The 57,444-nt window shown below is 72.1% G+C and carries 49 protein-coding genes, 3 tRNA genes and 2 pseudogenes (2 of these 54 running past the window's edge); 29 read left to right on the top strand and 25 right to left on the bottom strand.

All coding sequences use genetic code 11. The features are described from left to right. On the top strand, positions 1-9 hold the final stretch of the coding sequence (locus GHR20_RS18785; protein ID WP_153813835.1) for a YdcF family protein. It extends 660 nt beyond the left edge of the window; 9 of the gene's 669 nt are visible here — the last part of the coding sequence; the start codon falls outside the window, past its left edge; its stop codon occupies positions 7-9. A gap of 301 nt (positions 10-310) precedes the next feature. Here the strand turns inward: GHR20_RS18785 and GHR20_RS18780 are convergent, their stop codons facing one another. Further along, on the bottom strand, positions 311-511 hold the full coding sequence (locus tag GHR20_RS18780) for a hypothetical protein (RefSeq protein ID WP_243878072.1): 201 nt from the start codon (positions 509-511) through the stop codon (positions 311-313). A gap of 121 nt (positions 512-632) precedes the next feature. Here GHR20_RS18780 and GHR20_RS18775 point away from each other — a divergent pair, with 121 nt between their 5' ends. Next, positions 633-3,152: a helix-turn-helix domain-containing protein gene (locus GHR20_RS18775; RefSeq protein ID WP_194858918.1), complete on the top strand. Its 2,520-nt coding sequence runs from the start codon at positions 633-635 to the stop codon at positions 3,150-3,152. 391 nt (positions 3,153-3,543) lie between these two features. Here GHR20_RS18775 and GHR20_RS18770 read toward each other — a convergent pair whose 3' ends face one another. The 3 genes from GHR20_RS18770 to GHR20_RS18760 form a co-directional block, all read right to left on the bottom strand. Then, a complete protein-coding gene (locus GHR20_RS18770; protein WP_153813833.1) occupies positions 3,544-4,677 on the bottom strand; it encodes a Shedu anti-phage system protein SduA domain-containing protein in 1,134 nt (377 codons plus the stop codon). A 777-nt stretch (positions 4,678-5,454) separates the two neighbouring features. Next, entirely contained in the window at positions 5,455-5,925 is a 471-nt protein-coding gene (locus GHR20_RS18765) for an NUDIX domain-containing protein (RefSeq protein WP_153813832.1), read from the bottom strand. A gap of 2 nt (positions 5,926-5,927) precedes the next feature. Then, positions 5,928-6,671, bottom strand: a complete 744-nt coding sequence (locus GHR20_RS18760; RefSeq protein WP_153813831.1) for a helix-turn-helix domain-containing protein — start codon at positions 6,669-6,671, stop codon at positions 5,928-5,930. Between the two features lie 119 nt (positions 6,672-6,790). Here GHR20_RS18760 and GHR20_RS18755 point away from each other — a divergent pair, with 119 nt between their 5' ends. The 4 genes from GHR20_RS18755 (at position 6,791) to GHR20_RS18740 (ending at position 9,602) form a co-directional block, all read left to right on the top strand. Next, positions 6,791-7,021, top strand: a complete 231-nt coding sequence (locus tag GHR20_RS18755; RefSeq protein WP_241670651.1) for a hypothetical protein — start codon at positions 6,791-6,793, stop codon at positions 7,019-7,021. 245 nt (positions 7,022-7,266) lie between these two features. Continuing rightward, a complete protein-coding gene (locus GHR20_RS18750) occupies positions 7,267-7,710 on the top strand; it encodes a hypothetical protein (protein ID WP_153813830.1) in 444 nt (147 codons plus the stop codon). 70 nt (positions 7,711-7,780) lie between these two features. Then, entirely contained in the window at positions 7,781-8,617 is an 837-nt protein-coding gene (locus GHR20_RS18745) for a protein kinase (protein WP_153813829.1), read from the top strand. A 226-nt stretch (positions 8,618-8,843) separates the two neighbouring features. Beyond that, entirely contained in the window at positions 8,844-9,602 is a 759-nt protein-coding gene (locus tag GHR20_RS18740; RefSeq protein WP_243878071.1) for a hypothetical protein, read from the top strand. A gap of 154 nt (positions 9,603-9,756) precedes the next feature. Here GHR20_RS18740 and GHR20_RS18735 read toward each other — a convergent pair. Continuing rightward, a tRNA-Arg gene (locus tag GHR20_RS18735) sits at positions 9,757-9,829 on the bottom strand. Between the two features lie 204 nt (positions 9,830-10,033). Further along, positions 10,034-10,124: transfer RNA gene (locus GHR20_RS18730), tRNA-Ser, on the bottom strand. A gap of 188 nt (positions 10,125-10,312) precedes the next feature. On the opposite strand from GHR20_RS18730, the gene GHR20_RS18725 reads away from it, so the two are divergent. Both GHR20_RS18725 and GHR20_RS18720 read left to right on the top strand, forming a co-directional pair. Continuing rightward, positions 10,313-10,783 carry an SSI family serine proteinase inhibitor gene (locus GHR20_RS18725; RefSeq protein WP_111585775.1) on the top strand — a complete coding sequence of 157 codons (471 nt, stop codon included), beginning with the start codon at positions 10,313-10,315 and terminating at the stop codon, positions 10,781-10,783. A gap of 179 nt (positions 10,784-10,962) precedes the next feature. Beyond that, positions 10,963-15,375, top strand: coding sequence for a PAS domain-containing protein (locus tag GHR20_RS18720; protein WP_153813827.1), 4,413 nt, complete (start codon positions 10,963-10,965; stop codon positions 15,373-15,375). 73 nt (positions 15,376-15,448) lie between these two features. Here GHR20_RS18720 and GHR20_RS18715 read toward each other — a convergent pair whose 3' ends face one another. From GHR20_RS18715 to GHR20_RS18695, 5 genes are all read right to left on the bottom strand, one after another. Continuing rightward, positions 15,449-17,104 carry a long-chain fatty acid--CoA ligase gene (locus GHR20_RS18715; RefSeq protein WP_153813826.1) on the bottom strand — a complete coding sequence of 552 codons (1,656 nt, stop codon included), beginning with the start codon at positions 17,102-17,104 and terminating at the stop codon, positions 15,449-15,451. Positions 17,105-17,244: 140 nt separating this feature from the next. Further along, a complete protein-coding gene (locus tag GHR20_RS18710; protein WP_111585772.1) occupies positions 17,245-17,781 on the bottom strand; it encodes a SigE family RNA polymerase sigma factor in 537 nt (178 codons plus the stop codon). Between the two features lie 147 nt (positions 17,782-17,928). Beyond that, positions 17,929-19,095 carry a lipid-transfer protein gene (locus GHR20_RS18705; protein ID WP_148024389.1) on the bottom strand — a complete coding sequence of 389 codons (1,167 nt, stop codon included), beginning with the start codon at positions 19,093-19,095 and terminating at the stop codon, positions 17,929-17,931. Then, on the bottom strand, positions 19,092-19,490 hold the full coding sequence (locus GHR20_RS18700; protein WP_153813825.1) for a MaoC/PaaZ C-terminal domain-containing protein: 399 nt from the start codon (positions 19,488-19,490) through the stop codon (positions 19,092-19,094). Before GHR20_RS18700 ends, GHR20_RS18705 begins: the two co-directional genes overlap by 4 nt. Then, complete coding sequence (locus GHR20_RS18695) at positions 19,487-20,395, bottom strand: bifunctional MaoC family dehydratase N-terminal/OB-fold nucleic acid binding domain-containing protein (RefSeq protein ID WP_153813824.1); 909 nt, start codon at positions 20,393-20,395, stop codon at positions 19,487-19,489. The genes GHR20_RS18700 and GHR20_RS18695 overlap by 4 nt, the downstream gene beginning before the upstream one ends. Positions 20,396-20,819: 424 nt before the next feature. Between GHR20_RS18695 and GHR20_RS18690 the strand changes: the two genes are divergently transcribed. Further along, entirely contained in the window at positions 20,820-21,674 is an 855-nt protein-coding gene (locus GHR20_RS18690; protein WP_111585768.1) for a bifunctional DNA primase/polymerase, read from the top strand. A 45-nt stretch (positions 21,675-21,719) separates the two neighbouring features. Here the strand turns inward: GHR20_RS18690 and GHR20_RS18685 are convergent, their stop codons facing one another. The 3 genes and pseudogenes from GHR20_RS18685 to GHR20_RS18675 all read right to left on the bottom strand — a co-directional run bounded on the left by GHR20_RS18685 (position 21,720) and on the right by GHR20_RS18675 (position 24,366). Next, entirely contained in the window at positions 21,720-22,430 is a 711-nt protein-coding gene (locus GHR20_RS18685; RefSeq protein WP_153813823.1) for a sensor domain-containing protein, read from the bottom strand. Between the two features lie 212 nt (positions 22,431-22,642). Continuing rightward, positions 22,643-22,729: transfer RNA gene (locus GHR20_RS18680), tRNA-Ser, on the bottom strand. 96 nt (positions 22,730-22,825) lie between these two features. Then, positions 22,826-24,366: pseudogene (locus GHR20_RS18675) on the bottom strand (trypsin-like peptidase domain-containing protein). Positions 24,367-24,689: 323 nt separating this feature from the next. On the opposite strand from GHR20_RS18675, the gene GHR20_RS18670 reads away from it, so the two are divergent. The 3 genes from GHR20_RS18670 (at position 24,690) to GHR20_RS18660 (ending at position 27,477) form a co-directional block, all read left to right on the top strand. Further along, complete coding sequence (locus GHR20_RS18670) at positions 24,690-25,520, top strand: glycerophosphodiester phosphodiesterase (protein WP_111585764.1); 831 nt, start codon at positions 24,690-24,692, stop codon at positions 25,518-25,520. A gap of 99 nt (positions 25,521-25,619) precedes the next feature. Then, on the top strand, positions 25,620-26,276 hold the full coding sequence (locus tag GHR20_RS18665; protein WP_153813821.1) for an ATP-binding protein: 657 nt from the start codon (positions 25,620-25,622) through the stop codon (positions 26,274-26,276). Between the two features lie 226 nt (positions 26,277-26,502). Further along, on the top strand, positions 26,503-27,477 hold the full coding sequence (locus tag GHR20_RS18660) for a DUF5926 family protein (protein ID WP_111585762.1): 975 nt from the start codon (positions 26,503-26,505) through the stop codon (positions 27,475-27,477). A gap of 253 nt (positions 27,478-27,730) precedes the next feature. On the opposite strand, the gene GHR20_RS38360 is transcribed toward GHR20_RS18660, so the two are convergent. Together GHR20_RS38360 and GHR20_RS18650 are read right to left on the bottom strand one after the other, a co-directional pair. Then, positions 27,731-28,591 (bottom strand): hypothetical protein, encoded by an 861-nt coding sequence (locus GHR20_RS38360; protein WP_343336011.1) that lies wholly within the window; start codon positions 28,589-28,591, stop codon positions 27,731-27,733. Between the two features lie 55 nt (positions 28,592-28,646). Then, positions 28,647-29,315: a bifunctional DNA primase/polymerase gene (locus GHR20_RS18650; protein ID WP_153813820.1), complete on the bottom strand. Its 669-nt coding sequence runs from the start codon at positions 29,313-29,315 to the stop codon at positions 28,647-28,649. Between the two features lie 609 nt (positions 29,316-29,924). Here GHR20_RS18650 and GHR20_RS18645 point away from each other — a divergent pair. Further along, on the top strand, positions 29,925-31,340 hold the full coding sequence (locus tag GHR20_RS18645) for a PP2C family protein-serine/threonine phosphatase (protein WP_153813819.1): 1,416 nt from the start codon (positions 29,925-29,927) through the stop codon (positions 31,338-31,340). A gap of 263 nt (positions 31,341-31,603) precedes the next feature. Then, entirely contained in the window at positions 31,604-33,064 is a 1,461-nt protein-coding gene (locus GHR20_RS18640) for an aminopeptidase P family protein (RefSeq protein WP_153813818.1), read from the top strand. Positions 33,065-33,145: 81 nt separating this feature from the next. Here the strand turns inward: GHR20_RS18640 and GHR20_RS18635 are convergent, their stop codons facing one another. Then, positions 33,146-33,709 (bottom strand): GNAT family protein, encoded by a 564-nt coding sequence (locus tag GHR20_RS18635; RefSeq protein ID WP_153813817.1) that lies wholly within the window; start codon positions 33,707-33,709, stop codon positions 33,146-33,148. 7 nt (positions 33,710-33,716) lie between these two features. Then, positions 33,717-34,226: a DUF3515 family protein gene (locus GHR20_RS18630; protein WP_194858917.1), complete on the bottom strand. Its 510-nt coding sequence runs from the start codon at positions 34,224-34,226 to the stop codon at positions 33,717-33,719. 133 nt (positions 34,227-34,359) lie between these two features. Here GHR20_RS18630 and GHR20_RS18625 point away from each other — a divergent pair, with 133 nt between their 5' ends. Further along, positions 34,360-34,902, top strand: a complete 543-nt coding sequence (locus GHR20_RS18625; RefSeq protein WP_153813815.1) for a TlpA disulfide reductase family protein — start codon at positions 34,360-34,362, stop codon at positions 34,900-34,902. A 17-nt stretch (positions 34,903-34,919) separates the two neighbouring features. Here GHR20_RS18625 and GHR20_RS18620 read toward each other — a convergent pair whose 3' ends face one another. Next, positions 34,920-35,357, bottom strand: coding sequence for an ATP-binding protein (locus tag GHR20_RS18620; RefSeq protein ID WP_111585755.1), 438 nt, complete (start codon positions 35,355-35,357; stop codon positions 34,920-34,922). A gap of 221 nt (positions 35,358-35,578) precedes the next feature. On the opposite strand from GHR20_RS18620, the gene GHR20_RS18615 reads away from it, so the two are divergent. From GHR20_RS18615 to GHR20_RS18575, 9 genes are all read left to right on the top strand, one after another. After that, a complete protein-coding gene (locus tag GHR20_RS18615) occupies positions 35,579-36,436 on the top strand; it encodes a hypothetical protein (protein ID WP_194858916.1) in 858 nt (285 codons plus the stop codon). A gap of 124 nt (positions 36,437-36,560) precedes the next feature. Next, positions 36,561-37,334, top strand: coding sequence for a YcnI family protein (locus GHR20_RS18610; RefSeq protein ID WP_153813814.1), 774 nt, complete (start codon positions 36,561-36,563; stop codon positions 37,332-37,334). Between the two features lie 96 nt (positions 37,335-37,430). Continuing rightward, entirely contained in the window at positions 37,431-38,087 is a 657-nt protein-coding gene (locus GHR20_RS18605) for an SCO family protein (RefSeq protein ID WP_153813813.1), read from the top strand. After that, on the top strand, positions 38,084-38,548 hold the full coding sequence (locus GHR20_RS18600; RefSeq protein WP_241670648.1) for a copper chaperone PCu(A)C: 465 nt from the start codon (positions 38,084-38,086) through the stop codon (positions 38,546-38,548). The genes GHR20_RS18605 and GHR20_RS18600 overlap by 4 nt, the downstream gene beginning before the upstream one ends. A 13-nt stretch (positions 38,549-38,561) precedes the next feature. Then, on the top strand, positions 38,562-40,616 hold the full coding sequence (locus GHR20_RS18595; RefSeq protein WP_153813812.1) for a copper resistance protein CopC: 2,055 nt from the start codon (positions 38,562-38,564) through the stop codon (positions 40,614-40,616). An 8-nt stretch (positions 40,617-40,624) separates the two neighbouring features. Beyond that, a complete protein-coding gene (gene efeB / locus GHR20_RS18590) occupies positions 40,625-41,944 on the top strand; it encodes an iron uptake transporter deferrochelatase/peroxidase subunit (RefSeq protein ID WP_153813811.1) in 1,320 nt (439 codons plus the stop codon). A gap of 129 nt (positions 41,945-42,073) precedes the next feature. After that, complete coding sequence (pheA, locus tag GHR20_RS18585) at positions 42,074-43,006, top strand: prephenate dehydratase (protein ID WP_111585749.1); 933 nt, start codon at positions 42,074-42,076, stop codon at positions 43,004-43,006. A gap of 507 nt (positions 43,007-43,513) precedes the next feature. Continuing rightward, a complete protein-coding gene (serS, locus tag GHR20_RS18580) occupies positions 43,514-44,791 on the top strand; it encodes a serine--tRNA ligase (RefSeq protein WP_111585748.1) in 1,278 nt (425 codons plus the stop codon). Then, positions 44,788-45,585, top strand: coding sequence for an HAD family hydrolase (locus GHR20_RS18575; RefSeq protein ID WP_153813810.1), 798 nt, complete (start codon positions 44,788-44,790; stop codon positions 45,583-45,585). Before serS ends, GHR20_RS18575 begins: the two co-directional genes overlap by 4 nt. A 77-nt stretch (positions 45,586-45,662) precedes the next feature. On the opposite strand, the gene GHR20_RS18570 is transcribed toward GHR20_RS18575, so the two are convergent. From GHR20_RS18570 to GHR20_RS18550, 5 genes are all read right to left on the bottom strand, one after another. Then, a complete protein-coding gene (locus GHR20_RS18570) occupies positions 45,663-45,902 on the bottom strand; it encodes a hypothetical protein (RefSeq protein WP_153813809.1) in 240 nt (79 codons plus the stop codon). Positions 45,903-45,991: 89 nt separating this feature from the next. Next, a complete protein-coding gene (locus GHR20_RS18565; protein ID WP_111585745.1) occupies positions 45,992-46,711 on the bottom strand; it encodes an ABC transporter permease in 720 nt (239 codons plus the stop codon). A gap of 10 nt (positions 46,712-46,721) precedes the next feature. Then, a complete protein-coding gene (locus tag GHR20_RS18560) occupies positions 46,722-47,633 on the bottom strand; it encodes an ABC transporter ATP-binding protein (RefSeq protein WP_111585744.1) in 912 nt (303 codons plus the stop codon). After that, positions 47,630-48,538, bottom strand: a complete 909-nt coding sequence (locus GHR20_RS18555) for an ABC transporter permease (RefSeq protein ID WP_111585743.1) — start codon at positions 48,536-48,538, stop codon at positions 47,630-47,632. Before GHR20_RS18555 ends, GHR20_RS18560 begins: the two co-directional genes overlap by 4 nt. Continuing rightward, on the bottom strand, positions 48,528-49,520 hold the full coding sequence (locus GHR20_RS18550; protein WP_153816036.1) for an ABC transporter ATP-binding protein: 993 nt from the start codon (positions 49,518-49,520) through the stop codon (positions 48,528-48,530). Before GHR20_RS18550 ends, GHR20_RS18555 begins: the two co-directional genes overlap by 11 nt. Positions 49,521-49,765: 245 nt before the next feature. Here GHR20_RS18550 and GHR20_RS18545 point away from each other — a divergent pair, with 245 nt between their 5' ends. From GHR20_RS18545 to GHR20_RS18525, 5 genes and pseudogenes are all read left to right on the top strand, one after another. Continuing rightward, positions 49,766-50,608, top strand: coding sequence for a M24 family metallopeptidase (locus GHR20_RS18545; RefSeq protein WP_153813808.1), 843 nt, complete (start codon positions 49,766-49,768; stop codon positions 50,606-50,608). Next, a complete protein-coding gene (locus GHR20_RS18540) occupies positions 50,605-52,362 on the top strand; it encodes an SDR family oxidoreductase (RefSeq protein ID WP_153813807.1) in 1,758 nt (585 codons plus the stop codon). The genes GHR20_RS18545 and GHR20_RS18540 overlap by 4 nt, the downstream gene beginning before the upstream one ends. Positions 52,363-52,528: 166 nt before the next feature. After that, a pseudogene (locus GHR20_RS18535) lies at positions 52,529-53,091 on the top strand (RNA 2'-phosphotransferase). 42 nt (positions 53,092-53,133) lie between these two features. Continuing rightward, positions 53,134-54,036 (top strand): LLM class flavin-dependent oxidoreductase, encoded by a 903-nt coding sequence (locus GHR20_RS18530; RefSeq protein ID WP_153813806.1) that lies wholly within the window; start codon positions 53,134-53,136, stop codon positions 54,034-54,036. A 146-nt stretch (positions 54,037-54,182) separates the two neighbouring features. After that, a complete protein-coding gene (locus GHR20_RS18525) occupies positions 54,183-55,052 on the top strand; it encodes an HAD-IIB family hydrolase (protein ID WP_161215128.1) in 870 nt (289 codons plus the stop codon). On the opposite strand, the gene cydD is transcribed toward GHR20_RS18525, so the two are convergent. After that, positions 55,036-57,444: the 3' portion of a thiol reductant ABC exporter subunit CydD gene (cydD, locus tag GHR20_RS18520; RefSeq protein WP_153813805.1), read on the bottom strand. It continues 1,122 nt past the right edge of the window; 2,409 of the gene's 3,531 nt are visible here — the last part of the coding sequence; its start codon lies beyond the right edge, outside the window — the gene reads right to left on this strand; its stop codon occupies positions 55,036-55,038. The genes GHR20_RS18525 and cydD overlap by 17 nt on opposite strands.

Here is a 57,444-nt window from a genome sequence, read left to right as displayed (position 1 = left end):
GCTTCCTGAGCCGCCGTCCCGGGGTACCGCCGCATGAACGCGAGCATCCGCCATTAACGCCAGAGGCCCCGGATATCTCCGGGCCTCTGGTCTGATGTGCACTCGGCAGGATTCGAACCTGCAACCTTCTGATCCGTAGGATTGGGCAGCTCCCCACGGAGAGTGCCGACGGCCTTCAACTCCGACTGCCGAGGTTGCCGATCATGCGCGTCTGTGTGCCGTCGTTGCCGTCAGGGCTGCCGTCAGCTCCGAACACATGGCACCACCGCAACAACGGTTGGGAGAGGGTTAGGGCGCAGCGTGTGACGGCTCAGGAGAGGACCTGCGTGAGCGCGCCCGTCAAAGCGGCGGCGAGAGTAAGAACTGCCGCAAAAGTGGCAGCGGCCCTCAACAACGCGGTCGGATAGGTGGCACCGTCGAGACGGGCGAGCTTCCCTGCGCCGGCGGCGGCCAGCAGCGCGACGAGGACCACCAGCGAGATGGCGAAGAGAACAACGGTGAGGTGGGACACGGCTGACTCCAGGTATCCGATAGGCGTTGACGACCCCGAAGTTCTCGGAATGTGTGTTCGCTGTGGTACGACCGGACGAAGATGAACACCGGTGAACACTCAAGCAGGGGGGACCGAGAGGGTGGCCGAGAAGCGGGTGCAACCTGCGGCAGCGCTTTCCGAGTTGCGCGAGAGGTTGACCGATGCACTTGCCCGTTCCCGCCTGACCAAGACAGATCTTGCCGCTGGGGCGAAGCTCAGCCGGACGACCGTGTCAGAAGCCTTCCAGAACGACAGCCCGGTACCGTCGGCGGCGACGGTTGCAGCCCTGGCGCGGACCCTGCGGCTGCCGATGGACGAGATGCTGGCACTCAGGCGGATGGCTGCCGGCGAAGCCAAGCCTGCGGCAACGTTGGATAGCGGCCCTGGCAGGCCGATCGGCGAGTGGCACCCGCACGATCTGGAGGTGCACCCCGCTGGTCCCACATTGAGCATGGAGTTGTCCGGCTACGTGTCTCGGGCCCACGATCTTGTTCTCGCGGAGGCCGTGCGGCACGTCAGTAAAGGCAAGAGCCGAATGCTGATGCTCATCGGGTCGTCCTCCACCGGTAAGACACGGGCCTGCTGGGAAGCCGTCCAGCCACTGGCCGCAGAGGGGTGGCGGCTGTGGCACCCCTTCGACCCCACGAGAGCTCACGCCGCCCTCGCGGATCTACGGCACGTGCTACCACGGACAGTCGTCTGGCTCAACGAAGCTCAGCACTACCTAGGCGACCCTCGAGTAGGTGAGCAAATCGCGGCGGCCGTGCATGGCCTGCTGACCGAACCCGCACGCGGACCAGTCCTGGTACTCGGAACGCTGTGGCCCGAGTACGCCATGCAGTACACAGACCTACCGCGCCCGAACGAGGTCGACCCACACAGTCGCACACGGGAACTCCTCGCCGGTCGGACCGTTACGGTCGCGGAAGCGTTCGACCAAGAGGCGCTACTCGCAGCAGCCACACTGGCCGAGACCGGCGATGGGCTGCTAGCCCAGGCCCTGAAGCATGCCAGTGACGACGGGCGAGTGACCCAAAACCTCGCCGGTGCTCCCGAGCTCCTGCGATGCTACGAGAACGGCACGCCACCCGTCAGGGCGCTGTTGGCAGCGGCCATGGACGCACGGCGTCTCGGTGTCGGGCTACACCTTCCCCAGGGTTTCCTGATCGATGCTGCCGCCGACTACCTCGACGACCACGATTACGACGAACTCACCGAGGATTGGGCTGAAGCGGCGTTCGCCGAGCTAGCTCGCCCAGTCCACGGCAAACGGGCCCCACTGCGCCGAACTGCTCCACGACCCCGACGCCAACCTCCCAGCAGTCGGATGTCCGCAGACGCTCCACTTGCCGGGGTAGCTCCCGTATTCCGGCTCGCCGACTACCTTGAGCAGCACGGTCGTAGCGAGCGAGAACGTCTATGCCCGCCTGCTTCGTTCTGGGCCGCCGCTTACACCCACCTGACCCGGCCTGCCGACCTCGGCAATCTTGCCAAGGCTGCGCGCTCCAGGCTGCGTCTCCAATGGGCCCATCACCTCTTTCAAAGAGCTGCCGACGTCGGTGACGCACAGGCTCTCGTGGAGCTGGCGGAGATGCGCAAGGGTGCAGGGGATGCCAGAGGCACGGAGGCAATGTACGAGCAGGCGGCTCACATCGGCCACCCCGACGCCCTGATGGAGCTGGCGAAAAAACAGGACAGCGACGGGCATAATGAAGGAGCCACAGCTCTATACCAGAGAGCCGCCGACGCCGGTAGCATTCCAGCACTTCTCAAACTGGCAGAGACACAGAGAGAGGCTGGGGATGTCAACACGGCTGAAGCCCTCTACCAGAAAGCCGTAAATTCCGGTTACAAGATCGCACTCTTGGACTTGGCAGAGCTCCGAGGAGCGGCAGGGGATGTCGAGACCGCCAAGGCACTGTACGAGAAGGCATCCGACGTCATCGACCCGGTAAGCCTGGTCCGGCTTATGGACGTACACATCATGCTGGCGCAGGCACAAGGACGGGTCATTAATCTCGACGGATCCGACGTTCTCTACCAGCGTGCCGCTGACTCCGGCGATCCGATCGCACTTGTCTACCTGGCGAAGCGGCGTCTAGCGGTCGCTGACATTTCAGGGGCCGAAGCGCTGTACCAGCAGATCATCGAATCCGGAGATGCCAACGCACTACTCGAGCTCGCGCACTTTCGGTTGAGTGCTGGGGACGTCGAAGGAGCCAAGGCCCTGTTTCGGCAAGCCGCAGATGGTGGCAATACAACCGGCATGCTCTTACTGGCCACGCTGGAGAACGTCTATGGAGATAGTGCGGAAGCCGAAGCCCAATATCGACGCGCTGCTGACGTTGGAGACCTCGTGGCTGTTCAGCTGCTCGCAAACGCTCGGTTGAAGCTCGGGGATGCCAAAGGTGCCGAGCAGTTGTACCAATCTGCAATTGATGCCGGAGACACACGAGCTGTCTTGGAGTTGGCCCGCATGCGAGAAGAGGCCGGGGATATCAGCGGGGCTGAAGCCTTGTACCTAGAGGCCGCCAATGCTGGACAGTCGGAGACGAGCCTCGTTAGCCGGTGGCCGTATGGCCTGGATGCGGACGGCACGCCAAGCGCCCCATGGAGGTGACCGGCGAGGGCTCCGCCATCCTCCCGGTTGATCACTGATGATCGTGATCAATGGTCCCTGCGTGGCGTCGTTGCCGACAGCTTCGAACGATGGCACCGCCTGTAACGACCGTTTCCAAGTCCATTCCCTTAGTGACGCTCGGGCACCCCCTCGCTCCGCACCTACCTGGGACGGAGCGGTACGGCGTACCGGCCTCCGATAAGGCTTCTGGTCCACACGAGGTCCACTGGCTCTGACCCGGCCCAAGATCCCTCGGGATCGACACTTGGCTGGCCCACTACCCATGCCGACGGCACAGAAGCCTACTGTCGTGCCGGCCACATCCGTCCTACCACCCATGGTGGAGTAGCCCGGACAGCGGTTCACCTCGGGCCTTCGTTGTTCCTAGTGGCTAGAAGGGCGGGGACTCGTCGAAATCGAATACATCAGATTCTTCGGCCAAGCCGGAGTCTTCTACGGAGAGGCGATCCTCAGCGATCCCCTCTTCGAAGGTGAGAGCTCGCTCAGCACTCTCTAGGAGATCCGCGTACGTAAGTACCTCGACCCGTGTTAGGTGAGAGTTATAAGTGCGGATCGCTTGGTCAATGCTCCTTCTTGTCGCCAGCGGAGCATTCACGTGGTCAGGGTGACCAATCAAGACCGTCGCTTTTGCCCGCCTCATGTCGTACCTTACGCCCAGCTCGTTCTCGTATGTAGCTTGGAGGTTAAGCCCTTGCTCATCGAGCGCCCGAAGATAGTTCTGAGCTTGGCCGACCGCTTCGTGTACGTCGTTACCGACGATCCAATGATTGCGGTGTCGCTTAACGAGTCGCGGAATATTTGGGCCCTTGAGCTCTACGATGTGCAGGGAGCCGTCTGAGCAGATGAGCGGGATGTCGTGCTGATCGAGGTAAGTCATGTCCCGGCGGTTGGCCATGCCTGTGTATTTTCCGCCGAAGAGCCAGTAGTTGCCGCCGATGGAAGACTGCATCTGCGTCTCATTGGTTCCGGGCGTTTCGGCGAGTCGCTTAAGATGGGCGACCACTTGTCGACGCTGGGCGATGACGGCTGCTTCTGTGGCCGCTAAGCCCGCAGGGGTTGAAGCAAGCCCAGAAATTACGGCACTAACGTCGCCGCGCTCGGCAAGGGCGCGTCCAAGTTCTGCCGCGTCGATTCCCGTTGCTTCTAGGATTGAGAGAATACTTCCGGTGACGGAGCCATCTTTGATAACCCGGTAGCTGCCAGGCTCGGTGAAGTGTTCATTGAGAAACGCGGTGAGACGAAGAATTTCTCCATTCTCACAGTACCAGGAGCTTGAGGCGTCATCAAAGTCGTACCCCTGCCCCCAAGGTGATGAGCTATACGTGCGAAACCGTAGCTCCTGCTTTTTCACTTCCCCCGTGACTGAGTCTCCGTAGCGTGCCAGGTAAGCCGCTTTATAGGCTCTCGGCCCCTTCTTGAGCTCAATGCCGACACTCCCGAACTTTCCCGACGATTCATCGCCAGGAACGTGCCAGACATTAAGGTTTTCTTCCTCGTTTTCCAAGGCCCCCCCTTGGCGGATCTAGAAGAGGTTGTAGATTCGCACCCCTACCACACGTTTGGCAATCGAAAGGGTGTTCGTGGAGATCGTGGCAGCATGATCGAAGGTGCGGACGGCTGGTACAGCAAAGCCGGCCATGAGATGTTTGCCAACGTGATCGGACTGACACCACCGGGCCCACTTGGCGTGCGGGACACTCCGACTACGCGAGTTCCTCTTCGGTGGAGTAGATCTCCGGCATCGGATGCCCCACGCCTTTGCGCCACATGTGCCGCTGGGCGTTGTACTCCGCGTCGACCTTGAAGGGATCGCCGCCGCGAGAGTGCGCGCCGCACTCACAGCGCCAATGTCAGAGCGTCCGAGTGCTCGGACCGCCGCCCGCACTGCCCGACCGCGCCACAGCCCCCTGGAGCGCGCGCACGATGATCAATGCCCCACCCACGGCCACCGCTGTCACGCCGCGGACGGCCCATTGTCGGATCTTCATGCGCGGCACCGTAGCGTCGACCGATGGCTCGTGCACCCATGTAGCTCCGTTCGTCCTATGTACGAGTGGCTAGCCGCCTGCCACACGCCGAGGTTGGGAGCTATACCGACCGTCTCGCCGATTGTTCGGGATGAGGAGGTCGCATGCCACAGTCGTGCCAAATGTAGGGGGTAGCTACAGTCGACAGCGGGGATAAGCTGGCGCATCCGCGCCCGTTACCCCAACCGATGAAGCCATTGGTCACCGGCAAAACGCCCCCGCCCCTCTCCCCAAACCGAGTGTCGCAGGTGCGATCAGCCGAGATAGGGCCGCTCACGGCGCTCCAGGAAGTGACGGATCCGCAGCCGCTGCGTGTGGTGCATCGGCAGTTGATCGATCTCTTCCGGCTGGACGAACCGCAGCTCCGTGGACTCGTCCGAGATCGCGAGCCGGCCCCCGACCACGCGGGCGGTGAAGCAGACGTTGAACTGCCTGCGCACCTCACCGTCCGAGTAGGCGATGACGTGGCGAGGGTCGGTGTACGTGCCCACGAGCCCAGTGATCTCTACATCCAGACCGGTTTCTTCCTTCACCTCGCGGACGGCCGTTCCCGGGAGTGAGTCGGTCATCTCCATGCCGCCACCTGGCAGCGCCCAGAGATCGTTGTCCCGTCGGCGCTGAAGGAGAATGCGCCCATCGTCGTCGGTGACCACGGCGGACGCTGCGACCACCAAGCTGTTCGGCTCCGGTGCCGCTGGGTCGTCGTAGAACTCGGTCCGTGCCATGGTCACCCTTCTCGTACCGGCGTCGCGGTTTCCCACACCGCGTCGAAGCTGCTGGCGTAGGTGTCGAACATGCCGCCCTTCCCGCTGCGCCGGAGATGCCACACGGGAGCACCGTAGGCGTTCACGCCCCAGACATGGGCATTGACCAGTGCCTGGTCATCCGCGCGATAGATCGAGTTGTAGAGGGTGGTGGCATGGGTTCGAACCTCGATGCCAGGTACCCCGGCAAGCGGGCGGTAGTGCATGAGGGCAAGTCGGCAACGGGACTCGATCCCGTGGCCGAACTTCTCCTCCGCGCCGCGCTGTTGGACATTCGTACTGTCCGGGTCGCCGATCGCGATACGGACCGCACACCCGTCGTCCGCTCGCTCTCGCAACAAGTCGTTGAGCCGCGGGTACGCCTCGTGCAGGAATACGGCGGCGTACACCAGCACGTCGATGTGCTCGCGCGCCTGGGTCAGCATGTCCACGAAGGTGGAAACGGGGAGGTCCGCCCGCTGGCCGTAGAGGGCAACAAGTTCCGGACTGACAGCGCGGGCAGGGCGTGCCTGCCGGAGCGCGGGCCATAGAGCGTGCACGTCTTCTCCTAGTATTTCCGCTGTCAGCATGGCCGTGGCACGGCGCGGCGTACGCCCCAAGTTGGCCCATCTTTCAACGGACTTGGGATCAACTTCGACCTTGTTCGCAAGGGCGGCGTACGTCCAGCCGCCGGCGGCCATGGCAGCACGTAGCCTCTCGTTCGGCATCCCAATCTCTCCCAACACTCGGGGACGGCACCAGGGACGTTCTACAGGATGCGGGACGTCCCGAAGTGGGGTTTGTCGGAGGTTCCAACGTCCTGATGAGGGGCGGAATGCTCGTCCGCATGGCGAGCAACCAGCAGACCAGACCAGGCATCGGTGCACTGGCGAAGGACACTGCCAGTGGACGTATCGGCGTCGTCATGGGCGAGGTCGGTGCCCGGGTGCAGATACGCCCCATCGGTGGCGGAGTCGAGTGGGATGCCATGCCGGACAACGTGGTGGCGCCGACAGCGCGGGAGGAACTGAGCGCCCGCCTTGCCATCAGGAACGGCAACAGTCGGGACGGCCTGTGATGCGCGCCATCGGCCGGTACGCGGGGGTTTTGTTCATCGTCTTGATCAGCCGGTCCTGTGGCCTGGTGATCGGCATGGCCCTCGGTATCAGCCAGTAGACCGGCCGCCCCGTACGGGGTGCCACCTTCCTTGGCTCCCTTCCCCGTTCGGGGCCGGCCTTCCATCCCCCGGTCGGCGCAGGCTGTGCCTCGTCGACCGGTGTGGGAGCAAGTGCCAGAGCACAGCGACACTCGAGGAGTATTCGCATGACGGCAACGGCCAACGACCAGAGGACCGGCCGCGCGGTGGCTGGTGAGGAGCTGTTCGACAGCCTCACCCACTTCGTGATCGTCCACAACGGGCAGTCCCGCGAGCGGGCCGAGCGGATCGCGGACCAGGCGGTGGCCTTCGTGGTCACCGCTGCGACCGCCACCGTCCCCATGGTCCCGTCTGACGACGTGGACCTCGGTCTGCACGCGCTCATCCTGCACACGAAGGAGTACGCCACTCTCTGCGACCAGTACGCGGGCCGCTTCCTCCACCACAACCCCATGCCGGGCGGAGGGCCCCGTGACCCGAAGAAGGTCGCCGCCTCCGCGCACGCGATGAAGGCGGCCGGGTTCATGGTCATCGACGACCTGTGGACCGTGGACGGCACGAACCTCGCGCAGTGCGACTCGGACTGCGGCCGTCCGTACGGTCAGGAGTAGCGACACGACACCAGCGACGCGGCCGGCCTCGATGCGGGGTAGGCCGCGTTGCCCGGAAGGAGAACAGACGTTGTCCGGGACACCCCCTGAACTGCCGGTCGTCGTGCTCGACGCACTCGTGCCCAAGACTCAGCGCTTGGTCGTCAATCGCCGGGGTTCGATGGTCTGGGAGGTCGAGACTCATCGAGGTCAGTACGCCGTGAAGGTCGGTTACCCGATCGAGGCTACGGCCGACTGGCCCGCCCAGCCTTGGACGGCACTCGCCCCGGCACGTGAAGGTGCCGTGCTGCACCACCTCGGCCTCGATGACTTCGCGTACGGCGAATGGGAGCGGGGCACCTGGAACTTCCAGCCGTGGCGCGAAGGGCCCAGTCTTTACGAGCTGTGGAAGCCCTGCCGTGAACCGGACTCTCGCGTTGAACCGCACACCAGTACCGCTCTCGGCTGCGTAGAGGCGCTGGCCGAACTGCACGGCAAGGGCTGGGCCCACGGCGACGTGCAGCCCGCACACTTCATCGTCGGGGCAGATCGAACGCACCTCATCGACCTGGCCTTGGCGCGCGGCAGACACGTTCCCGAGTGGTACGACTTCCCGTTCCGCGGCTGCCTCGTCCACTACGAGGCGCCGGAGATCGCGCGCAGCGTGCTCGCGACCGGAGAGGCAGAGCCTACGCAGGAAGCCGACGTCTATGCGCTCGGTGCCACTCTGCTCCTCTCCGCCACGGGCTGGCGGGCCGTCGAGTACCCGGACGACGCACCGCGCCCCGAGCAGAGAAGGGCGGTGGCAAGCGGTAAGCGTCGGTCCGTGAAGGTGGATGGCGAGTTGGGCGAACTGATCGACGCCATGCTCAGCCCGGTGCCCGAAGACAGGCCCACGATCTATGAGGTCGGTAAGGCCCTGAGCTGAACCGATAACGATTCGGACGACGGCGCGGCCGGTGTCCGGTAACGCTCTGGCCGGATCTTCGCCAGATTCATTGCCGCGAGTGGTCGATCAGCCTGGGTGAAGTGGGCCCGTCCGGCTCCTTCTCCGCCGCTTCTCCCGGCCTCAGGGCGGAATCTGAGTACACGTACTCATGCGCCACCTCCCGCCCCACCGGGAGGTGGGGGGAGGTGCGGGGATGAAGGGGACCATGGCAGCCCGACGTGGAGTCCGCGGGCGGCGCGCGCAGGCGGGCGGGCTGCTCCTGTCGTTCGCCCTGATGGGGCTGACGGCGGCGTGCTCCCGTGAGCCGTCGGAGAAGAAGTTACGGACGCAGGCCACGTCGCCTGCAGCGGAGTCCCGCAGGGCGGCGGAGGAGCAGAAGATGCGCGCCCTAATCGAGCGCCTGACCGCTGTCGAGGGCCTGGAGCACGTACTCACCCGCTTCGTCGATACCTGCGCCAGGCCCTACAACGGCTCGATATTCGAGAACAACGAGTCTCCGTACACCCTCAAATGTGACATGCGGGCCGTCGCCTACTTCGGCGTCCGGGGAGAGATCACCGATGTCCTTCCCCGAATCCGCGCGGCTGACGTCGCGGCCTGGGGTCCGCATGACACCGAGGGGCGGGACCTGCCACATGCAGCAGGCACCGTGACCTACGCACTCGACTACCACCGTGATCGCGGCCGGTACCCGGACGGCACGCTGATGTCCACGCCGACGCTCGAAGGCCCGGGGCTCCAGATCGACTGGGACCGGCCGGACCTTCCACTTCCGAACCGGATCGAGGAGCCCGCCCCGTGCCCCACAGTTGGGTCCGGGATCTACCACCGCTGCTCAACCACCCCGGAGACTCCGATGAGCGTGACGACCGCACGGGCCCGCTACGGCACCGTCTTGGTCCTGAGCCTCGGCGGCTGGGGCTCCTCCGCGTACGACTACTTCGCCGTGCCCCGACGGAAGTGACTCGCCGGACCGGCCCTCGTCTTGGAATCTAGGACGGCACTCCAGCCATCTGATCCGACCGCGCCCCGCTCTCCGAGGCGGTTGCCGTCGAACACTGCCGTCAGCGCAAAAGCCAGAGGCCCTGTGGACTACTCCACAGGGCCTCTGAATGGTGTGCACTCGGCAGGATTCGAACCTGCAACCTTCTGATCCGTAGTCAGATGCTCTATCCGTTAAGCTACGAGTGCTTGTTCTTTTGTTCTTGTCTCCGTTTCCGTTCCTTTCGGCCCGTTCCGGCGACAGGAAGAACATTACATGACTGCCGCCGTCATGTGAAATCCGATCGGCACACCCCTTCTGACCTGCGGAAACGCCCAAGGAGGGGGGTGGGGGTGCAGTGAACGGCGGGAACGACGAAGCCCCGGTCCAGGGGACCGGGGCTTCGGTTGGGGCGGAGGCGGAGGGATTTGAACCCTCGATGGGCTTTAAGACCCAAACCGCATTAGCAGTGCGGCGCCATAGACCGGACTAGGCGACGCCTCCAGCACAACCGCTCACGCGAGCGCGCGAGTGGTGCGTGCAGATGATGACACAGCCGCAGGGCCCGTCACCAATCGAGCTCTACGGTACTAGGCAGTCCGCCCGCAGGGCAAAGGGCTTCTTCGACGGAGTGTGCCGCTTTCCGGGGGAACGTGGCGCAACGTCCGTCAAGGTCCGGCGTTGAGCAGGACATGGATTCTCTTCTGCCGGGTGTCGCCCGGCGCGTCCGCCGCGGCGCCCTCGCCGTCGTCGCCACCGCCGCCGCGATCACCGCCGCCGCCTCCGCCGCCGTACCGCTGACCGCCGTACCCGCCGCCGCCCTCGGCCAGGGGCGCGGCGGGGATCACCTCACCGTCGTCGTACGGCATGCCGGGGCCGGGCGGGACGGGACGTACGAGCTGTTCTGTCATCCCGCCGCCGGGTATCACCCGGATGTGCGGGGTGCCTGCCAGAAGCTTGACGAGCAGACGCAGTGGGGACGGGACCTCTTCGCGCCGGTGCCGCCCGGGACCATCTGCTCCATGATCTCCGGCGGCCCGGCCACCGCGCGGGTCACCGGCACCTGGGCGGGACGGCCCGTCGACGCGTCGTACGACCGGAACAACGGGTGCGAGATCGACCGGTGGAACCGGATGGTGCCGCTGCTCCCGAAGATCGGGTAGGCCCGGTCCGAAAGTCCGGTCGTCACCGCATCGGCGTCACTTCCTCGTGGGACCTCCCTCTCATCCGGCACCCCCGGCACAACACGTGCGCATAGACTCCCTCGCGTGACACGTCGCGGGCCGGTTGGCAAGATGGCCCGAGCGGTCGGCAAGGTGCGGTAACAGGAGGGAAGCGTCTCGTGAGCAGCAGGCCATCCCGAGGCGCTGCTCGCCTCGCAGCCATACTCGACGCTCTGCCGGACGCGTTGGTCCTGGTCAACGCCAACGGAACGGTCGTCAACGCCAACACCATCGCGCTGGAAGCCTTCGAGGCGCCCGGCACCGCGCTCGTCGGGCGCGGGCTGCTCGATCTGCTGCCCGAGTTCGACTCGCGGCTGATCCCGGGCTCCATGCGGCGCCCCGGCCAGCGGGACCCGCAGGGCCGGACCAAGCCGGCCCGGATGGTCGCCCGGCGCACCGACGGGCACGAGTTCCCGGTCGAGGTCACCAGCGCGAACCTGGAGAACGGGCAGCAGGCGTACGACGGTTACGGGTACACGGGCGACGAGCTGCTGATGATCGTCGTCCGGGACCTGTCCGGGACGGTCGACACCGAGGCGGAGCTGGCCCGCTCGCAGCGGCAGACCGAGATGATCCTGCGCGCGGCGTCCGAGGGCGTCGTCGGCACCGACACCGACGGGCGGATCGTGCTCGTCAACCCGGCGGCCGCGCAGATCCTCGGCTACCGGGCGGGCGAGCTGGGCGGCAAGGAGCTGCACCACCTCGTCCTGCACTCGCGGGCCGACGGCTCCCCCTTCCCGTACGCCGAGTCGCCGCTCGCCGACACCCTGCGCTCCGGGCGCAAGCACCGGGTGCGCGGGCAGGTGCTGTGGTCCAAGGGCGACCACCAGGTGCCGGTCGACCTGACCACCGCGCCGGTGCGGGACGGGGACCAGCTCGTCGGCGCCGTGATGACCTTCACCGACCGGCGGCCCTTCGACTCCCTGGTGGACGAGAAGACCACGCTGGAGCAGGAGCACGCCGAGCAGCTGGAGAAGCTCTCCGAGGAGCACGCCGCCGACCTCACCGCGCTGCGCGGGCAGCACGCCACCGAGGTGGCGGAGCTGCGCGAGAAGTACGACACCGAGCTGACCGAGCTGCGCGAGCAGCACGCGGAGGCGCTGGCGGCGGGCGAGGAGCGGTACGCCGCGCTCGGCGAGCGGGAGAAGGACCGGTACGAGGCGCTGGCCGGGCGGCACGAGCAGCTGCTCACCCTGCTCGCCCGGTCGCTGCGCGGCCCCCTGGACGAGCTGCGGCGCGAACTGGCCGCCCTGGCCTCCGACGACGCCGGGCAGCTGTGGCCCGAGGCCAACCAGGTGCTGCACCACCTCTCCGCCGGGTACTCCCGGATCACCACCCTCATCGACAACGTCCTCGCCTATCAGCGCATCGACACGGGCACCGAGGACATCACCCGTACGAAGGTGATGCTGGACGCCGTCGTCGCCGCCGGTGTCGACGGCGCGGTGGAGCTGATCGGCCCCGGCCGGGTGCAGTTCGCCGTGCACGCGCCGCCCATCGAGGCCGAGGTCGACCCGCGGCGGCTCGCCACCGCGCTCGCCCATCTGGTGGCGGACGTCGCGGGCGTCGACGCGACCGGCAACGCGCCCGTCTCCACGGGCGGTTACCTCGACAACACCGTGGTCGTCGCGGCCGCGCAGCGCGGTTCGGTCGCCCGGATCGAGGTGCGCGGGCCGTACGCCGGCGGGGACCCGGTGCACGAGCCGATCGTGCGCGGGATCGTGCGCGCCCACGGCGGTGTGCTCCAGACGCACGAGGTGCCGGGCATGAGCGGCAACGCGTACGTCCTGGAGGTGCCGCTCGGGGGCGGCGCGGGGGCGGTCGTGGCGCCGTCCGGGCAGATGGAACTCGCCGGGGCGGACCCGGCGCAGGAGACCTTCGACGGCGGTCGGCGGCGCGCCCGGCGGGGGTCCACGGACGCCTTCCTCGATGCCGATCCGGCCGGTTCGGGCACGCCCGCGGGCTCGCCCTCCGGTGACGGGACCGCGCCCACCGGACGCCGCCGCAGGCGCGCGGGCGGGGCCGCCGAGGAGACGACCGAGGTTCCGGCCGAGGCCACGCAGGGCGGGTCCGGCGGTACCGGGCGGCGCCGCGGGCGGCCCGCCGAACTCGATCCCGCGCGCCCCGACGCCGGTGCCGACGGGGTGAGCGAGGGGGCCGTGGTGACCGCGGCCGAGCATGCCGCGGGGGCCGCCGCCTCCGGCACGGGACTCGGGGCCGCCGTGCCGCCGGGTGGCGTACCCGTGCCCGCCGGACATCACGCCCGCCCCGGCGCCGAGCCGGCTCCGCAGGCCGCGCTGCCCGCCGCCCTGCCGCCGGCCGGGGGCGAGGGCGCACAGGCCACCGACGGTGCGGCCGATGCGACCGGTGCCGAAGGCTCCGCCGAGGAGGGGCAGCCCACCGGGCGGCGGCGCCGTGCGCTGGCCGCCGCGGCCGAGCGGGCCGCCGCGCAGGAGACGGGGGCGCGTACGGTCTTCGCCCTGCCGCCCGCCGCGGCCGACCGCGCTCCGCAGGAGGAGCCCGAGGCCCAGGTCCGGGTGCCGCGGGCCGCACCCGTGCCCGCGCAAGCGCCGCCGACCGCCGCGCCCGCGCCCGGTGAGGAGGGGCGGCACGACGCCGTACCGCCGAGCCAGGCCGAGGACCACACTCCGCCGCAGCCGCACCCCACCACCGCGCCGACCGGCCGGCGACGCCGCGCGGTGGCACCCCCCGCGCAGCCCGCCCAGACCACGCAGCCCGCGCCGGCCGATCCGGCCGCCCGGGACGCCGACTCCGGTACGACGCCGGGGGCGCAGGCCCAGGCCGCCCCCGCGCAGGCCCAGGCCACGAACGGCCAGGGCATCCCCGGTACGGCCCTTCCGGCGCAGGCCCGGGGCACGAACGGACCGGGCGTCGCCCTGGCGGCCGGACCCTCGGTCGCCGTGCCCGCGTCGGCCCCGATCACCCCGGGCACACCGGCCGCCCCGGGCGCACCGGTCACCCCGGCCGCCACCGCGACCCCCGCGGCACCGGCCGCCCCCGTCGCCCCGGCCACGCCCCCGGTCGCCCCGCCGCCCGGCCGGCCCGGCGCCGCGCAGCCCGGCGCTCCGGCCCCGCAGGCCGCCCCGGCCGCCGGTGCCGTCGCCGCACAGCCCCTCCCGCTGCCCGCCGAGGCCGGAGCGCCGAAGCCCGCAGCGGCCACCCCGACTCCCGGCGCCCCGGCCCCCGGCACCCCCGTACCGCCGTCGCCGCAGGCGCCGTCGTCGCCGCGGCCGCCCCGGCCGGCTCAGTCCGCGCCGGCCGCCGGTACCGCCGTGCCCCCGGGGTCCGCGACCCCGGCGGCCGGGACGCCCGTACCGCCGTCGGCCCCCGCGGCCGGCGCTCCCCTGCCCGCCGCCCGGCCGCAGCGGGCCGCGCAGCCGTTGCCGCTGCCCGCCGAGGCCACCGGGAGCGTGCCCGCGTACGACCCCGACTCCACGCAGGGCCGGGCCATCAGCGTGCGCACGCTGGGGCAGGGCGTGCCGTTCGTGCGGCAGGCCGGGCAGGCGACGCCGCCGCCGCACGCGCCGGGCGGCTCCGGACGGCGGCGCAAGCTCGGGACGCCGCCCGACCCGGCGGCGCGGCAGGAGGCGTCCGGCGAGGCGGTGCCCGCGCAGGCGTCGTCGCTGCCCGGATCGTCGCGGATCGCGCCCGGGACCGAGGGCGCCGGACGCTCGTACGCCATCGGCGCGCCGGACGCGAACGCCGCCGAGGGCCCCGAGCCGCTGGACGGTCCCGGCGGTGCCGTCGAGGTGGCGGACACCCCGCGGCCGCAGCCGATGGACGACGAACTGCCCCCGGAGCCGCTGGACAACCCGCGCCGGCTGCTGGTGTGGCCCGCGCCCGACGTGACCACGCAGGCGGCGCTGAGCGAGCGCGGCTACCGGCCGGTGGTCGTGCACTCGCGCGAGGAGGTCGACGCGCAGATCGCGGCCTTCCCCGCCGCGCTGTTCGTGGACCCGCTGACCGGCCCGATCACCCGCACCGCCCTCCAGTCGCTGCGCCAGGCCGCCGTGGCCGCCGAGGTGCCGGTGCTGGTCACGGCCGGGCTCGGGCAGGCCACGCGCGAGGCGGCGTACGGCGCCGATCCCGCCGTGCTGCTGAAGGCGCTCGCGCCACGGGACAGCGAGCAGCATCCGCCGCGGGTGCTGCTGATCGAGGAGCACGAGGAGATCGCGCTGGCCCTGACCGCGACGCTGGAGCGGCGCGGGATGCAGGTGGCACGGGCCGCGAGCGACACCGACGCGGTGGCGCTGGCGGGCCGGTTCCGGCCGAACCTCGTGGTGATGGACCTGATGCAGGTGCACCGGCGGCGGGCCGGGATCGTGGACTGGCTGCGCGCCAACGGGCAGCTCGACCGCACCCCGCTGGTCGTCTACACGGCCGCCGTCGAGTCCGCCGACCTGCCCCGGCTGGCCTCGGGCGAGACGGTGCTGTTCCTCGCGGAGCGGTCCACCAGCACCGAGGTGCAGTCGCGGATCGTGGACCTGCTGTCCCGGATCGGCACCAACTAGCCGCCGGGGAAGGCCGTAAGGGGTTGACCGTAAGGGGAGGGGGCCGGGCAGCAGCCCGGCCCCCTCTGCCGCCTCACAGCCGGGTGACGTCCAGGTCCCCGTCCGCGTACCGCCTGCGCAGCAGCTTCTTGTCGAACTTGCCCACGCTCGTCTTCGGCACCGCCTCCACGATCGTCCAGCGCTCGGGCAGCTGCCAGCGGGCGATGTGGGCCTCCTCGGCGAGGAAGGCGCGCAGCGTCTCGAAGTCGGCGCGCGCGCCCTCCCGCAGGACGACCGTGGCCAGCGGGCGCTCGCCCCACTTCTCGTCGGGCACGGCGACCACCGCGGCCTCGGCGACGGCCGGGTGGGACATCAGCGCGTTCTCCAGCTCCACGGAGGAGATCCACTCGCCGCCGGACTTGATGACGTCCTTGGCGCGGTCGGTGAGGGTGAGGAAGCCGTCGGGGGAGATGACCCCGACGTCGCCGGTCTTCAGCCAGCCGTCTGCGCTGAACTTGTCCACGGGGCGCAGGGGTTCGGCGTCCGGGCCGTTGTAGTAGGCGCCCGCGATCCAGGGGCCGCGCACCTCCAGCTCGCCGGCCGACTCGCCGTCCCAGGGCAGGCGTTCGCCGTCCGGGCCGGTGAGGCGGGCCTCGACGGAGGCGGTGAAGCGGCCCTGAGTGAGGCGGTAGCCGAACTCCTCGTCCGTGCCGAGGGCGCTGCCCGGCGGGCGGGCCACGGTGCCGACCGGGGAGGTCTCCGTCATGCCCCAGGCGTGCACGACCGGCATGCCCAGCTCGTCGAAGGCCCGCATCAGGCCGGGCGGGCAGGCCGCGCCGCCGATCGTGACATGGGTGAGCGTGGAGACGTCACGGGGCCGGGCGAGCAGTTCGCCCAGCAGGCCCTGCCAGATGGTGGGCACGGCCGCCGCGTGGGTCGGCCGCTCCCGCTCGATCATCTCGGCGAGCGGCGCGGGCTGGAGGAACCGGTCCGGCATCAGCATGTTGACGCCGGTCAGGAAGGTGGCGTGCGGCAGTCCCCAGGCGTTGACGTGGAACTGGGGGACGACGACGAGCGTGGTGTCCTTGTCGGTCAGGCCCATCGACTGGGTCATCTGCACCTGCATGGAGTGCAGATAGACCGAACGGTGGCTGTAGACCACGCCCTTGGGGTCGCCGGTGGTGCCGGAGGTGTAGCACATGGCGGCGGCCCGGCGTTCGTCCAGCTCGGGCCAGTCGTAGTGGGTCGGCCGGCCCGCGATCAGCTCCTCGTACTCGTGCACCCGGGCGCGGGCGCCGGCCAGCGGGGCGCGGTCGCCGGGGCCGGTGACCACGAGGTGCTCGACGGTGGTCAGCCGGGGCAGCAGCGGAGCGATCATCGGGATCAGGGAGCCGTTGACGATGACCACGTGGTCGGCGGCGTGGTTGATGATCCACGCCAGCTGCTCGCCGGGCAGCCGCAGATTGAGGGTGTGCAGCACCGCGCCCATGGAGGGGACCGCGAAGTACGCCTCGACGTGCTCGGCGTTGTTCCACATCAGGGTGGCCACCCGCTGGTCCCCGGTGACCCCGAGGTCGTCGCGCAGGGCGTGCGCCAGCTGGGCCGAGCGGGCACCGGTCTCGGCGAAGGAGCGCCGCTGCGGCTCGGCCTCGCCGGTCCAGGTGGTCACCCGCGAGGCGCCGTGGACCGTCGACCCGTGGGTCAGGATCCTGGAGATCAGCAGCGGTACGTCCTGCATGGTGCTCAGCACGGAGTCCTCCCGGCGACGGTGCCTACGCGGTAGTAGGGGGTGCGCTGATTCTGCGCACATACCGGTCGGTATGTCACTAGGTGGAATGTCACTGGCGGCCAAGCCGCGCCGGGAGTCCGGTCACCGTGCCGGGACACCGGTCACCGCGCCGGCCCCAGCTCCGGGTCCTCGCGCAGCTTGCCGAGCGCCCGGGACACCGCCGACTTCACCGTGCCCACCGAGACCCCCAGCACCTCGGCGGTCTGGGCCTCGCTGAGGTCCTCGTAGTACCGCAGGACGACCATCGCCCGCTGCCGCGTGGGCAGCTTCATGACGGCCCGCCACATCGCGTCGTGCAGCGCCTGCCGCTCGGCCGGGTCGTCGTCGGGCCGCGGCTCCGGCTCGGGCAGCTCGTCGCAGGCGAACTCGTCCACCCGGCGCTTGCGCCACTGCGAGGTCCGGGTGTTCAGCAGCGCGCGGCGCACATAGCCGTCCAGCGCCCGCTGGTTCTCGATCCGCTCCCAGGCGGTGTAGGTCTTGGCCAGCGCGGTCTGCAGCAGGTCCTCGGCGTCGCAGGGGTTCGCGGTCAGCGAGCGCGCGGCGCGCAGCAGGACGGGCCGGCGGGCCCGCACGTACGAGGTGAACGACGGGTACGCGGGGGCCGCTGCCGAGGCGCTGGTGCAGACGGGTGTGGTCATGGCTCCACGCTATGAGCGGCCCGCGCGCCCCCGGATCGGCCGCAGGTGCCGAAGCGGGGTCCCCCTCAGGTTGTACGGACAGGGACGACTCCACCTCCTGGAGGTGGAGCGGGGGTACGACCGTCCCCGGGTCCGGCCCCGAGGAGTTCAGTCGTCGGCCGCCAGGACCAGGCCCGATGTCGGCACCCCGGTCCCCGCGGTCACCAGGGTCCGGGCGGCCCCGGGAACCTGGTTCACGGCGGTGCCGCGCAGCTGGCGGACCGCCTCCGCGATGCCGTTCATGCCGTGCAGGTACGCCTCCCCGAGCTGGCCCCCGTGGGTGTTGAGGGGCAGCTCCCGCCCGGCCGTGAAGTCCGCCGCCTCGCCCCGGGCGCAGAAGCCGAACTCCTCCAGCTGCATCAGCACGAACGGGGTGAAGTGGTCGTACAGGATGCCCACGTCGATGTCGGCGGGGGTGAGGCCGGAGGTCCGCCACAGCTGGCGGGCGACCGCGCCCATCTCCGGCAGCCCGGTCAGCTCGTCCCGGTAGAAGCCGGTCATCTGCTCCTGGGCCCGGCCCGCGCCCTGGGCGGCGGCCGCGATCACGGCGGGCGGGCGGGCCAGGTCGCGGGCCCGTTCCAGGGAGGTGACGACGAGCGCCTGACCGCCGTCGGTCTCCTGGCAGCAGTCCAGCAGCCGCAGCGGCTCCACGATCCAGCGGGAGGCGGCGTGTTCGGCCAGGGTGATCGGGCGGCCGTGGAAGTAGGCGGCCGGGTTGGTGGCGGCGTGGGCGCGGCCGGTCACGGCGACATGGCCGAACGCCTCGGGGGTCAGCCCGTAGGTGTGCAGATAGCGCTGGGCCGCCATCGCCACCCAGGAGGCCGGGGTGAGCAGCCCGAACGGGAGCACCCAGCCGAGCGCCGCGCCCTCCGCCGAGGGCTCGCGGTGCTGGACTCCGGCGCCGAATCTGCGCCCCGAGCGCTCGTTGAAGGCGCGGTAGCAGACCACCACCTCGGCGATCCCGGCCGCCACGGCCAGCGCCGCCTGCTGGACGGTCGCGCAGGCCGCGCCGCCGCCGTAGTGGACCCGGGAGAAGAACGAGAGCTCGCCCATCCCGCACGCCTGGGCGACGGTGATCTCCGGGCTGGTGTCCATGGTGAAGGTGACCAGGCCGTCCACGTCGGCGGGGGCGAGCCCGGCGTCGTCGAGGGCGGCGCGCACCGCCTCCACCGCGAGCCGCAGTTCGCTGCGCCCGGAGTCCTTGGAGAACTCGGTGGCGCCGATCCCGACGACGGCCGCGCGGCCGCCGAGGGTGTCCTTCGCGCGCAGGCTCACGGGCGGGCCTCCTCGGGGACGGTGACGGTCACCGTGCCGGTCACATGGGTGCCGAGGCCGTTGGCGCCGACGACGCGCACGGTGGCGGTGTCGCCGTCCACCTCCTCGATCCGGCCGGTCAGCACCATCGTGTCGCCGGGGTGGTTGGGGGCCCCGAGCCGGATGGCGACCTTGCGGAGCACCGCCGTGGGGCCGAAGTGGTCGGTGATGTACCGGCCCACCAGGCCGTTCGTCGTCAGGATGTTCATGAAGATGTCCGGGGAGCCCTTGTCCCGGGCCAGTTCCGGGTCGTGGTGCACGTCCTGGTAGTCCCGGGAGGCGATCGCGCCCGCCACGATCAGCGTGCGGGTCAACGGGATCTCCAGCGGCGGGAGTTCGCTGCCGACGGGCCTCACGCCGCCACCGCCCGGAACACCGGCAGCGTCAACTCGTCGTCGTACCGCGCGAATTCGAGCCGCACCGGCATCCCGACGCGCACCTTGTCGTACGGCACCCCGGTCACGTTGCTCACCATCCGCACCCCTTCGGCGAGCTGGACCAGGGCGACCGCGTAGGGCGGTTCGAAGGCGGGGAAGGGCGGGTGGTGCAGCACGACGTACGAGTGGACGGTGCCCTCGCCGCTCGCCTCGACCGTGTCCCAGCCGGGGCCGCCGCAGGCGTTGCAGCCGGGCAGCCAGGGGTGGCGCAGGGTGCCGCAGCCGGTGCAGCGCTGGATGAGCAGCCGGTGCTCGGCGACGCCCTGCCAGAAGCCGGCGTTGTCGCGGTTGACGACGGGGCGGGGGCGCCTCGGTGCGGGCGGTGGTGCCGGGGTGCGGGCGGGGGCGTACTTGAGGATGCGGAAGCGGTGGGTGCCCGCGAGGACGCCGCTCGCGCGGACGTCGGTGCGGGTGGTGACGAAGTGGCCGGCGCCCAGCCGGGTGGTCTTGCGGCCCGACACCGATTCGATCACCGTGTCGAAGGTGATCGTGTCGCCCGGCCGCAGCGGGCGCAGGTACTCCTGCTCGCAGTCGGTGGCGACGACCGAGGTGCAGCCCAGGTCGTCCAGGAGGCGCAGCAGTTCGTCGTAGGGGCCGGTGCGCTCGCCGTGGCCCGAGAGGCCGGCCATCGTCCACGCCTGGAGCATGGTGGGCGGGGCGATGGCACCGGGGCCGCGGTAGGCGGGGCTGGTGTCGCCCATGGCCTCGCACCAGTGCCGGATCATCGGCAGGTTGACGGGGTCCCGGCCGGTCCCGGTGGCGGCGGCGGGGAGCCCCTCGTACGCCGTGAGCCGCGCCTGCGTGTCGTCCGCCCGTGCCGCCATGTCCGGCCTCCCGATGCGATGTTCGGCCTCCGTCTTCATTTCTGACTGTCCGTCAGTTACGACGGGACTGTCAAGGAGACCGATCCCTCGGACGTGCGCCGGGAACGCGTCGGCGCGGCGGTGCCGAAGCACCGCCGCGCCGCTGTCCCGCATCCCCGGAGCGCGCCCCCTCGGGCCGTCAGCCGGGGCTCACCGGGGCGGGCCGGAGGCGATGCCGGTGACCGCGGGCGCCGCGCGTGCTTGCCATGGTGATCCCGATCCTCTCGAAACCGGCCGCCGTCCCGACCGCCGTGGGGGTGTCGCGCAGCCAGATCTGCCCAGCGGCCACCGGCGAATCCCTCCGGGGGCCGCGCTTCGCACGCACGCGTGATCACCGGCCGATAAACCTCTTTCTTTTTTCGAACATACGTCCGAACATGAAGGCATGGCCACCCCCGACCGGCGGGCCACGACGCTGGCCCTCGCCCATGCCCTGTCCGCCGCCGAACGCGGCCTGGCCGTCCTCCCCCTGTCCCGGACCAAGCTCCCGGCGCTGCGCTCCCCCCATCACGACGATCCCGGCCCCGCCTGCCACGGTGCGTGCGGGCGCTTCGGCCACGGGGTGTACGACGCCTCGGCGGACCCGGCGCGCGTGCGCGAGATGTTCGCCGCCGCGCCCTGGGCCACCGGCTACGGCATCGCCTGCGGGCTGCCCCCGTTCCACCTGATCGGCGTCGACCTGGACACCAAGTCCGGCACGGACGCCCCGGCCGCGCTGCGGGAGCTGGGACTGCGCCATCTGTTCACCGTGCCGGAGACGGTGGTCGTGCTCACCCCGAGCGGCGGCCGGCATCTGTGGCTGACCGGGCCCCCGGACGTCGTCGTGCCGAACTCGGCGAGCCGGCTCGCCCCCGGCATCGACATCCGCGGCGCCGGCGGCTACCTGGTGGGCCCCGGCTCCCGCACCGACCACGGCGTCTACGGCACCCTGCCGGGCACCGCGCACCTGCCCCCGGCCGCGTGCCCGCCGGCCTTGCTGCGCCTGCTCCTGCCGCCCCCGCGCGTCCCCCACCGCGCTCCCGGGGGCCACGGCCACGGCCTCGTCCACTTCGTGCTGACCGCGCACGAGGGCCAGCGCAACACCCGCCTCTTCTGGGCCGCCTGCCGCGCCTACGAGAACGGCCTCGGCCCCGCCCTCGCCGACCCCCTCACCGAGGCCGCCCGCCACACCGGCCTGACCGAACAGGAGGCCCGCGCGACGATCGCCTCGGCGGCGAGAATGACGGGACACCGGCCGTGAGCACACGTTGTCGTGGGGCCGCGTACGTGTGCGGCCCCGGCGACATCAGGAAGCGGTGGACGCGACCTGCGGGTCGGCCTTCTCGAGCTTGCTCACCGAAGCCTTCGCCACCTCCTGGAGCTCTCCGTAGTAGTAGCGATCGCCGGACACCATGATGTTCAGCGAGACGGTGCCCACCCGCACCAGCCCCGTGATCATGCAGAACCCTCGCTTGCCGGTGGTCACACCGGCGCGGGTGACGGTGGAGTCGTCCCCCATGACCGGCAGCGACAGGGGCGCCAGATTCATGCGCGTCGTCCCGCCGTCGTCGTAGGCGAGATGCGCGCATCCCTTCGCGGACTTGCGGGTGTCGTCGATCACCCGCTGCGCCCCGGCGGCCGAGGTGTGGCCGACCAGGGAGACGAGGATGCTCACCGGACCGCGGGGCCCCTGGGCGGTGAAGCCACGCGCCACCGCGGCCGAGGAACCGTACGTGCCGGCGTAGGCGCTCATGGCGTTCAGGAATTCCGTGCAGGCCGGCCCTCCGGAGGTCGCCGTCATCCGCTGCGTCTCGACTCCGGAGCCGTCGTCCGACGGGTCGGCCCGCAGACCGGGAACGGCCGCCGCGGTGATCGCGGCGGCCTTGAGCCGGCCCTCCGTCAGGGGCTTCGCCCGCGCGGCCGGCGCCGAGGGCGAGGCGGACACGGACGGCTCGGGCGACCGGGCCGTACCGGCGCCGCCGCTGCCGCATGCCGCGAGCGCTCCCGCGGACAGCACGAAGGCCGCCGCGCACGCCACTCGCCGAGCCCGACCGGCTCTGAGAAGATCCACTGTTCCCACCCCTGCATCCACCTGCTCTGTCAGCGGCGGGCAGTGTAATGGGCATGATCAACACGCGGCCGAGCCACCCCGGCACACGGAAACCGAACCGCTCGGGCACGCGGAAGGGGTGCCCCTTCCGGGACACCCCTGGTGACGCATGGCCTGCGCGGAGGCGGTGGGATTTGAACCCACGGTGACATCGCTGCCACGACGGTTTTCAAGACCGTTCCCTTAGGCCGCTCGGGCACGCCTCCCCGCGCCGCCCACCTGGGGCGGAGCGGGGTACAGCGTACCGGCCCGGGGGCGGTCGCGGGGGCGTTGGGGACAACGGCCCCGGTGGGAGGGGGAGGTCAGCTGTCGCCGGCGCGGGCACCGAGGGTCAGCTGGGCCGTGTGCTCCTGGCCGCCGCGCTTGTAGGTGATCGTCACCTTGTCGCCGGGCTTGTGGGTCCAGATCTCGCCGATCAGGGTGGGACCGCTGTCGATCACCGAGTCGTCGAGCTTGGTGATCACATCGCCGGGCTTGAGTCCCGCCTGGGCCGCCGGACCGTTCGCCTCGACCGCCGCGGCGCCGTCCGCGCCCTGGTCGGTGATCTTCGCGCCGTCCGTGGAGTCCTCCAGCGAGACGGACGCGCCGATCTTGGCGTACACCGGCTTGCCGGTCTTGATCAGCTGCTGGGCGACGTACTTGGCCTGGTTGATCGGGATGGCGAAGCCGAGGCCGATCGAACCGGACTGCCCGCCGCCGGAGCCCAGGCCGCCGCCGCTGCCCGAGGACTGGATCGCCGAGTTGATGCCGATCACCGCGCCCGAGGCGTCCAGCAGCGGGCCGCCGGAGTTGCCCGGGTTGATGGACGCGTCGGTCTGGAGCGCGCTCATGTACGACGCCTTGCTCGTGGCGCTGCCGTCGCTGGAGGCCACCGGGCGGTTCTTGGCGCTGATGATGCCGGTCGTCACCGTGTTCGACAGGCCGAAGGGGGCGCCGATGGCGATCGTCTCGTCGCCGACGGCCACCTTGTCGGAGTCGCCGAGCGCCAGCGGGTTGAGGTCGGAGGGCGGGTTCTTGAGCTTGACGACCGCCACGTCGTAGCCCTGCGCGTGGCCGACGACCTCGGCGTCGTACTTCCGGCCGTCGGGGAACGTCGCGGTCAGCTTGCCGCCGTCGAGGGCGTCCGCCACCACGTGGTTGTTGGTGATGATGTGGCCCTGCTTGTCGAAGACGAAGCCGGTGCCGGTGCCGCCGTCGCCGTTGGAGCCCTCGGCCTCGATGGTGACGGTGCTGGGCAGTGCCTTGGCGGCCACGTTGGCGATGGTGCCGGGGGCGCGCTTGACCTGCGCCGCGCCGTTGTCGGACGCGGAGACGGTGGTGGAGCCGCCGTTGTCGTTGTTCCTGGCCAGGGTGTAGCCGAGGCCGCCGCCCAGGCCGCCCGCGACCAGCGCGGCCACCAGGACCGCGGCGAGCAGGCCACCGCGCCCCTTCGGCTTGGGCGCGGGCTGCTGGTACGACGCTCCCCAGGCGGCACCGCCACCGGCGCCGCCCGCGCCCTCGGCGTAGGCCGGCGTGCCGGGCGGCGGGGGCGGCCAGGCGCCCTCGGGGCCGGCGGCGGGGGGCTGCGGGGCGGTCCCGGGGAACGGCGGCAGCGGAGCGGTCGGCTCGGTGCCGCCCGGCCCCGGAGCCGCGGGGTAGCCCTGGCCCGGGTGAGGTGCCTGGTGCGGCTGGGGGGCCGGGGCGGCCTGCCCCGGCTGCTGGTCGGCTCGGTGCCCCGGGCCCGCCGGCCCCTCGGCCCCTCCGGCGCGGTGGGAGCCTGCGGGGACGCGTCGGGAGAGGCCACCGGCACAGGAGGTGCGGACGGGGCCGGGGGTACCGCGTTGCCCTCGTTCTCGGTGCTCACAGCTCTACTCCTCGATCCACGGCTGTTTGTCCTCGGTCGCGCTCGGTCACGTTCGTGCACGCTCGGCGGCGCGTGCGCGCGGGTCGTGGCCTGTCACGATGCGGCTGCGCATGGTCCTGCGTTCACTGTTCCAGTCTGTCTGCAGTCAGCTTTTCCCACGGGCCGTCAGAGCACCATAAGCCGTGGCTGTGGGTCCACGGCCAGCCCTTACATAGGGCATTCATAGGAAAAGCTACATAAACCCGGACGTCGTGTGCCACCGTTCGCCGCCCGGACGCACGAGCGCCGTCCCGCCTACCCCGCGGGGGTGACACCATGACGCGGTGACCACCCACGCACCACAGCTCTCCGTCCAGGTCGTCGCCCACCGGGGGGCCTCCGAAGACGCGCCGGAACACACCCTGGCCGCCTACCGCAAGGCGATCGAGGACGGTGCGGACGCCCTCGAGTGCGATGTCCGGCTGACCGCCGACGGGCACCTGGTCTGCGTCCACGACCGGCGGGTGAACCGCACCTCCAACGGCCGCGGCGCCGTCTCGGCGCTGGAACTGGCCGACCTCGCCGCCCTGGACTTCGGCTCCTGGAAGACCGGGGAGCCGTATCGCGGCCGGGTCGAGGAGCCCGACTGGGAGCACCGCCCCGAGGACCGCGGGGAGACCTCCGTCCTCACCCTGGAGCGGCTGCTGGAACTGGTCGCGGACTCCGGGCGGCGCATCGAGCTGGCCATCGAGACCAAGCACCCCACCCGCTGGGCGGGCCAGGTCGAGGAGAAGCTGCTGGGTCTGCTGGACCGGTTCGGCCTGGCCGCGCCCGCCGCGGCCGCCGAGTCGCCGGTACGGATCATGAGCTTCTCGGCACGCTCGCTGCACCGGGTGCACGCGGCCGCGCCGGCCCTGCCGACGGTCTACCTGGTGCAGTGGCTCTCGCCCCGGCTGCGCGACGGGCGGCTGCCGGCGGGCGTGGGCATCGCGGGCCCCTCGGTGCGCATCCTGCGCAACCACCCCGGATACGTGGAGCGGCTGAAGCGGGCCGGGCACCAGGTGCACGTATGGACCGTGAACGAACCCGAGGACGTCGATCTCTGCCTCGGGCTCGGCGTCGACGCCATCATCACCAACCGCCCGCGCGCGGTGCTGGACCAGCTCGGCCGCTGATCTTCCTCACGGAACCTCGCGTCGACGGCCCCGCCGCGGGCCGCCGGGGCAGTCACAGGGAGTGCTCCGGCGCGTTCGGCGCGTGTGCGCGCCCGACGAATGCGTCACCGGAAGGGGATTGGCCGGTTTCCGGCACAGATCACTGGGGCATCCACACCGTGGCGTGGGGCGAAGGAGGTCTCGGGGGTGGCGTTGGTGGTGGCACAGGAGGTGCCCACGTCGTCGTGCATGGCCGTACCCCATGGCCCTGCGGGCGTGGGGGACGCGAGGCGTCGGATGCGCACGCAGCTGCGCGGCGGCGGCGTGGCGGAATCGGTGGTCGACGATGCCGTACTGATCCTTTCCGAACTGCTGAGCAATGCGTGCAAACACGGCCGGCCGCTGGGCGATCCCAGGGCCGGGAGCGGCGACGGACTCGACGGCGGTGACGTGCGGGCCGCGTGGCGGGTGGACACCGGCGGCCGGCTCATCGTGGAGGTCACGGACGGCGGCGGCCCGACCCGCCCCGCACCGGCCACCCCCTCGGTGACCGCGCACGGCGGCCGGGGACTGGCCATCATCACCGCGCTCGCCGACGACTGGGGCGTGCGGGACGACGTGCGCGGCGAGGTGACGGTCTGGGTGGTGGTCCACGGGGACGTGCACGACCCGGATGCCCACTGCCGTCGCGATCATGTCACCGCCACGCTCACCGCGTCGGCACCGCCGGATCTGTCCGGCCTCGACCTCGCCGAGGCGTTCGAGGACCTGGCCTGAGAGCCGGGCGGCCTGGCCCGGCCCGAGAGCCGAGGGGACCTGGCCCGGCCTGGGAGCCGGGGCGGGGCGGGTCCGCGCACGGGGGTGGTGAGGGGGCCGTCTCCCGTCGCGGGGCGCGCCGATGGCCGCCCCCCGCAAGCCCGTTGTCCACAGGTTCCCGTCGGCGATGGCGCGAACGGCTAGGCTCCCGCCGTACGAGAAGCGCCGTAACCGGGAGACATCCACGATGGCCAAGAAGCGACCCCAGACGAAGGCCGAGCGCCCGCAGGCGGCGGGCGGGGCAGATGGTGCCGTTCCGGTGGTCGGCGGCCGTGAGCCCTGCCCCTGCGGCAGCGGCCGGCGCTACAAGGCGTGCCACGGCCGGGACGCCGCGCACGCGGTGACCGAGCTGGTCCACCGCCCCTTCGAGGGGCTGCCCGGCGAGTGCGACTGGGTCGCGCTGCGCGAGCTGGTCCCGGCCGCCACGGTGGAGCTGACCCTCAAGGACGGCCTGCCCGAGGGCGTCCCCTCCGTCACGCTCGCCACCGTGCTGCCGATGGCCTGGCCCGCGCTGCGCCGCGACGACGGCTCGGTCCTGATCGGCTTGCAGAACGACACGTCGTCCGGCGACATCAGCCGCGACCTCGCCGACACCCTCCAGCGCGCGCTGGAGGCGGAGCCGGGCACCCCGGTACAGGGCCGCCGCGCCCCCGCCGACGGGCCCCGGCTCCAGGAACTGCTGGCCGCCGAGAGCGCGTTCGAGCCGGTGGTGCACAGCGGCTTCGAGTTCTGGGTGCCGGACGCGGAGAACGCCACCCCGGAGGTCGCCGCCTCCCTGGAGCGGGCCAACGCGGCGGCGATCCCGACGGTGCGGCTGTCCGGCGTGGACGCGGCGTACTGGTGCGAGACCCCGGAGAAGAACCACCTGCGCTGGGTGATGCCCCATCCCGAGGAGCGGCTTCTGGACGCTCTCGCGCGGCTGCACGCACAGGGCCGCTCCAGCCTCGGCGAGGGCACCCGGCTCGTGGGGTCCTTCCGTGCTCACGGGCTCACCGTGCCGGTCTGGGACCTGCCGAGCGAGGTCCGCGCGGAGGATGTGGAGAAGCCGGCCGCCGAGTTCGCCGAGCGCCTGGCCGCCGCCCTCGCCGTCGAGGAACCGCTGACCGCGGAGGAGCGGCGGGCCCGCGGCGGACTGACCAACCGGCAGGTCACGCTCAGCTGACGGCACCCGCGAAGGTGTCATGACTGAACGGTCGGTCAGTCATGACACCGGGTGACCGACGGGTGACTCCCGTCACAACTCCCGGCTCCGACACGGAAATCGGTGGGAATTCGATGGCCGAATGCCTGAGTCGGAATTTGCGAACGGCCGATCTCTTGTTACCGTTCCAGTAGCCCGGTTGCTGGTGCATCCCCCGTCGCCAGCAACCGGGTCTTTCCATGCCCGCGTCCGGTACCCGACGCGCCGCGCGTTCTCAACTGGCCTCCGAATCATCGGAGTTGCTTCCCGAGCGCAGCAGCAGCGCCCCCGCGGGGCCGCGCTCCGCGAACTCCGTGACCGCCATGTAGCCGTCCGCGCCGCCCCGGCTGTGCTCGCGGGGGGTCTCACAGGTGGCGGGCTCGTCGTCGGCTCCGATGTCGCAGCGCGTACGGGTGGTACGGCCGCCGGGGCCCATGAGGGTCAGCTCCGCGTCCAGCGGCTTGCCGGTGGCGTTGCGGTAGTAGGTCCGCGCCCAGGTGTCCGCGCCCTGGATCAGCACACAGGTCTGCCCCTCGACACCCCCGGGGGAGCCGAGTTGGGGTCCGCAGCGGGCCGCGGTGGCGAGGCCCAGGTCCAGCAGCGCGGGCGGGCGGCCGGGCGCGGCCGAGGGGTCCTCGCCGTCCCCGTGCCGCAGCGCGCCCGGCACCAGCGCGGCGCCCACGTCCCGGACCTGCCCGGCGGAGGCCACGGTCAGCGGCAGCACGACGGCGGCCGTCACCACACAGGCGAGCCCGACGAGATGCACCCGGCGCGGATCGGCCTTCCCGTACCGCGCCCGCCGAAGCCCGCCCGTCGGCCGCGGACCGGCTCCGTCGCCGGGCACGCTGCGGGACGCGGGCGAACCGCCGCTTCCGGCAGGGGAGTTCCGCTCGCCGCCGAGTGACGGCAGGGGATCGGTGGCCGCCGACGCCCGTGGTTCCTCCCCGCCGGCCGCCGACGCCCGCGGTCCGTCCCCGCCGGCCGCCGACGGCACCCGGTCCGTCCAGCCGTCGTCACCGGGCCCCGTACCGGCCGGACGCGGGCGTCCCCCGTCGTGCGACCCGGGTGTCCCCCGGTCCTCAAGAATTCGCAGCATGGGCGGAACATAACGAGCACGGCACGCCCCTTCGCACCGTGCGCGCCGGACACCCCTACAACTCGGGCGCGCTCACACCCGTACGAGTGAGGGCGTCGACCACGGCGTCCACCACGGCCTCGACGTCCGGCACCCAGGGCGCGGCCGAACCCGGCAGCGGCGCCCGCTCCCAGCGCACCGTGCCCGCGCCGGTCTCGGACGGGGGCAGCGCGAGATAGCCGCCCTCGCCGTGGAAGCGCAGCGAGCCGGGGACGAAGTCCTTGGCGTAGAGCAGCTCGCCCAACTGCTCCAGCGTGTACGGCTCGACGAGCAGCGCCCAGCGGGTGGGCGAGGCGACGACCGGGCCGAGGCGCATGCCGCGCCGGTCGAGCAGGGCGAGGGCGCGGGACGCGGCGAGCGCCGGCAGGCTCACCGCACAGGGTGCCGTCCCGCCGGTCGCGAGGATGACGGGCGCGCCCGGCCGGTTGGTCCACCACCAGCGCACCATGCGCGCGTCGGTCGTGGCCACGAGCAGGCCGGGGTCGAAGGGGTGGGCGCCGGGCACCGTGCACTCCGGGTCGGGGCAGGCGCAGTGGCCTCTGCCCTGCGGATCCGGGGCCACACCCGGGAGTACGGGCCACTGCCACTCCGTCGCGAAGGTCAGGGCCGCGCTGAGCTGCTCAGGCTTCCCGTCGTTCCGTCGCTTGGACAGGAGCCTGCGTCGCCTTCCGAGGATCTCGCGCATGAGCGCTCGTTCCTTTCCGTTGCACCGCTGGCAACACCGTGGTCCACATCACAACATGAGTCGATCACTGCACTGTGCGTACCTGGTGGCGCATCACATCCCCGCACACGGCAGGGGATCCCCAGGGGTTCGAGCGTCGGCCGCGGCCGCGTCCACGGCACTCAAGGCAGGGCACGGTAGCGGCGCGGGGGTGGCGAAGCATGGCGTTTGCCGTCGCGCGTGGTTCTCTCCGCCTCCGCCACGGGAGGATGGGGCTCGGCCGTCGGTGGCTATGACGCCCGGGTCCGTCGCCAGGTTCCGGGTGGTCCCCAACCACCCCTGGCCTTCTCCGAGTACGTACCCATCACGACCGCTGTGACGCTCCGTGGAGCGAGCCCAGTCGACCGCAGCAGACCGTTCCCCCAGGCAGTTTTGAGCCAACTTGACGGTAAGGCAAGGGGTTCCGGGAAATCACCCACCAGCCCCGTGGACACCAGGAATCCCCGCAGGACAATGCTGGACATCCCCTCACGAGTGCGTGTACATGTGGAGACACTGCTAGCGGCGCAGAATCACATGGGGGTTTGCGATGCTTTTGAGCACTGTGCACCGGTCTGAAGGCCGCGCGCCATGAGCGCCCCGCACCCACCGAAAGTGGCCGGAATCGATCCCACTGTTCCCACGCCCGCCCACACTGTCGCGCCCGCCCCTCCCGCCCCGGAGGCTCCCGCGGGCACACTCGCGGACACCATCCCCGCCGTCCCCGTCCCGCACCCCCCGGTCCCCGCCCCCGGCACCCTCCTCCAGGACCGCCTCGCCGGCTGGGTCTCCGACCTCACCACGCTGCACGAACTCACCGAACGGCTCAGCCGCACCAGCGCGTTGGAGCCCGCCCTCGACGAACTGCTGCGCGCCACGGCCGCCCTCGTCGGCGCCCGCCGCGGCCTCGTCGCCCTGGAGCCCGGCGACGGACTCGGCCCCCGCACCACCCGGGGCCTCGGTCTCGGCCGCGCCGACCTCGGCCACCTGGAGACCGTGCCGCGCGGCGCGCTGCCGTACGACACCGCGGGCACCGCCGAGATCGTCCACCCCGATCTGTTCGCCGAGGACGACCTCGACCCCCGGCACCGCGAGGTCGCCACCCGCCTCGGCTACGCCGCCAGCTACGCCCTGCCGCTCGCCACCGACGGGGCCGGCCGCCTCGGCACCGCCGTCTGGCTCTACGACGAACCGGCCGCACCCCATGAGCGGCAGCGCCATCTCGCGGGCCTGTACATCCGGCACGCCACCGAACACCTCGCCAGGCTGCGGGAGGTGGAGAACACCCGCGCCCGGATGGCGACCCTCACCGAGGAACTGCTGCCCTCCCGGCTGCCCCGGGTGCCCGGCGTCCAGCTCGCCGCCCGGCACCGCACCGGACCGCGCGGCGGCGGCGACTGGTACGACGCGCTGCCGCTGCCCGACGCGGCCCTCGGCCTGTCGGTCGGCTCGGTCACCGGCTCGGGGCCGAGCGCGGTGGCCGCCGCCGGCCGGCTGCGCGCCTCGCTGCGGGCGTACGCGGTGATGGAGGGCGAGGACCCGGTCGCCGTCCTGTCCGATCTGGAGCTGCTGCTGCGGCTGACCGAGCCCGCCCGCTCGGCCACCGCCCTGTTCGCCTACTGCGAGCCCGTGCTGCGCCGGGTCACCCTGGCCGGCGCCGGGCACAGCCCGCCGCTGCTGACCGGCGAGCGGCGCACCGAGTTCGCCGAGACCTCCGTCTCCGCGCCGCTCGGCATGCTCTCCTGCTGGGAGGCGCCCAGCGCGGAGGTCCAGGCCGAAGAGGGAGAGACGGTTCTGCTCTACACCGACGGGCTGCTGCGCCGTACCGGCGACCCCACGGACCGCGCCTTCGCCCGGCTGCACTCGGCCGCCGCGAGCGTGCCGCGGGCGCTGCGGCAGGATCCCGGGGCGGTCGCCGACCATGTGCTGCGCGCGGTGCTGCCCGACGGCCCGGACAGCGCGGACAGCACGGAGGACGTGGTGCTGCTGGCGGCCCGCTTCGACTGAGCCGGCTGCGCCGGTGACCGCCGTACGGGCTGCCCGATGGCCGCCGTGAAGACTGCCCGATGACCGCCGTCAGCACGCCCCCGGCCCGGCATCACCGCTGAGTGACCGCGCGGTGACCAGGCATGACGGGCATCCGCCGCCGATCCCGTCCCCGGTACGACCGTACGATGATGGAGGTCCCCGGCTCGGACGCAGTGACCCCGCCACGGCGAGCCGCACGGACCGCCCCGGGGGAGATCACACGCCGTACCGAGGAGGAACACGTGGCCGACGAGCTCATTCCGGAGACCCCGGAAACCGAGTCCGAGGAGCCCATCAAGCAGCGGAAGAACGGCCTGTACCCGGGCGTCTCCGACGAGCTGGCCGAGAACATGCAGTCCGGCTGGGCCGACACCGAGCTGCGTGACCTGAAGCCCGTCGAGCAGGCCGCCGAGACCGCGCGCCGCCGCGCCGCGCTCTCCGCGCGCTTCCCGGGCGAGCGGCTGGTGATCCCGGCGGGCAACCTGAAGACCCGCTCGAACGACACGGAGTACGCCTTCCGCTCCTCCGTCGAGTACGCCTACCTCACCGGCAACCAGACGGAGGACGGCGTCCTCGTGCTGGAGCCCGCGGGCGAGGGCCACCGGGCGACCATCTACCTGCTGCCCCGCTCCGACCGCGAGAACGGCGAGTTCTGGCTCGACGGCCAGGGCGAGCTGTGGGTCGGCCGCCGCCACTCCCTCACCGAGTCCGAGGCGCTGTACGGCATCCCCGCCGCCGATGTGCGCGAGCTGGCCGGCCGGCTCGCCGAGGCCACCGGCCCGGTGCGTGTCGTGCGCGGCTACGACGCCGGCGTCGAGGCGGCCCTGACCGACAAGGTCACCGCCGAGCGCGACGAGGAACTGCGCGTCTTCCTCTCCGAGCTGCGCCTGGTCAAGGACGACTTCGAGATCCGCGAGCTGCAGAAGGCCGTCGACTCCACGGTGCGCGGCTTCGAGGACGTGGTGAAGGTCCTCGACAAGGCCGAGGCCACCAGCGAGCGCTACATCGAGGGCACCTTCTTCCTGCGCGCCCGCGTCGAGGGCAACGACATCGGCTACGGCTCGATCTGCGCCGCGGGCCCGCACGCCTGCACCCTGCACTGGGTCCGCAACGACGGCCCGGTCCGCTCCGGCGACCTGCTGCTGCTCGACGCCGGCGTGGAGACGCACACCCTCTACACCGCCGACGTCACGCGCACGCTGCCCGTCAACGGCACGTACAGCGAGCTCCAGAAGAAGGTGTACGACGCGGTGTACGAGGCCCAGGAGGCCGGCATCGCGGCGGTCGAGCCGGGTGCCAAGTTCCGCGACTTCCACGACGCGGCCCAGCGGGTGCTGGCCGCGAAGCTGGTCGAGTGGGGCCTGGTCGAGGGCCCGGTCGAGCGCGTCCTGGAGCTGGGCCTCCAGCGCCGCTGGACCCTGCACGGCACCGGTCACATGCTCGGCATGGACGTCCACGACTGCGCGGTCGCGCGCACCGAGACGTACGTGGACGGCGTCCTGGAGCCGGGCATGGTCCTCACCGTCGAGCCGGGCCTGTACTTCCAGGCCGACGACCTCACCGTGCCCGAGGAGTACCGGGGCGTCGGTGTCCGGATCGAGGACGACATCCTGGTGACGGAGGACGGCAACCGGAACCTCTCGGCCGCCCTGCCGCGGCGCGCCGACGAGGTCGAGGCGTGGATGGCCGCGCTGAAGCACTGACCTCCACCGGGGCGGCCGGGCCCCGAGGGGTGCCCGGCCGCCTCGGGGCCCGCCCGCGCGCCCGCGCCGCTTCCGGGCGCTCTAGAGGGCGGGGTCCCCGTCGTGCAGGATGCGCTGGAACAGCCGGCTGTCCCGCCAGCGGCCGTTGATGTGCAGGTACTCGGGCGCCGTACCGATCAGCTCGAACCCGCACTTCGCCAGCACCCGCTGCGATCCGGTGTTCTCCACCAGCGTGGACGCCTCGATCCGGTGCAGGCCCACGGTGTCCCGGGCGAGCCCGCACACCCGCGCCACGGCCGCGCTCGCCAGCCCCCGGCCCTCCCGGTCCGCGGCGACCCAGTAGCCGAGGTACGCGCTGCAGAAGGGCCCCCGGGAGATCCCCGTCAGGGTGATGGTCCCGACGATCCGCCCGTCCGCCTCCTCGAACACCCAGGGCACCGCGGAGCCCTCGGCGCGCTGCTCCAGCAGCCCCTCGATCCGCTCCCGCTGCCCGTCCGGCGTGAAGAAGGAGTCCGGCCGCACCGGCTCCCAGGGCGCGAGGTGCTCACGGTTCGCCGCGTACGCCCGCGCCAGCGCCTGCGCGTCCCCGGCCCCGAGCGGCCGCAGCGTCACTCCGGCCGCCATCTCCCCGTCGTCGATGTTCATGCCCCCACTATGAGGGGGCCGCCTCCAGGCACCGGCCGGTCCTGCGGATTCCCTCCATCAGAGGGGACAGCTCCAGGATCGCCTCGTCCGTCCGCACCCCCTGTGCGCGGATGGCGACCTGGGTCGCCGGCGTCCGGCCGAACGTCACGATGACCTTGCGGTCCGGGGTCGACTGCCGCTCGTCCAGCACCCAGTCGATCCCGTTCGCCTCGAAACACGGGTCCGTCGTCGCCGCCGGGCTCGCGACACCGCAGCGCAGGATCACATCCTGGTCGCCCCACACCACCACGCCGTCGAGGCCGACAGACCGGCGTTCCTTGCCCGCCAGCCGTGAGGGCGCCTTCCCGGTGAGTTCCCGGCAGTGCGCGTCTCCCGCGTGCGCGGCCGCCGTCAGACCCCGCGCCGGCTCGTCCAGCAGCTGAGCCGTCACCCCGCCCGCCACGGCCAGGACCACGATGCCGGCGGCGGCACCCAGAGCGAAGCGGCGTAAGAGCTTCATGGACTTCATGGCCTTCATGGACGGAAGTCGACCCCCTGTGAGCACGGCGATACGAGGGCCACCGTAGGGCACCGAATTCCGTGCGCGGGCGGCGAGGACCGGTTCTCGTCTCCCCCGGGGCGGTCCATGGCAGGGTGACATCCTCATCATCATGAACATCGCAAAAGCCGCCGGCCTCGTCCTGGCCCTGCTGATGGCGACGGGGTGCGCGGGCCCCCGGCTGGACGACGGCCAAGGGCCCCGCTTACAGGAGACGTTCGCTCCGGCCGACCGCCAGAAGATGCCCGACCTGACGGGGACCGCGGTCGACGGCCGCCCGATCGCCGTGCACGACTACCGGGGCGACGTGCTCGTGGTGAACGCGTGGGCGTCCTGGTGCGGCCCCTGCCGCGCCGAAGCCCGGGACCTCTCCGCCGTGCACACCACGCTGCACGCGCGCGGCGTACGCGTCATGGGCGTCGACACCGACGCGTCGAGGGCGGCCGGGGCGGCCTTCGCCCGCGAGCGACACGTCACCTACCGCAGCCTCCACGACCCGGGGACCGCCCAGCTCCTGCGCATTCCCAAGGGCCTGGTCAGCCCGCAGGGCTACCCCTACACCCTCGTCGTCGACCGGCAGGGCCGGATCGCGGCGGCCCGGATGGGCCAGCTCGGCCGGGCGGAACTGACCGCTCTGGTCGAGCCGCTGCTCTGAGTGCGGACGGGACCGGCCTACACCGCCAGCAGCGGAGCGTCGTCGCGCCACTTGAGGATCTTGTCGAAGCTGACCACCGTGCCGCGCCGGCCGGGCTTGGGGCCGATGTGGACGTGGTCGGCGAGTTCCCGGATCAGACACAGACCCCGGCCGTGCTCGGCGTCCGGGCGGGCGGGGCGCAGTGCGCGGGTGTGCTGGAAGCCGGGGCCGGAATCGGCCACCTCGATACGGCACTTCTCCCCGTCGAGGTACGCGGTCACCCGGTACACCGCCGAGGTGCCGTCGTCACCGGCGTGCTCGACGGCGTTGGCGCACGCCTCGCTGAGGGCGACGGAGAGGTCGTAGGAGATCTCCGGATCCACCCCGGCCGTCTCCATGGTGCCGATCAGGAGCCGCCGCGCGAGCGGCACACTCGCGGCCTCGCGGCGCAGATGGAGTGACCACCAGATGCTCATGCTCCAGCCTCCAGGCCGCGGCTCGACATACCGATACCTATTGCCGCCCATAGGTGGCCGTAAGCACACCGTTGACGTGACTGCGCCCATACAGCCGATGCGTCCCGGGAGGAATCGGTGTATGAGGGACGTACCTCCGCGCTCGCTCCGGCCGGACCGGGGACGTATGGCCCGGACCTGACGTAGGGCGGCGCGGGGCGCGGTGGGATGATGAGCCCGCCATGTCTGCCCCTCACGCGCGCACGGCGCGACCCGGAGCGGGGCTCCGGATACTGCGGGCCGCGGTCTTCGCCGCGGTCTGCGTCGTGCTGGCCGCGGCCGGGCACACCCTGGCCTCCTGCGCGAGCGTGCCGCTGTGGACGCTCGGCGTGGGCTTCCTCGGCTCCCTGCTGGTCGTGATCCCGCTCGCCGGGCGGGCCCGCTCGCTGCCGGGCATCGCCGCGCTCCTCGCCCTCGGCCAGACCGCGCTGCACACGGTGTTCGGCCTGGGCCAGCACGGAGCGGGCATGGCCATGGGCGGGATGCCGATGGGGCGGAGCACCCCGGGCGGGGCCGCGCTCGGCGATGCCGCCCTGGTCGAACAGGCCACCCGGCTGCTGTGCGGGGCGAGCACCGCCGCGCTCACCCCCGGGCACGCCTTCCACATCCTGCTCGCCGCCCGCCTCATCGACCGCTCGGGCCGCCCCGTGGCCGGGGCCGCGATGCCCGTGCCGCACGCGGCCGACGCCACCGGCGCCTCCGCCGCGCTGCTGCCCTCGCTGCCGATGCTGCTCGGCCACCTCCTCGCGGCCGTCGCCGTCGGCTGGCTGCTGCGCCGCGGCGACCAGGCCGTGCTGCGGCTGCTCGAACTGTCGGCGCACTCGGCCCACGAAGTCGCCGAGACCACGCTCGTACGCTCCCTGCGCGCGGCGCTCGCCCTGGTGGGCGCCCTGTGCGCCGGGCTGCCTGCCGCGACCGAGCCCGCCCCGCGCGCCCGCCGCGGCGACCGGGACGAGCCGACCGCGCCCGCCGCCCTCGTACTCCAGCACTCGGTGATCCGGCGCGGGCCGCCCGCCGCCGGACTGCTCCTCGCCGCCTGACGCGACGCGCCCGCCCCTGCCCCGGACAGCTCCGGGTTCCGAGGAGACGGCCGCCGTCGCGCGGCCCGCGCGCGCCCGCGCGCCTCCTTCCTCACCGGAACTCTCACCCTGGAGTGCTCCTGCCATGCAGGTTTCCCAGCTCGTCCCCGGCGTCGTCGCCGACCGCCTCGCCATCCGCCGTACGGCCGCCCGGCTCGCCGCCGGTGCCGCCGTCGCCGGCACCGCCGTACTGGCCCTGTCCGCCCCCGCCTTCGCGCATGTGACCGTGCAGCCCGAGGGCGCCGCGGCCAAGGGCGGCTACGCGGTCGTCGACTTCAAGGTCCCCAACGAGCGGGACAACGCCTCGACCACCAAGGTCGAGGTGAACCTCCCGGCCGACCACCCGCTGGCCTCCGTCATGGCCCAGCCGATCCCGGGCTGGAGCGTGCAGCTCACCAAGACCAAGCTCGCCAAGCCGCTGACCGTGCACGGCGACAAGATCGATCAGGCCGTCACCAAGGTCACCTGGACCGCCGACGGCAAGGGCATCGAGCCCGGCTACTTCCAGAAGTTCCCGCTCTCCGTCGGCGCCCTGCCCGGCGACACGGACCAGCTGGTGTTCAAGGCGCTGCAGACGTACTCCGACAAGGCGGTCGTGCGCTGGATCCAGGTGCCGCAGGCGGGCCAGGACGAGCCGCAGAACCCGGCGCCGGTGCTCCAGCTGACCGCCGCGGCCGACGAGCACGGCACGGCGGGCGCCCAGGACGCGTCCGACGACAAGAAGGAGAACACGGCCGCCGCCCCGGGCTCCGGCGGCGGCAGTGACACCACCGCCCGGGTGCTCGGCGTCGCCGGGATCGTCGTCGGCGCCGCGGGAGTGGCCTACGGCGTCCTCGCCGGCCGCCGCCGCACCGCCTAGCCCCCTCGTTCCGCAGCGCGCGCCGGGGCCGTGCCAGGCTTGGCCCCGGTACGACCCCGGCGCGCGCCGGAGTTCTCACATCTGGGACATTTCTCTATGCGCAAGAAGACGTTCGCCGCGGCCGCGCTGCTCGCCGCCGCCACTCTGACCCTCTCCGCCTGCGGCGGCCGGCAGGCCGGTTCGTCGACGGTCTCCGCCGTCACGCAGGAGTCCGGCACCAGCGGCCCCGCCACCGTCCTCGACCGGCCCTGGGACAAGCCCGGCCTGGTCCTCACGGACACCCACGGCAAGAAGTACGACCTCCGCAAGGAGACCCAGGGCCACCCGACCCTGCTCTACTTCGGCTACACGCACTGCCCCGACATCTGCCCGACGACGATGAGCAACATCGCCGTCGCCGCCCAGAAGTCGCTGACCCCGGCCCAGCGCGACGACCTGCGGGTCGTGTTCGTCACCACCGACCCTGGACGCGACACCCCGGCCGCGCTCGGCAGCTGGCTCAAGGGCATCGACCCGCGGTTCATCGGCCTGACCGGCGACTTCAAGTCCGTCCAGGCCGCCGCCCGCTCCGTCGGCATCTCCGTCGAGCCGACGACCAAGGACAAGAACGGCAAGCTCGTCTCCGTCCACGGCACCCAGGTGCTGGCCTTCTCGCCGAAGGACAACGGCGGTTACGTGCTGATCAGCGACAGCGCCACGGTCGACGACTACATCAAGGACCTGCCCAAGCTCGTCGAGGGGGCCAAGCCGTGAACCGCCGACCCCTCCTCCTGGCCGCGGCCCTCGCGGGCACCCTCGCTCTCGCGGGCTGCTCGGGCTCGGGCTCCTCGGACAGCTCCAAGGCCGAACTGTCGGTCAGCGGCAGCTACATGCCGCAGCCCGTCGCCGCCGACATGGCCGCCGGCTTCCTGACGATCACCAACAAGGGCGGCACGAAGGACGAGCTGACCAAGGTGAGCAGCACGGCGGCCGGTCAGGTCACCATGCACAGCACCACGGGCGGCGAGATGCGGGAGCAGTCCTCCTTCGCCATACCCGCCCACGGCCGGCTCGTCTTCCGAAGCGGTGGCAACCACCTGATGTTCGAGCAGCTCCGGCAGCGGCCGAAGCAGGGCCAGACGGTCACCCTGAAGCTCACCTTCGCCAAGAGCGGGCCCCTCACCGTCGAGATGCCGGTGAAGTCCGCCACGTACCACCCGACGACCGGCAACTGAGGGAAGGGACACCGTGACCCGGACCATCGCCCCCCGCCCGCGGACCCTGGTGCTGCTGCTCCTCGCCGCCCTGGGCGCCCTGCTCGCGGGCGCCGCGCCGGCCTCCGCGCACGCGGCGCTGACCGGCAGCGACCCCGCGCAGGGGGTGGTGGTCCAGCAGCCGCCCGCCCGGGTCTCGCTCACCTTCTCCGAGAAGGTCGCGATGAACGGCGACTCGCTGCGGGTCCTCGACCCCAGGGGCAGACCCGTCCAGACCGGCGCCCCCGGCAACGTGCGCGGGACGACGTACGCCGTGCGGCTCGAGGGCGGCCTCGGCAAGGGCACGTACACGGTCACCTACGAGGTGGTCTCCGCCGACAGCCATCCGGTGGCCGGCGCCTACACCTTCTCCATCGGGGCGCCCTCGAAGACCGTGGTCTCCGGCACCGGTCCGACCGTGGGCGGCGGGGTCGTCGGCGGGCTCTACCAGGTCGGACGGTACGTGTCGTACGCCGGTTACCTCGTGCTCGTGGGCGGCGCCGCCTTCGTGCTCCTGTGCTGGCGGCGCGGGGCGGGCGTACGGGCGCTGCAACGGCTGGTCGTCGGCGGCTGGCTGGCGCTGACCGCGGCCACCCTGTGGCTGCTGCTCCTGCGCGGCTCGTACACCACCACCGGGAAGGTCGCCGACGTCTTCGACCTCGGGCTGCTCGGCCAGGTGCTGGAGACCAAGCCGGGGGCCGCGCTGGTCTCCCGGCTGCTGCTGCTCGCCGCCGCCGCGCTGTTCATCGCCGTCCTCTTCGGCACGTACCAGCGGCGCGAGGAGGGCGCGGAGAAGCGGGACCTGACCTTCGGGCTCGGCATCGGGGGCGTGGTCGTCGCGGCCGGGCTCGCGACCAGCTGGGCGATGTCCGAGCACGCCTCGGTCGGGCTCCAGCCGGGCATCGCCATGCCGGTGGACGTCGTCCATCTGCTCGCCGTCGCCGCCTGGCTGGGCGGGCTCACCGCGCTGCTGGTGGCCCTGTACCGGGCGCCCGCCGGGACGCCGGTCGAGGCCGCCGCCGTACGCCGCTTCTCCCGGCTGGCCTTCGGCTCCGTGGTGGCCCTCGTCGTCACCGGCGTCTACCAGTCCTGGCGCCAGCTCGGCTCCTGGTCCGCCTTCACCGACACCCGGTACGGGCAGCTGCTGCTGGCCAAGATCGCCCTGGTGGCGGTCATGGTGGGCCTCGCGTCCGTGTCGCGGCGATGGACGGGCCGGCTCGCGGACCAGGGCGCGGCGGGGGACCGGGCCGCCGACGAAGCGGGGGCCGGGAGGGAGCCGGTCACCGCGGCGAGGGCAGCCGCCGGACCGGACACGGAGGCCGCCGCCGACACGGGGACGGCGGACGCGAGGTCGGCGGGCACGGGGCCGGCCGGTACGAGGCCGACGGACGCGAGATCGGCGGGCACGGCCGGGCAGGGCGCCGACGCGGCGGACACGGCGGCCGCACCCGGCTCCGCTCCCGCGAACTCCGCCGACTCACGGCGCGCCGCCCAGCTCGCCCGGCAGCGGGCCGCGGTGGACGCCGCCCGGCGAAAGCGGCTGCGGGACGGTGACGCGGGCCGCTTCGGGCTGCGCCGCTCGGTGCTCGCCGAGGCCGCCGTCGCGGTCGTCCTGCTCGCCGTCACCACCGCGCTGACGCAGACCGAGCCCGGCCGCACCGAACAGGAGGCCAAAGCCGCCACCGGCGCCGTCACCGCGCCCACGAACGGCAGCCTGTCCCTGAGCCTGCCCTTCGACACGGGCGGCACGGACGGCAAGGGCGTGGTCGCCCTCGACATCGACCCCGCCCACGCGGGCGCCAACGCGCTGCACCTCTTCGTCCGCAAGCCCGGCGGTCAGCCCTTCGACGTCCCCGAGGTGAAGATCGCCCTCACCCTGGAGGCGAAGAAGATCGGCCCGCTCTCCGTGGCTCCCGAGCACATCACCACCGGCCACTGGTCGGCGGACGGGGTGCAGATCCCGATGGCCGGTGACTGGAAGATCGCCGTCACCGTCCGCACCTCCGACATCGACGAAGTGACCGTCTCCCAGAACGCGCAGATCGGCTGACCCAGACCATGACCGACCAGTCCACCCGGAAGGCCCGCACCCCCGGGGCCCGCACCCCCGAGGCCCCGGCGTCCCAGGCCCAGCCGTCCGGGGCCCAGCCGTCCGAGGCCCGTACCGGGGGTGTCTCCCGGCGCGCCCTGCTCGGCACCGCGGGCGCCACCGGGCTGGTGCTCGGCGCGGCGGGCGGGGCCGTCGGTTATGCCGCCGCACCCGCCCCGGCCACCCCGCTCACCTCGGTGGGCTCCGACCGCGCGATGTTTCACGTGAAACACCAGCCCGGCATCACCGAGGGCCTCCAGGCGTGCGGTCATCTCATCGCCTTCGATCTGGCGGCGGGCGCGGGCCGCAAGGAGGCGGCGGCCCTGCTGCGCCGCTGGTCGGCGACGGCCGGGCGGCTGATGGCGGGCGAGCCCTCCCCGCACGACGACACCGATGTGTCCCGGGACGCGGGCCCCTCCTCGCTGACGGTCACCTTCGGCTTCGGGAACAGCTTCTTCACCCGCACCGGACTGGAGAAGCAGCGGCCCACCGCCCTCGACCCGCTGCCCGCCTTCTCCTCCGATCATCTGGACAAGGCACGCAGCGACGGCGATCTGTGGGTGCAGATCGGCGCGAACGACGCCCTGGTCGCCTTCCACGCCCTGCGCGCCCTCCAGAAGGACGCCGGGGCGGCCGCGCGGGTGCGCTGGCAGATGAACGGCTTCAACCGCGCCCCGGGCGCCACCGCCCGCCCGATGACGGCCCGCAACCTGATGGGCCAGATCGACGGAACGGGCAATCCGAAGCCGGCGGACGCCACCTTCGGCAAGCAGATCTTCGTGCCCGCCTCGGGCGAGCCGGCGTGGATGGCGAACGGTTCCTATGCCGTCGTACGCCGGATCCGGATGCTCCTGGACGACTGGGAGAAGCTGCCCCTCGCCGCCCAGGAACAGGTCATCGGGCGCCGCAAGGCGGACGGGGCGCCGCTGACCGGGGGGCACGAGACCTCCCCGATGGAGCTGGAGAAGACCGACGCCCAGGGCGACTACGTGATCGCGCTCAACGCGCACGCGCGGATCACCCGGCCGGACAAGAACGGCGGAGCGGCGATGCTGCGGCGCCCGTTCTCGTACCACGACGGCATCGACGCGGACGGGGTGCCGGACGCCGGGCTGCTCTTCGTGTGCTGGCAGGCGGACCCGCTGCTCGGCTTCGTGCCGGTGCAGCGCAAGCTCGACCGGGGCGACGCCCTGTCGCGGTTCATCCGGCACGAGTCGAGCGCGCTGTTCGCGGTGCCGGGCGGGGCGGCCGAGGGCGAGTACGTGGGGCAGCGGCTGCTGGAGGGCTGAGCAAGGGGCCGCGAATCCTTAGCCGATGGTCCATCCGCTTTGCGGACTGTCCCCTCTCAAACCACCCGGTCGAGTGGTCATCTTGAGACGCCTGAGCTACGACGGCCCGCGGCCATTAGGGTGAGGACCATGCCAGCGAGCTATGCGTATCTCGGTCCCGAGGGCACCTTCACCGAGGTGGCCCTGCGGACGCTGCCGGAGGCGGCCACCCGCGAGCTGATCCCGTACGTGTCGGTGCCGTCCGCGCTGGACGCGGTGCGGGCCGGCGAGGCCGAGGCCGCGTTCGTGCCGATCGAGAACTCCGTCGAGGGCGGCATCACCGCCACTCTGGACGGCCTGGTCGCCGGCGAGCCGCTGACGATCTACCGCGAGGTGCTGCTCTCCATCACCTTCGCGCTGCTGGTCCGCCCGGGCACCCGGCTCGCCGACATCAAGACGGTCTCCGCCCACCCCGCGGCCCAGCCCCAGGTGCGCAACTGGCTGAAGGCCAACCTCCCGGACGCCGTCTGGGAGTCCGCCGCCTCGAACGCGGACGCGGCCCGGCTGGTCCAGGAGGGCCGCTACGACGCCGCCTTCGCGGGCGAGTTCGCCGCCGCCCGGTACGGCCTGGAGGCCCTGGAGACCGGTATCCACGACGCGGAGAACGCGCAGACCCGGTTCGTGCTGGTCGGCCGCCCGGCCCGGCCCGCCGCGAAGACCGGCGCCGACAAGACCTCGGTGGTGCTCTGGCAGCGCACCGACCACCCCGGCGGACTGCGCGATCTGCTGGGCGAGTTCGCCTCGCGCGGGATCAACCTGATGCTGCTCCAGTCCCGGCCGACCGGCGAGGGCATCGGCAACTACTGCTTCTGCGTGGACGCCGAGGGCCATATCTCCGACCGGCGAATGGCGGAGGCGCTGATGGGCCTGAAGCGGCACTGCCTGGAGGTGCGCTTCCTCGGCTCGTACCCGCGCGCCGACATCACGCCGGACGGGGCACGCGCCGTACACCCGGGGACCTCGGACGAGGAGTTCACGCGGGCCGCGGACTGGGTGGCGCGCTGCCAGGACGGCCGCTTCTAGTTATCCACAGGAGTTATCCACAGGCGCCCTTCTCGACCTGGGGACAAGTCGACAGCGAAGCGCGACCCGGTCGACAAATCGCCCCACAGCGCACAGACGGGGCGACCTTCACCTGACTCACCCTTCGTCCACCCGTTTCCTTTGGTTCATCTTTTGGGGCGACCGTTTTCCACCCGAAAGTGGGTGTCGATCCACTTTGGCCGGGGAATTCTGCAAGCCCGTCAACGGATCCGGAGTGATCAATTCCCGCATCCACAGAACTTCCCCACACCCTGTGGATAACTCTTCGGTGGGTGTGGATTTCTGTGGACAACCGGGCCGCCAAGTCCCGCTCCCCACAAGGAAATCGAGTCAACCGGGCGCCCGGGACCTGATCCGTCCCAGGGAGTGAGACACTTTCCCTTGACACGCGCGGCAATTAGCGCATAACGCACCGTAAGCCGCAAATCCAAGCGCGCCGTAATAGTGATGCGTGAGCGGCATCCCCGCACCGGTAGCCTTGGGCCTGTGATTGACCTTCGCCTGCTCCGTGAGGACCCCGACCGTGTGCGCGCGTCCCAGCGCGCCCGTGGAGAGGACGTCGCGCTCGTCGACTCCCTCCTGTCTGCCGACGAGCGGCGCAGGTCTTCCGGCGTCCGCTTCGACGAACTGCGTGCCGAGCAGAAGCAGCTCGGCAAGCTGATCCCCAAGGCCGGCGCCGACGAGAAGGCCGAACTGCTCAAGCGTGCCGAGCAGCTCAAGGCCGACGTCAAGGCCGCCGACGCCGAGCGCGACGCGGCCGACGCCGAGACCCACCAGCTGCTGCTCCGGCTCGGCAACCTCGTCCACCCCGACGTCCCCGTCGGCGGCGAGGAGGACTTCGTCACCCTGGAGACGCACGGCGCCATCCGCGACTTCGGTGCCGAGGGCTTCGAGCCCAGGGACCACCTGGAGCTGGGCCAGCTGCTCGGCGCGATCGACGTCGAGCGCGGCGCCAAGGTCTCCGGCTCCCGCTTCTACTTCCTCACCGGCGTCGGCGCCCTGCTGGAGCTGGCCCTGGTCAACGCGGCGATGGCCCAGGCCACCGCGGCCGGCTTCACCCCGATGCTGACCCCGGCGCTGGTCCGCCCGCAGTCGATGGCCGGCACCGGCTTCCTCGGCCAGGCCGCGCAGGACGTCTACCACCTCGACAAGGACGACCTCTACCTGGTCGGCACCTCCGAGGTGGCGCTCGCGGCCTACCACATGGACGAGATCCTCGACGCCGACAAGCTGCCGCTGCGGTACGCGGGCTTCTCGCCCTGCTTCCGCCGCGAGGCCGGTTCGCACGGCAAGGACACCCGGGGCATCTTCCGCGTGCACCAGTTCGACAAGGTCGAGATGTTCTCGTACGTCGACCCCGCGGACTCCCAGGCCGAGCACGAGCGCCTGCTGGCGTGGGAGAAGCAGTGGCTGTCCTCGCTGGAGCTGCCGTTCCGCGTGATCGACGTCGCCTCCGGTGACCTCGGCTCCTCGGCCGCCCGCAAGTTCGACTGCGAGGCGTGGATCCCGACGCAGGGCAAGTACCGCGAGCTGACCTCGACCTCGGACTGCACCGAGTTCCAGTCCCGCCGGCTGTCCATCCGCGTCCGCGACGGCAAGCAGGTCAAGCCGCTCGCCACGCTCAACGGCACGCTGTGCGCCGTACCGCGCACCATCGTGGCGATCCTGGAGAACCACCAGCTGGCCGACGGCTCCGTCCGGGTCCCCGAAGTGCTGCGCCCCTACCTGGGCGGCCGGGAGGTCCTGGAGCCGGTGGCCAGGTGAGCTTCCCCTACGGGCTGGTCGCGACCGACCTGGACGGGACGCTGCTGCGCTCCGACGGGTCGGTCTCCCAGCGCACCCGTGACGCGCTCACCGCGGCCGCCGCGGCGGGCGCGGCGCACATCGTCGTCACCGGCCGCGCCGTCCCCTGGACCCGCCATGTCCTCGACGACCTCGGCTACGACGGCCTCGCGGTCTGCGGCCAGGGTGCCCAGGTGTACGACGCCGGGGCGCACCGCCTGCTGACGTCCGTCACCCTGGACCGGCAGCTGGCCGGGGTGGCGCTGGCCAAGATCGAGGCGGAGGTCGGCCCGCTGCATCTCGCCGCGAGCCGTGACGGGCTGGACGGCGAGGTGCTCGTGGGACCCGGGTACGCCGTCGCGGGGCCGCTCCCCGCGGTCCCCTTCACCGACGCGTCCGATCTCTGGGCCGCGCCGCTGAACAAGATCTACATACAGCATCCGACGCTGGGCGACGACGAGCTGGCGGAGGCGGCCCGGCAGGCGGCCGGCGGCTTCGTCTCCGTCGCGATGGCCGGCGCGGGCATCGTGGAACTCCTGCCGCTCGGCCTGTCCAAGGCGACGGGGCTGTCCCTGGCCGCGCGCCGTCTCGGCCTCAGGGCCGCGGACACGATCGCCTTCGGCGACATGCCGAACGACATCCCGATGTTCGGGTGGGCCGCCCGGGGCGTGGCCATGGCCAACGCGCACGAGGAGCTCAAGGCGGTGGCCGACGAGGTGACGTCTTCGAACGAGGAGGACGGGATCGCGGCGGTGCTGGAAGGTCTGCTGGCCTAGCGCGCCATACAGGCTGCGGCGCGCCATACAGGCTGCGACGCGCCATGAGGGTGCCTGCCGTGGCGCCGGCCGCGGACTCACCGCCGCCGGCGCCACCCCCGCCGTCGTACCTTGCTGAAGAACCACCCCGCCGGCGGCTCGTCGGAGCGCCAGGGCCGGGGCTCGGGGGTTTCCGCGCGCCAGCGGGCGGCCGGCATCCGGGCGCGGGCGGACGGCTCGGACGCCTCGGCGCCCCGCACGAAGTCCTCGTCCAGGACCAGCCCCTCGAAGGCGTCCCCCGCGGGCTCCCCGCCACCCCCCGCTCTCTCCTCCGCCATCCCCGGCCTCCTCGCCGTACGTCACGATTCGCCCAGTGTGCCCGGCCGGGGATGAGGTCCCCGTCAAAAGACGGGGACCCGATGGCTCCCTACTCCTCCCCCGCCAGCTTCAGCGAGCGCAGCTTCTGCCCCGCGTACCAGGTGGCCAGCACGGTCACCGCGACCAGCAGCACCACCGCCGTCGTCAGCCCGACGTCGGAGGTGACCAGGTCGCCCCCGGCCACCTTGTGCGCGACCGCGAGCGCCCACTGCTGCACGCTCAGCGTGCGGGCACCCGGCACCAGGGAGCCGAACAGCGCCTCCCAGACCAGCGCGTACACCAGGCCGAAGACGACCGCGTGCCGGGAGACCGTGCCGAGCAGCAGGAACAGCGCGGAGTAGGCGATGGAGGCCACCAGCGCGGCCACCGTGTAGGCGACGGCGATCTGCTGGCCGTTGCCGTTGAGGATCAGGCCCGCGATCATCGTGGGTACCGCGGAGAACACCATGGTCACCGCGATGGCGACGATCAGCTTGGTGAAGATGATCGTCGGCCGCTTCAGGGGTTTGGCGAGCAGATAGACGACAGAGCCGTCATCGATCTCCGGGCCGATCGCGCCCGTGCCCGCGATGACGCCGATGATCGGCACCATGGTGGCGATCGCGAATCCGCCGAGCACGTCGGCGGCCGTCTGGTCGTCCGCCCCGCTGAGGGCGCGGACGGCCACGGCGATCACGATGAGCAGCAGCGGCAGCGCGCCGAGGATGAGGGCCCGGCGACGGCCGAGCAGGGCCCGGTAGGTGAGCCGGGCGACTGTGGGGTCGTACATCTTCGGCCTCCTACGCCGCGACCAGGTACGAGAAGACGGACTCCAGGGACTCGTCCGACGGCGAGACCGTGAGCAGCCGGATGCCGTGGTCCCTGGCGACCTTCGGCAGCAGAGTGGTGAAGCGGCCGAAGTCGACGGCCTGGACGCGCAGCGCGCCCTCCGCGTGGTCGACCTCGATGCCCGCGGTGGACGGGTCGGCGATCAGCGCCGCCGCGAGGGCCCGGTCGTCGCTGGAGCGCACCAGGTAGCGGTGCGGACGGTCGGTCATCAGGCGGCGGATCTTGCGGTAGTCGCCGCTGGCGGCGTGCCGCCCGGCGACGACGACCTCGATGTGCCGGGCGAGCTGTTCGACCTCCTCCAGGATGTGCGAGGAGAACAGCACGGTGCGGCCCTCGTCGCCCATCCTGCGCAGCAGGTCCATCAGCTGCATGCGCTGGCGCGGGTCCATGCCGTTGAACGGCTCGTCGAGCAGGAGCAGCGAGGGTTCGTGGACCAGGGCGCTGGCCATCTTCACACGCTGGCGCATGCCCTTGGAGTACGTGGCGATCCTGCGGTCCTGGGCGTACTCCATCTCGACGGTGGCCAGCGCCCGCTGGGCGGCCTTGGCGCCGAGGCCGTGCAGTTCCGCGTTGGCCACGACGAACTCGCGCCCGGTGAGGAAGTCGTACATCGCCTCCCGCTCGGGGACGATGCCGATGTGCCGGTAGATGTCCTCGTTGCGCCACACCGGCTGCCCGTCGAGGGTGACCGTGCCGGTGGACGGGGCGAGGAAGCCGCCCATCATGTTGATCAGGGTGGACTTGCCGGCGCCGTTGGGGCCGAGCAGGCCGGTCACGCCGGGTCCGATGGTCATGGTGATGTCGTTGACGGCGACCACGTTGCCGAACCAGCGGGAGACATGGTCGATGCTGAGGGTCGTCACAGTCCCACCTTCTTGTAGCGGCGCACCAGGAGGCCGTAGCTGCCGGCGATCAGTGCGAGGGTGACGAGGACGTAGACGATGCCCTCTCCGGTCGAGGGGGCGAGACCGCCGGGGTTTCGGGCCGTGGCGCCCAGGAAGGCGGACTGCACGCCGTCGATCAGGGTGACCGGCGAGAACAGGCCGATCCACGGGATGGCGCCGGAGTGCCCCTGGACCTCCGCGATGGCCTGGAGGGTGGAGACCGCCCCGTAGGTGATGACCAGTACGGCGATCACGGCGGCGATGCCGAAGCCGCGGCGCGGGGTGACGGCGGCGATGACCAGCCCGATGCCGGCGAAGAGCAGGGAGAGCAGGGCCACGGAGACCAGTCCCTCGGCGAATTCCTTCGTCTGGTGGGCGAAGCCCAGCTTGGCCAGCAGCGCCCCCACGTACATCACCAGCAGGGGAGCGGCGGTGAGGATGAAGATCGCCGAGGCCAGCGCGGCGAACTTGGCGCGCACGTAGTCGGCGGTCTCGATCGGCCGGGAGAAGTACAGCGGGACCGTCTTGAAGCGCAGGTCACGGGAGACGGCCTGGGGTGCCTGGGAGGCGACGTACAGGCTGATGACGGCCTGGAGCATGATCGCGTACCGCGTGTAGGCGACCGGCAGTTCGTGCGCCTTGGTGGCGACGGCGACGGCGACCATGATGGCGGCGGGCACGCACATGACCGCGAACAGCAGCATGGGCAGCACCTTGGACTTCGCCGAGCGGCCGAGGCCGTAGGCGCCGCGCAGGGACTGCGAGTACAGGGAGCGGCGGGCGTAGGCGCGGCCGAGGCGCGGGCCGTCGTAGCCGCGGTAGCCGATGTCGTGGATCCGGGTCGTCTCGCCCGGGGGCGAGCTCAGGGGCTGCTCAACCGCCATGGCCGACGGCCTCCTTCCGCTGCTCGTCGCCGCCGTGGCCGCTGCCTTCGGCGGTGTCGGTGGTGAAAACCTCGGAGATGTGGTGCCGGCGCTGCTCCATGCGGACCAGGCCGAGTCCGAGGTCGGCGACCACGTCGCGCACCAGGTCGTACGTCTCCTCGCCCGCGGCGGTCAGCAGCAGGATGTGGCCGGCGCCGGGCAGGCCCGCGCCCTCGTGGTGGATGTCCACCCCGCGCCCGCGCAGCGCGTCGCGGACCGCGGCGGTGCCGTCGGGGTGCGTGTCGCTGTCGGTGACCTCGATCGCGAGGGTGGTCGTGGTCTGCGTGAAGTCGGTGGTGGAGCTGGAGCGCAGCAGCTTGCCGCCGTCGATGACGACCACGTGGTCGCAGGTCCGCTCCAGCTCGCCCAGCAGGTGCGAGGTGACGAGGACCGAGATGCCGAAGTCGGAGTGGACGCGGCGGATCAGGCCGAGCATCTCGTCGCGGCCGACCGGGTCGAGGCCGTTGGTCGGCTCGTCCAGGAAGACCAGCTTGGGATCGTGCACCAGGGCCTGCGCGAGCTTCACGCGCTGCTTCATGCCGGTCGAGTAGCCGCCGATGGGGCGATAGCGCTCCTCGTAGAGGCCGACATGGCGCAGGGTGTCCGCGGTGCGCTCGCGCGCGGCCGTGGGCGGCAGCCCCGACATGCGCGCCATGTGGACGACGAACTCGGTCGCCGAGACGTCCGGCGGCAGGCAGTCGTGCTCCGGCATGTAGCCGACCTGTTCGCGGATGGCGGCGCCCTCGGTGGCGATGTCCAGGCCCAGCACCCGGGCGCCGCCCTCGGTGGCGGGGGACAGCCCCAGCAGGATTTTGATCAGGGTGGACTTGCCGGCGCCGTTGGCTCCGACGAGTCCGGTCACCCCGGGCCCGATGTCCACGGACAGCCGGTCGAGCGCGGTCACCCGGGGGAACCGCTTGCTCAGGCTTTCGGTCGCGATCACAGTCACCCACCGAACGGTAGTGATCCCGGCCACGCCGGTCGTCAGACCACAGAGCCGTCTTCGGGTCCGCCCCAGGTATTACAGGACCCTAGGGGCCGCCCCTCCCTAGGGGGCACCCGGAGTTGTCCCGGGCCCGCGCTCCCGCCTATTGACGCGACCTCTAACAACTGCCAGATTCTCCCCTGTCAAGTTACGAACGCGTACCGCAGCCGACGGGAATCGGCCGGACCACGGGACGAGGCGGCATGACGACGGCAGTGAGCAGTGAACTCCCCACGGAGCTGCGGGGATTCCAGAAGGTGCAGCGCCTCGCCTACGAGTGCGCGGAGGCGGTCGCGGCACGCCTGGAGCCGGGTGTGACCGAGCGTGAGGCCGCGCGGATGCAGCGGGAGTGGCTGCGCGAGCGCGGGGTGCGGGACTGGTTCCATCTGCCCTTCGCCTGGTTCGGGGACCGTACGGCGTTCGTGAACTTCCGCATCCCCCTCCAGTTCTTCCCGACCGACCGGGAGCTGGCGCCCGGGATGCCGTTCATCCTGGACATGGCCCCGGTGTTCGAGGGATACACGGCCGACATCGGCTATTCGGGGTCCCTCGGGGCGAACCCCGTGCAGCACCGGCTGATGGCGGACCTGGAGGCGCACCGGGAGCTGCTCCTGCGCGAGGTGCGCGAGCGGCGCCCGCTGCGCGAGATCTACGAGGACGTGGAGCGGCTCATGGTCCGCCAGGGGTACGCCAACCGGCATCGTGCCTACCCCTTCGGCGTGATCGCCCACAAGGTGGACCGGGTGCGGGAGCGCCGCTTCGCGCCCCACCTCTTCGGCTTCGGCACCCAGTCCCTCAAGGGCCTCGCCTCGGACGCGCTGCACGGCCACCGCGAGGGCTGGTCGCCGCTGTGGTCGCCGTACCGCTTCTCGGACCATCCGCCGAAGGCGGGCCTGTGGGCGGTCGAGCCGCATCTGGGCTTCCGGGGCACGGGGGCGAAGTTCGAGGAGCTCCTCGTGGTCACGGACTCGAAGGACCCCGAGCAGAGCGCGTTCTGGCTGGACGACGAGCTGCCGCACGTGCGGCGCTGGGCGGAGGAGAAGTGACGACCCTGAAGGGTGCGCGCGAGCGCACGGTACGGACCGGCGGAATCGACCTGTGCGTGGCCGAACTGGGCGACGCGGAGCAGCCGACGGTGGTCCTGGTGCACGGCTATCCGGACAGCAAGGAGGTGTGGTCCGAGGTGGCGCCGCGCCTCGCGGAGCGCTTCCATGTGGTCCTGTACGACGTCCGGGGCCACGGCCGCTCCACGGCGCCGCGGCCGTTGCGCGGCGGCTTCACGCTGGCCAAGCTCACGGACGACTTCCTGGCCGTGGTGGACGCGGTGAGCCCGGACCGCCCGGTGCACCTCGTCGGGCACGACTGGGGCTCGGTGCAGTCCTGGGAGTTCGTCACGGTCGGCCGCACGGAGGGCCGGATCGCCTCCTTCACCAGCATCTCCGGGCCGTCCCTCGACCACTTCGGGCACTGGATCAACGACCGTCTGAAGCGTCCGACGCCCCGCCGGGTGGCCCAGCTCCTCGGCCAGGGCGCCAAGTCCTGGTACGTGGGCATGCTGCACACCCCGGCGCTGCCGGAGCTGGCCTGGCGCGGCCCGCTCGGCAGGCACTGGCCGAAGCTCCTGGAGCGGAGCGAGGGCGTCCCCGCCGGCGACTACCCGACCTCCTCCCTGTCCGAGGACGCGGCCCACGGCGCCTGGCTGTACCGGGACAACGTGCGGCCGCGGCTGACCCACCCCCGCCCGGACGCGTTCGCGCACGCGCCGGTGCAGCTGATCACGCCCCAGGGCGACGCGTTCCTCTCCGAGCGGCTGTACGACGACCTGGACCGCTGGGTCCCCCAGCTGACCCGGCGCACGCTCCCGGCCAAGCACTGGGCGCCGCGCACCCGGCCGGACCCGCTGACCGCCTGGATCGAGGAGTTCGTCGTGTCGGTGGAGGGCGGCCGCCCCGAGCCGAAGGCGACCGGGCCGCACGCGGCGCGGTTCGGCGGGCAGCTGGTGCTGGTCACCGGCGCGGGCAGCGGGATCGGCCGGGCGACGGCGTTCGCGTTCGCGGAGGCAGGCGCGCGGCTGGTGGCCGTCGACCGGGACGCGGAGGCGGCGGCCCGCACGGCGGAACTGGCCCGGCTGATCGGCGCGCCCGAGGCATGGGCCGAAACGGCGGACGTCTCGGACGAGCAGGCCATGGAGAAGCTGGCCGAGCGGGTCCACCGCGCGTACGGCGTGCTGGACGTGCTGGTCAACAACGCGGGCATCGGCCTGTCCGGCTCCTTCTTCGCCACGACCACCGAGGACTGGCGCAAGGTCCTCGACGTCAATCTCTGGGGCGTGATCCACGGCTGCCGGCTCTTCGGGGCGCGGATGGCGGAGCGGGGCCAGGGCGGCCACATCGTCAACATCGCCTCCGCCGCCGCGTTCCAGCCCTCCCGGGTGCTGCCCGCCTACAGCACCTCGAAGGCGGCGGTCCTCATGCTCTCCGAGTGCCTGCGCGCGGAGCTGGCGTCCCAGGCGATCGGTGTCACGGCGATCTGCCCCGGCATCGTCAACACCGGCATCACCTCCACGGCACGCTTCGCCGGGGCCGACGAGGCCGAGGAGCGCCGCCTCCGGAAGAACTCCGCCCGCCTGTACGGACTGCGCAACTACCCGCCGGAGAAGGTGGCTTCGGCGATCCTGGACGCGGTGGTCCACAACCGCCCGGTGGTCCCGGTGACCCCGGAGGCGCGGGGCGCGCACCTCCTGTCCCGGGTGCTGCCGGGGGCACTGCGCCGGCTGGCACGGGTGGAACCGAAGATGTGAGCAGAGTCGGGGTGTTGGGGACGAGGGTTCTCAACACCCCCTTTCAGGAAGGCCAGTTGTCCACAACTTCGCTCATTATCCTGTGGATAACCGGGGTTGGCTGTGGATCAAACCTCCCCACGGAAAACGAGCTGCGTGATCCGCGTCTCTCGCCCACCCTGAATCCATGAACGAAGAACCCAGGGACGACAGACGCACGGTCAAGGTCTCGAAGTACCTCTCCCGGCATCTCCGCCACCAGCCGGCCCGCCTCGGCCTCACCCCCGACGCGGCCGGCTGGGTGGACATCGACACCCTGATCACCGCGGCGGCCGCGCACGGCTTCCCCTTCACCCGCGAGGAACTCGACCGGGTCGTCGCCACCAACGACAAACAGCGCTTCACGATCGACGGCGCCCGGATCCGCGCCAACCAGGGCCATACCATCGCCGTGGACCTGGGCCTGCCCCCGGCCACCCCGCCGCCGTACCTCTACCACGGCACCCACCCCCGCGCCCTGGAGTCCATCCGGGCCACCGGTCTGGAACCCATGGACCGGCATGCCGTGCACCTCTCCCCGACCGCGACACCGCCGCCCGGGTCGGTGCCCGCCGGGGCCGCCCGGTCGTCCTCGTGGTCGATGCCGGCACCATGCACCGCGACGGCCATGTCTTCCAGGTCAGCGCCAACGGCGTCTGGCTGACCGCCGCCGTGCCCCCGCGCTATCTGCGCTTCCCGGGACCCCGCTGACCCGGCCCGCCCCGCCTCGACCCACCGCTTACCCTCGAACGCATGAGTCTGCGTCTGAGCACCGTGATCCTGCCGTACCGCCGCTGGCACGAAGGCGGCCGCGCCACCTGGACGCGCGCCGAGCAGCTGGGCTTCCACACGGCGTACACCTACGACCACCTGTCCTGGCGCAGCTTCCGTGACGGCCCCTGGTTCGGCGCCGTCCCCACCCTGACCGCCGCCGCGGCCGCCACCGAGCGGCTCCGCCTCGGCACCCTGGTCACCTCCCCGAACTTCCGCCACCCGGTCACCCTCGCCAAGGAACTGATCTCCCTGGACGACGTCTCCGGCGGCCGGATCACCCTGGGCATCGGCGCCGGCGGCACCGGCTTCGACGCCACCGCGCTCGGCCAGGACCCCTGGACCCCGCGCGAGCGCGCCGACCGGTTCGCCGAGTTCGTGCCGCTGCTCGACCGGCTGCTCAGCGAGGACGCGGTGACGTACGAGGGCCGCTTCTACTCGGCGGACGAGGCGCGCAACATCCCGGGCTGCGTGCAGCGCCCCCGGCTGCCGTTCGCCGTGGCCGCGACCGGCCCGCGCGGACTGCGGCTCGCCGCGCGCCACGGCCAGGCGTGGGTGACCACGGGCGATCCGAAGCTGTACGAGACGGGCACCCCGGAGGAGTCGGTGCAGGCGCTGCGCGGGCAGCTCGCGCGGCTGTCCGACGCCTGCGCGGAGGCCGGCCGGGACGTCGCCGGCCTGGACAAGATCCTGCTCACCGGCTTCACCCCGGACCGCGGCCGCCCGCTCACCTCGCTGGACGCGTTCGTGGACTTCGCCGGCCGCCACCGGGACCTCGGCTTCACCGAGATCGTGCTGCACTGGCCCATCCCGGACTCCGACTTCGCCGCGGACGAGAAGGTCTTCGAGCGGATCGCCATGGAGGGCCTCGCCCAGCTCCGCTGACGTGTCCCGGGACACGCTCGTCCGTGTCCCCGGGGCAGGTGACCTGAGACCCCTCATGGGGCGGCGGGGGCGGCCCGAGCGTCATCTGTGTCTCATCTGTGCACACTTCCGCACGCCCGTGCGGGCATATGCGCGAGAATGACCGGATGACCTCAGCGACCAGGCAACCCGGGACCCCCGCCGCCGCGATCCGCCCGCGGCTGATCGCCACCGACCTCGACGGCACCCTGCTGCACGACGACAAGTCGGTCTCCCCGCGGACCGTCGCCGCCCTGGCCGCCGCCGAGCAGGCGGGCATCGAGGTCTTCTTCGTCACCGGCCGCCCGGCCCGCTGGATGGACGTCGTCAGCGACCATGTGCACGGCCACGGGCTGGCCATCTGCGGCAACGGCGCCGCCGTGGTCGACCTGCACGGCGGCCCCGGCGCCCACCGGTTCACCATGGTGCGCGAGCTGGCCCGCGCCAACGCCCTGGACGCCGTGCGGCTGCTGCGCGAGGCGGCGCCCGGCACGGCGTTCGCGGTCGAGCAGACCTACGGCTTCCACCAGGAGCCCGCCTATCCCCGGCTGCACATGGAGGTGCCGGGCCACCGGCTGCCCGCCGAGGAGCTGCTCGCACCGGACGGCCCGACCGCCGCGCAGCCCGTGCTCAAGATCCTCGCCCACCACGCCACCCTCGACCCCGACGCCTTCCTCACCCTGGCCCGCCTGGCCGTCGGTGAGCGCGCCACGGTCACCCGCTCCAGCCCCAGCGCCCTGCTGGAGCTCAGCGGCCCGGGGGTCTCCAAGGCCAGCACGCTCGCCCTGTGCTGCGCCGAGCGCGGTATCTCGCCCGAGGAGGTCGTCGCCTTCGGGGACATGCCCAACGACATCGACATGCTGACCTGGGCCGGGCAGTCGTACGCCATGGGCAACGCGCACCCCGACGCCGTGGCCGCCGCCTCCGGCCGCACCGCCGCCAACACGGAGGACGGCGTGGCGCTCGTGATCGAACGGCTGCTCACGCAGCACGGGTAGCCCCGCACGGGGCTCCCGCCAGCGACTCCGTCTCCGTCTCGCGGCGCACCATCGCGCGCAGCGGACCGTCCACCGCGGCGAGTTCCGCGTAGGGGCCCCGCTGTACGACACGGCCCGCGTCCAGCACCAGGACCTCGTCCACCTCGCCGAGACCGGCGAGCCGGTGGGTGATCAGCAGGGTCGTACGGCCCTCGGTGGCGGCCAGCAGATCGGCGGTGAGGGCGTCGGCCGTCGGCAGGTCCAGGTGTTCGGCCGGCTCGTCCAGGACCAGCACGGGGAAGTCGGCGAGCAGCGCGCGGGCCAGCGCGAGGCGCTGCCGCTGGCCGCCGGACAGCCGCGCCCCGTGCTCGCCGACCAGCGTGTCCAGACCGTCGGGCAGCCCGTCCACCCAGTCGAGCAGCCGGGCCCGCGCCAGCGCCCCGCGCAGCTCGGCCTCGGTGGCGCCCTTCCTGGCCAGCAGCAGGTTCTCGCGCACCGAGCTGTCGAAGAGGTGCGCGTCCTGGGCGCACAGCCCGACCAGCCGCCGCACCTCGTCGCCGGGCAGCTCGCGGGCGTCCACCCCGGCGAGGGTGTAGGAGCCGGCGCGCGGGTCCAGGAAGCGCAGCAGCACCTGGGCGAGGGTCGTCTTGCCGGAGCCGGAGGCCCCCACCACGGCGATCCGGCGGCCCCGCTCCAGCGTCAGATCGAGCCCGGCCAGCGCCTCCCCGCGCTGCCCCTCGTGCCGCGCGGCCAGTCCCTTCAGGACCAGCGGGAACGGTGTCGCGGGCGCCGGGCGGGGCCGCTCGGGCTCGCGCACCGGCTCCGGCGCGTCCAGCACCTCCCGCACCCGCTCCGCGCTGCGCCGCACCCGCTGTCGGTGGCGGACGGCGAGCGGCATCCCGAGGACGGCCTCGAACGCGGCCAGCGGGGTGAGGACGACGACGGCCAGCGCGACACCGCCGAGCCGTCCGGCCGCCACCGCCTGGACGCCGGACAGCGCCATGGCCGTGACGGTCAGGCCGGAGATCAGCGCGGTGAGCCCGTCGCCGAGCGCGGTGGCGGCGGCGGCGCGCGAGGCGATCCGGGTCAGCGCGCCGTCCGCCCGCCTCGCCGCGCCGGTACGGGCGGGCAGCGCGCCGGCCACGGTCAGCTCGGCGGTGCCGGTGAGCAGATCGGTGACGCGGGTCGCGAGTTCGCCGCGAGCGGGGGCCAGCCGGCGCTCGGTGTGCCGGGCCGCGGCCGCGGTCACCAGGGGCACACCGGCCCCGGCCGCGAGCAGGCCCAGCGCGAGGGCCGCGCCCGCCTCGGGCAGCAGCCAGGCCGTGAAGCCGACGGTCGCACCGGAGACGAGCAGGGCGACGGAGGCGGGCAGCAGCCAGCGCAGCCAGTAGTCCTGGAGTTCGTCCACGTCCGCGACCAGGCGGGTCAGCAGATCACCGCGGCGGGCGTCGCGCAGCCCGGCGGGGGCCAGGCGTTCGAGCCGCCGGTAGACCGCGACCCGGGTGTCGGCCAGCATCCGCAGCACGGCGTCGTGCGAGACCAGCCGCTCGGCATAGCGGAACACGGCCCGCCCGATCCCGAACGCCCGCGTCGCCGTGACGGCCACCATCAGATACAGCACCGGCGGCTGCTGCGAGGCCCGCGAGATCAGCCATCCCGAGGTCGCCATCAGCCCCACGGCGCTGCCGAGCGCGAGACTCCCCAGCACCAGTGCCAGCACCAACCGCCCCCGCCGGGCCCCGGCCAGCCCACGGACCCAGCCGAGGGCGCTGCGGGTGCGGTCCGACGCAGTGGGCGGTGCGGGCATCGGCGACGGCTCGGAGGGCGTGGCGTCAGGCGCCTCGGGCTCCTCGGCCAGGGCCGGCTGTCCTGCCGTCCGCTCACCTTCCAGCGCGGGGCCTCCGGTGGCGGGCTCCAGTCGTACGACCTTGTCGGCCACCTCCAGCAACGCGGGCCGATGCACGACCACCAGCACCGTGCGGCCCACCGCGAGCCGCCGCACCGCGGAGACGACCTCCGCCTCGGTCACCCCGTCCAACGCCGCCGTCGGCTCGTCCAGCACCAGCAGCGGCCGGTCCGACAGGAACGCCCGCGCCAGCGCCAGCCGCTGCCGCTGGCCCGCCGAGAGCCCCGCCCCGTCCTCCCCGAGCACCGTGCCGGCACCCTCCGGCAGCGCGTCCACGAAGCCCAGCGCCCCCGCGTCCCGCAACGCCGCCCGCACCGCGCCGTCGTCCGCGTCCGGCCGCGCCAGCCGCACGTTCTCCGCGATCGTCCCGGCGTACAGATGCGGCCGCTGCGGCACCCATGCGATCCGCGACCGCCACTGCGCCAGGTCCAGCTCGGCGAGGTCTACGCCGCCGACCCGCACCCGCCCGGCGGCGGGCCGTACGAACCCCAGCAGCACGTTCAGCAG

The sequence above is a fragment of the Streptomyces sp. SUK 48 genome (genome assembly GCF_009650765.1).
Classification (GTDB): domain Bacteria; phylum Actinomycetota; class Actinomycetes; order Streptomycetales; family Streptomycetaceae; genus Streptomyces.
Note: the sequence above shows the minus strand (reverse complement) of the source record. Positions and strands in the feature narration are given on the sequence as shown.

What these genes read in the sequence shown, in the direction of transcription:
- GHR20_RS18525 (WP_161215128.1), top strand. Translation starts at nt 54,183, where the DNA reads ATGACCTCAGCGACCAGGCAACCCGGGACCCCCGCCGCCGCGATCCGC.
- efeB (WP_153813811.1), top strand. Translation starts at nt 40,625, where the DNA reads ATGACCGACCAGTCCACCCGGAAGGCCCGCACCCCCGGGGCCCGCACC.
- GHR20_RS18615 (WP_194858916.1), top strand. Translation starts at nt 35,579, where the DNA reads ATGTCTGCCCCTCACGCGCGCACGGCGCGACCCGGAGCGGGGCTCCGG.
- GHR20_RS18635 (WP_153813817.1), bottom strand. Translation starts at nt 33,709, where the DNA reads ATGAACATCGACGACGGGGAGATGGCGGCCGGAGTGACGCTGCGGCCG.
- GHR20_RS18725 (WP_111585775.1), top strand. Translation starts at nt 10,313, where the DNA reads ATGGATTCTCTTCTGCCGGGTGTCGCCCGGCGCGTCCGCCGCGGCGCC.
- GHR20_RS18630 (WP_194858917.1), bottom strand. Translation starts at nt 34,226, where the DNA reads ATGAAGGCCATGAAGTCCATGAAGCTCTTACGCCGCTTCGCTCTGGGT.
- GHR20_RS18755 (WP_241670651.1), top strand. Translation starts at nt 6,791, where the DNA reads ATGGCGAGCAACCAGCAGACCAGACCAGGCATCGGTGCACTGGCGAAG.
- GHR20_RS18695 (WP_153813824.1), bottom strand. Translation starts at nt 20,395, where the DNA reads ATGGCGGCACGGGCGGACGACACGCAGGCGCGGCTCACGGCGTACGAG.
- pheA (WP_111585749.1), top strand. Translation starts at nt 42,074, where the DNA reads ATGCCAGCGAGCTATGCGTATCTCGGTCCCGAGGGCACCTTCACCGAG.
- GHR20_RS18570 (WP_153813809.1), bottom strand. Translation starts at nt 45,902, where the DNA reads ATGGCGGAGGAGAGAGCGGGGGGTGGCGGGGAGCCCGCGGGGGACGCC.
- GHR20_RS18620 (WP_111585755.1), bottom strand. Translation starts at nt 35,357, where the DNA reads ATGAGCATCTGGTGGTCACTCCATCTGCGCCGCGAGGCCGCGAGTGTG.
- GHR20_RS18650 (WP_153813820.1), bottom strand. Translation starts at nt 29,315, where the DNA reads ATGCGCGAGATCCTCGGAAGGCGACGCAGGCTCCTGTCCAAGCGACGG.
- GHR20_RS18545 (WP_153813808.1), top strand. Translation starts at nt 49,766, where the DNA reads ATGACGACGGCAGTGAGCAGTGAACTCCCCACGGAGCTGCGGGGATTC.
- GHR20_RS18690 (WP_111585768.1), top strand. Translation starts at nt 20,820, where the DNA reads ATGGCCACCCCCGACCGGCGGGCCACGACGCTGGCCCTCGCCCATGCC.
- GHR20_RS18610 (WP_153813814.1), top strand. Translation starts at nt 36,561, where the DNA reads ATGCAGGTTTCCCAGCTCGTCCCCGGCGTCGTCGCCGACCGCCTCGCC.
- GHR20_RS18625 (WP_153813815.1), top strand. Translation starts at nt 34,360, where the DNA reads ATGAACATCGCAAAAGCCGCCGGCCTCGTCCTGGCCCTGCTGATGGCG.
- GHR20_RS18530 (WP_153813806.1), top strand. Translation starts at nt 53,134, where the DNA reads ATGAGTCTGCGTCTGAGCACCGTGATCCTGCCGTACCGCCGCTGGCAC.
- GHR20_RS18555 (WP_111585743.1), bottom strand. Translation starts at nt 48,538, where the DNA reads ATGGCGGTTGAGCAGCCCCTGAGCTCGCCCCCGGGCGAGACGACCCGG.
- GHR20_RS18660 (WP_111585762.1), top strand. Translation starts at nt 26,503, where the DNA reads ATGGCCAAGAAGCGACCCCAGACGAAGGCCGAGCGCCCGCAGGCGGCG.
- GHR20_RS38360 (WP_343336011.1), bottom strand. Translation starts at nt 28,591, where the DNA reads ATGCTGCGAATTCTTGAGGACCGGGGGACACCCGGGTCGCACGACGGG.
- GHR20_RS18645 (WP_153813819.1), top strand. Translation starts at nt 29,925, where the DNA reads ATGAGCGCCCCGCACCCACCGAAAGTGGCCGGAATCGATCCCACTGTT.
- GHR20_RS18750 (WP_153813830.1), top strand. Translation starts at nt 7,267, where the DNA reads ATGACGGCAACGGCCAACGACCAGAGGACCGGCCGCGCGGTGGCTGGT.
- GHR20_RS18740 (WP_243878071.1), top strand. Translation starts at nt 8,844, where the DNA reads ATGGCAGCCCGACGTGGAGTCCGCGGGCGGCGCGCGCAGGCGGGCGGG.
- GHR20_RS18665 (WP_153813821.1), top strand. Translation starts at nt 25,620, where the DNA reads ATGCGTCACCGGAAGGGGATTGGCCGGTTTCCGGCACAGATCACTGGG.
- GHR20_RS18760 (WP_153813831.1), bottom strand. Translation starts at nt 6,671, where the DNA reads ATGCCGAACGAGAGGCTACGTGCTGCCATGGCCGCCGGCGGCTGGACG.
- GHR20_RS18765 (WP_153813832.1), bottom strand. Translation starts at nt 5,925, where the DNA reads ATGGCACGGACCGAGTTCTACGACGACCCAGCGGCACCGGAGCCGAAC.
- GHR20_RS18565 (WP_111585745.1), bottom strand. Translation starts at nt 46,711, where the DNA reads ATGTACGACCCCACAGTCGCCCGGCTCACCTACCGGGCCCTGCTCGGC.
- GHR20_RS18710 (WP_111585772.1), bottom strand. Translation starts at nt 17,781, where the DNA reads ATGACCACACCCGTCTGCACCAGCGCCTCGGCAGCGGCCCCCGCGTAC.
- GHR20_RS18605 (WP_153813813.1), top strand. Translation starts at nt 37,431, where the DNA reads ATGCGCAAGAAGACGTTCGCCGCGGCCGCGCTGCTCGCCGCCGCCACT.